This window comes from Aeromonas sp. JL9, from assembly GCF_024436075.1.
In the GTDB taxonomy this organism is placed as follows: Bacteria; Pseudomonadota; Gammaproteobacteria; order Enterobacterales; family Aeromonadaceae; genus Aeromonas; species Aeromonas veronii.
In genome coordinates this window covers 1-57,346 of record NZ_JANFNV010000023.1, presented here as the reverse complement: position 1 = coordinate 57,346, position 57,346 = coordinate 1, and the positions used below count along the sequence as shown (strand labels likewise).

51 protein-coding genes and 1 pseudogene are annotated in these 57,346 nt (G+C 58.1%); 20 read left to right on the top strand and 32 right to left on the bottom strand.

Going from position 1 to position 57,346, the window contains the following annotated elements:
• Positions 1-685 precede the first annotated feature (685 nt).
• From NOM06_RS15570 to NOM06_RS15560, 3 genes are all read right to left on the bottom strand, one after another.
• Positions 686-1,024 (bottom strand): hypothetical protein, encoded by a 339-nt coding sequence (locus NOM06_RS15570; protein WP_100645864.1) that lies wholly within the window; start codon positions 1,022-1,024, stop codon positions 686-688.
• Positions 1,025-1,412: 388 nt separating this feature from the next.
• Entirely contained in the window at positions 1,413-2,690 is a 1,278-nt protein-coding gene (locus NOM06_RS15565; protein ID WP_255912251.1) for a tyrosine-type recombinase/integrase, read from the bottom strand.
• A gap of 380 nt (positions 2,691-3,070) precedes the next feature.
• Positions 3,071-3,373, bottom strand: coding sequence for a YebG family protein (locus NOM06_RS15560; protein WP_005333111.1), 303 nt, complete (start codon positions 3,371-3,373; stop codon positions 3,071-3,073).
• 170 nt (positions 3,374-3,543) lie between these two features.
• Between NOM06_RS15560 and NOM06_RS15555 the strand changes: the two genes are divergently transcribed.
• Positions 3,544-4,419, top strand: coding sequence for a triacylglycerol lipase (locus tag NOM06_RS15555; RefSeq protein WP_255912245.1), 876 nt, complete (start codon positions 3,544-3,546; stop codon positions 4,417-4,419).
• Between the two features lie 90 nt (positions 4,420-4,509).
• On the opposite strand, the gene NOM06_RS15550 is transcribed toward NOM06_RS15555, so the two are convergent.
• Positions 4,510-6,483, bottom strand: coding sequence for an SDR family oxidoreductase (locus tag NOM06_RS15550; RefSeq protein ID WP_255912243.1), 1,974 nt, complete (start codon positions 6,481-6,483; stop codon positions 4,510-4,512).
• A 248-nt stretch (positions 6,484-6,731) separates the two neighbouring features.
• Here NOM06_RS15550 and NOM06_RS15545 point away from each other — a divergent pair, with 248 nt between their 5' ends.
• From NOM06_RS15545 to NOM06_RS15530, 4 genes are all read left to right on the top strand, one after another.
• The gene (locus tag NOM06_RS15545) at positions 6,732-7,304 is read left to right on the top strand and encodes a phasin family protein (protein WP_005333118.1); all 573 of its coding nucleotides are present in this window, start codon (positions 6,732-6,734) and stop codon (positions 7,302-7,304) included.
• A gap of 94 nt (positions 7,305-7,398) precedes the next feature.
• Positions 7,399-8,586: a patatin-like phospholipase family protein gene (locus NOM06_RS15540; RefSeq protein WP_255912241.1), complete on the top strand. Its 1,188-nt coding sequence runs from the start codon at positions 7,399-7,401 to the stop codon at positions 8,584-8,586.
• 1 nt (position 8,587) lies between these two features.
• Positions 8,588-9,229 carry a TetR/AcrR family transcriptional regulator gene (locus tag NOM06_RS15535; RefSeq protein ID WP_255912240.1) on the top strand — a complete coding sequence of 214 codons (642 nt, stop codon included), beginning with the start codon at positions 8,588-8,590 and terminating at the stop codon, positions 9,227-9,229.
• A 25-nt stretch (positions 9,230-9,254) separates the two neighbouring features.
• Positions 9,255-10,043, top strand: a complete 789-nt coding sequence (locus NOM06_RS15530; RefSeq protein ID WP_204383176.1) for a hypothetical protein — start codon at positions 9,255-9,257, stop codon at positions 10,041-10,043.
• Positions 10,044-10,158: 115 nt separating this feature from the next.
• On the opposite strand, the gene NOM06_RS15525 is transcribed toward NOM06_RS15530, so the two are convergent.
• Complete coding sequence (locus NOM06_RS15525; protein ID WP_255912239.1) at positions 10,159-11,589, bottom strand: wax ester/triacylglycerol synthase family O-acyltransferase; 1,431 nt, start codon at positions 11,587-11,589, stop codon at positions 10,159-10,161.
• A gap of 261 nt (positions 11,590-11,850) precedes the next feature.
• Positions 11,851-12,186 (bottom strand): polyhydroxyalkanoic acid system family protein, encoded by a 336-nt coding sequence (locus tag NOM06_RS15520; RefSeq protein WP_042030967.1) that lies wholly within the window; start codon positions 12,184-12,186, stop codon positions 11,851-11,853.
• A gap of 258 nt (positions 12,187-12,444) precedes the next feature.
• Here NOM06_RS15520 and NOM06_RS15515 point away from each other — a divergent pair, with 258 nt between their 5' ends.
• The gene (locus NOM06_RS15515) at positions 12,445-13,173 is read left to right on the top strand and encodes a hypothetical protein (RefSeq protein WP_255912238.1); all 729 of its coding nucleotides are present in this window, start codon (positions 12,445-12,447) and stop codon (positions 13,171-13,173) included.
• An 86-nt stretch (positions 13,174-13,259) separates the two neighbouring features.
• Here NOM06_RS15515 and NOM06_RS15510 read toward each other — a convergent pair whose 3' ends face one another.
• From NOM06_RS15510 to prpB, 3 genes are read right to left on the bottom strand one after another with little or no spacing between them, the layout of a single operon-like run.
• Entirely contained in the window at positions 13,260-14,705 is a 1,446-nt protein-coding gene (locus NOM06_RS15510; protein ID WP_255912237.1) for a bifunctional 2-methylcitrate dehydratase/aconitate hydratase, read from the bottom strand.
• 10 nt (positions 14,706-14,715) lie between these two features.
• Positions 14,716-15,843, bottom strand: coding sequence for a 2-methylcitrate synthase (prpC, locus tag NOM06_RS15505; RefSeq protein ID WP_255912236.1), 1,128 nt, complete (start codon positions 15,841-15,843; stop codon positions 14,716-14,718).
• Positions 15,844-15,853: 10 nt separating this feature from the next.
• Positions 15,854-16,741 carry a methylisocitrate lyase gene (prpB, locus tag NOM06_RS15500; RefSeq protein ID WP_255912250.1) on the bottom strand — a complete coding sequence of 296 codons (888 nt, stop codon included), beginning with the start codon at positions 16,739-16,741 and terminating at the stop codon, positions 15,854-15,856.
• Positions 16,742-16,888: 147 nt separating this feature from the next.
• Between prpB and NOM06_RS15495 the strand changes: the two genes are divergently transcribed.
• The 4 genes from NOM06_RS15495 (at position 16,889) to rsmF (ending at position 22,284) form a co-directional block, all read left to right on the top strand.
• Complete coding sequence (locus tag NOM06_RS15495; RefSeq protein ID WP_255912235.1) at positions 16,889-17,515, top strand: paraquat-inducible protein A; 627 nt, start codon at positions 16,889-16,891, stop codon at positions 17,513-17,515.
• Positions 17,499-18,101, top strand: coding sequence for a paraquat-inducible protein A (locus NOM06_RS15490; RefSeq protein ID WP_255912234.1), 603 nt, complete (start codon positions 17,499-17,501; stop codon positions 18,099-18,101). The genes NOM06_RS15495 and NOM06_RS15490 overlap by 17 nt, the downstream gene beginning before the upstream one ends.
• 55 nt (positions 18,102-18,156) lie before the next feature.
• Positions 18,157-20,709 (top strand): MlaD family protein, encoded by a 2,553-nt coding sequence (locus NOM06_RS15485; RefSeq protein ID WP_255912233.1) that lies wholly within the window; start codon positions 18,157-18,159, stop codon positions 20,707-20,709.
• A gap of 144 nt (positions 20,710-20,853) precedes the next feature.
• Positions 20,854-22,284, top strand: a complete 1,431-nt coding sequence (gene rsmF / locus NOM06_RS15480) for a 16S rRNA (cytosine(1407)-C(5))-methyltransferase RsmF (RefSeq protein WP_255912231.1) — start codon at positions 20,854-20,856, stop codon at positions 22,282-22,284.
• A 226-nt stretch (positions 22,285-22,510) separates the two neighbouring features.
• Here rsmF and NOM06_RS15475 read toward each other — a convergent pair whose 3' ends face one another.
• The 15 genes from NOM06_RS15475 to yceD form a co-directional block, all read right to left on the bottom strand.
• Positions 22,511-22,783 carry a RepB family protein gene (locus NOM06_RS15475; protein ID WP_255912229.1) on the bottom strand — a complete coding sequence of 91 codons (273 nt, stop codon included), beginning with the start codon at positions 22,781-22,783 and terminating at the stop codon, positions 22,511-22,513.
• Positions 22,784-22,956: 173 nt separating this feature from the next.
• Positions 22,957-23,985 carry a site-specific integrase gene (locus tag NOM06_RS15470; protein ID WP_255912227.1) on the bottom strand — a complete coding sequence of 343 codons (1,029 nt, stop codon included), beginning with the start codon at positions 23,983-23,985 and terminating at the stop codon, positions 22,957-22,959.
• 286 nt (positions 23,986-24,271) lie between these two features.
• Positions 24,272-25,051, bottom strand: coding sequence for a TatD family hydrolase (locus NOM06_RS15465; protein ID WP_255912225.1), 780 nt, complete (start codon positions 25,049-25,051; stop codon positions 24,272-24,274).
• 25 nt (positions 25,052-25,076) lie between these two features.
• The gene (holB, locus tag NOM06_RS15460; protein ID WP_255912224.1) at positions 25,077-26,024 is read right to left on the bottom strand and encodes a DNA polymerase III subunit delta'; all 948 of its coding nucleotides are present in this window, start codon (positions 26,022-26,024) and stop codon (positions 25,077-25,079) included.
• A complete protein-coding gene (tmk, locus tag NOM06_RS15455; RefSeq protein ID WP_255912223.1) occupies positions 26,009-26,650 on the bottom strand; it encodes a dTMP kinase in 642 nt (213 codons plus the stop codon). Before tmk ends, holB begins: the two co-directional genes overlap by 16 nt.
• On the bottom strand, positions 26,650-27,651 hold the full coding sequence (gene mltG / locus NOM06_RS15450; protein ID WP_005333156.1) for an endolytic transglycosylase MltG: 1,002 nt from the start codon (positions 27,649-27,651) through the stop codon (positions 26,650-26,652). Before mltG ends, tmk begins: the two co-directional genes overlap by 1 nt.
• Complete coding sequence (pabC, locus tag NOM06_RS15445; protein ID WP_255912222.1) at positions 27,641-28,447, bottom strand: aminodeoxychorismate lyase; 807 nt, start codon at positions 28,445-28,447, stop codon at positions 27,641-27,643. The genes mltG and pabC overlap by 11 nt, the downstream gene beginning before the upstream one ends.
• Before the next feature lie 68 nt (positions 28,448-28,515).
• Positions 28,516-29,757, bottom strand: a complete 1,242-nt coding sequence (fabF, locus tag NOM06_RS15440) for a beta-ketoacyl-ACP synthase II (protein ID WP_005360452.1) — start codon at positions 29,755-29,757, stop codon at positions 28,516-28,518.
• A gap of 82 nt (positions 29,758-29,839) precedes the next feature.
• Positions 29,840-30,076 carry an acyl carrier protein gene (gene acpP, locus NOM06_RS15435; RefSeq protein ID WP_005300909.1) on the bottom strand — a complete coding sequence of 79 codons (237 nt, stop codon included), beginning with the start codon at positions 30,074-30,076 and terminating at the stop codon, positions 29,840-29,842.
• 158 nt (positions 30,077-30,234) lie between these two features.
• The gene (fabG, locus tag NOM06_RS15430; protein WP_255912221.1) at positions 30,235-30,969 is read right to left on the bottom strand and encodes a 3-oxoacyl-ACP reductase FabG; all 735 of its coding nucleotides are present in this window, start codon (positions 30,967-30,969) and stop codon (positions 30,235-30,237) included.
• A gap of 13 nt (positions 30,970-30,982) precedes the next feature.
• Positions 30,983-31,918: an ACP S-malonyltransferase gene (gene fabD, locus NOM06_RS15425; RefSeq protein WP_255912249.1), complete on the bottom strand. Its 936-nt coding sequence runs from the start codon at positions 31,916-31,918 to the stop codon at positions 30,983-30,985.
• A gap of 70 nt (positions 31,919-31,988) precedes the next feature.
• Positions 31,989-32,948, bottom strand: coding sequence for a beta-ketoacyl-ACP synthase III (locus tag NOM06_RS15420; protein ID WP_040065495.1), 960 nt, complete (start codon positions 32,946-32,948; stop codon positions 31,989-31,991).
• 7 nt (positions 32,949-32,955) lie between these two features.
• Entirely contained in the window at positions 32,956-33,975 is a 1,020-nt protein-coding gene (gene plsX / locus NOM06_RS15415) for a phosphate acyltransferase PlsX (RefSeq protein ID WP_005351844.1), read from the bottom strand.
• A 9-nt stretch (positions 33,976-33,984) separates the two neighbouring features.
• Positions 33,985-34,152 (bottom strand): 50S ribosomal protein L32, encoded by a 168-nt coding sequence (rpmF, locus tag NOM06_RS15410; RefSeq protein ID WP_005300935.1) that lies wholly within the window; start codon positions 34,150-34,152, stop codon positions 33,985-33,987.
• A gap of 19 nt (positions 34,153-34,171) precedes the next feature.
• On the bottom strand, positions 34,172-34,693 hold the full coding sequence (gene yceD / locus NOM06_RS15405; protein ID WP_255912220.1) for a 23S rRNA accumulation protein YceD: 522 nt from the start codon (positions 34,691-34,693) through the stop codon (positions 34,172-34,174).
• 119 nt (positions 34,694-34,812) lie between these two features.
• On the opposite strand from yceD, the gene NOM06_RS15400 reads away from it, so the two are divergent.
• Complete coding sequence (locus tag NOM06_RS15400; RefSeq protein ID WP_255912219.1) at positions 34,813-35,394, top strand: nucleoside triphosphate pyrophosphatase; 582 nt, start codon at positions 34,813-34,815, stop codon at positions 35,392-35,394.
• 100 nt (positions 35,395-35,494) lie between these two features.
• On the opposite strand, the gene NOM06_RS15395 is transcribed toward NOM06_RS15400, so the two are convergent.
• Positions 35,495-36,157 carry an HAD-IA family hydrolase gene (locus NOM06_RS15395; protein ID WP_255912218.1) on the bottom strand — a complete coding sequence of 221 codons (663 nt, stop codon included), beginning with the start codon at positions 36,155-36,157 and terminating at the stop codon, positions 35,495-35,497.
• Positions 36,157-37,101: a 23S rRNA pseudouridine(955/2504/2580) synthase RluC gene (gene rluC / locus NOM06_RS15390; RefSeq protein ID WP_255912217.1), complete on the bottom strand. Its 945-nt coding sequence runs from the start codon at positions 37,099-37,101 to the stop codon at positions 36,157-36,159. The genes NOM06_RS15395 and rluC overlap by 1 nt, the downstream gene beginning before the upstream one ends.
• A gap of 413 nt (positions 37,102-37,514) precedes the next feature.
• Between rluC and rne the strand changes: the two genes are divergently transcribed.
• The gene (gene rne / locus NOM06_RS15385; RefSeq protein ID WP_255912216.1) at positions 37,515-40,598 is read left to right on the top strand and encodes a ribonuclease E; all 3,084 of its coding nucleotides are present in this window, start codon (positions 37,515-37,517) and stop codon (positions 40,596-40,598) included.
• 116 nt (positions 40,599-40,714) lie between these two features.
• Positions 40,715-41,649, top strand: a pseudogene (locus NOM06_RS15380) (DDE-type integrase/transposase/recombinase); the annotation flags it as partial.
• A gap of 183 nt (positions 41,650-41,832) precedes the next feature.
• On the opposite strand, the gene NOM06_RS15375 reads toward NOM06_RS15380, so the two are convergent.
• The 4 genes from NOM06_RS15375 to apbC form a co-directional block, all read right to left on the bottom strand.
• The gene (locus tag NOM06_RS15375; RefSeq protein ID WP_255912214.1) at positions 41,833-43,305 is read right to left on the bottom strand and encodes an inorganic phosphate transporter; all 1,473 of its coding nucleotides are present in this window, start codon (positions 43,303-43,305) and stop codon (positions 41,833-41,835) included.
• A 377-nt stretch (positions 43,306-43,682) separates the two neighbouring features.
• A complete protein-coding gene (dcd, locus tag NOM06_RS15370; protein ID WP_005336719.1) occupies positions 43,683-44,264 on the bottom strand; it encodes a dCTP deaminase in 582 nt (193 codons plus the stop codon).
• A 63-nt stretch (positions 44,265-44,327) separates the two neighbouring features.
• Positions 44,328-44,972, bottom strand: coding sequence for a uridine kinase (gene udk / locus NOM06_RS15365; RefSeq protein ID WP_005352133.1), 645 nt, complete (start codon positions 44,970-44,972; stop codon positions 44,328-44,330).
• A 110-nt stretch (positions 44,973-45,082) separates the two neighbouring features.
• Entirely contained in the window at positions 45,083-46,165 is a 1,083-nt protein-coding gene (apbC, locus tag NOM06_RS15360; protein ID WP_255912212.1) for an iron-sulfur cluster carrier protein ApbC, read from the bottom strand.
• Positions 46,166-46,351: 186 nt separating this feature from the next.
• On the opposite strand from apbC, the gene metG reads away from it, so the two are divergent.
• Entirely contained in the window at positions 46,352-48,385 is a 2,034-nt protein-coding gene (gene metG / locus NOM06_RS15355; protein WP_026034905.1) for a methionine--tRNA ligase, read from the top strand.
• Between the two features lie 137 nt (positions 48,386-48,522).
• Here the strand turns inward: metG and NOM06_RS15350 are convergent, their stop codons facing one another.
• Positions 48,523-49,389, bottom strand: coding sequence for a CHAD domain-containing protein (locus tag NOM06_RS15350; protein ID WP_255912210.1), 867 nt, complete (start codon positions 49,387-49,389; stop codon positions 48,523-48,525).
• A gap of 15 nt (positions 49,390-49,404) precedes the next feature.
• Positions 49,405-49,677 (bottom strand): acylphosphatase, encoded by a 273-nt coding sequence (locus NOM06_RS15345; RefSeq protein ID WP_005345583.1) that lies wholly within the window; start codon positions 49,675-49,677, stop codon positions 49,405-49,407.
• 82 nt (positions 49,678-49,759) lie between these two features.
• Between NOM06_RS15345 and NOM06_RS15340 the strand changes: the two genes are divergently transcribed.
• The 6 genes from NOM06_RS15340 to NOM06_RS15315 all read left to right on the top strand — a co-directional run bounded on the left by NOM06_RS15340 (position 49,760) and on the right by NOM06_RS15315 (position 57,256).
• Complete coding sequence (locus NOM06_RS15340; RefSeq protein WP_255912208.1) at positions 49,760-51,190, top strand: methyl-accepting chemotaxis protein; 1,431 nt, start codon at positions 49,760-49,762, stop codon at positions 51,188-51,190.
• 113 nt (positions 51,191-51,303) lie between these two features.
• Positions 51,304-52,497, top strand: a complete 1,194-nt coding sequence (locus NOM06_RS15335; RefSeq protein WP_005336736.1) for a class I SAM-dependent methyltransferase — start codon at positions 51,304-51,306, stop codon at positions 52,495-52,497.
• 349 nt (positions 52,498-52,846) lie between these two features.
• Entirely contained in the window at positions 52,847-54,031 is a 1,185-nt protein-coding gene (locus tag NOM06_RS15330) for an acyltransferase (RefSeq protein ID WP_255912207.1), read from the top strand.
• A gap of 408 nt (positions 54,032-54,439) precedes the next feature.
• Positions 54,440-55,477, top strand: a complete 1,038-nt coding sequence (selD, locus tag NOM06_RS15325) for a selenide, water dikinase SelD (RefSeq protein ID WP_150997707.1) — start codon at positions 54,440-54,442, stop codon at positions 55,475-55,477.
• The gene (mnmH, locus tag NOM06_RS15320; protein WP_255912206.1) at positions 55,474-56,589 is read left to right on the top strand and encodes a tRNA 2-selenouridine(34) synthase MnmH; all 1,116 of its coding nucleotides are present in this window, start codon (positions 55,474-55,476) and stop codon (positions 56,587-56,589) included. The genes selD and mnmH overlap by 4 nt, the downstream gene beginning before the upstream one ends.
• Positions 56,590-56,611: 22 nt before the next feature.
• Positions 56,612-57,256 carry an MBL fold metallo-hydrolase gene (locus tag NOM06_RS15315; protein WP_255912205.1) on the top strand — a complete coding sequence of 215 codons (645 nt, stop codon included), beginning with the start codon at positions 56,612-56,614 and terminating at the stop codon, positions 57,254-57,256.
• Positions 57,257-57,346 lie beyond the last annotated feature (90 nt).

Genomic DNA, 57,346 nt, shown 5'->3' with positions numbered 1-57,346 from the left:
AGGCCTAATTTTGCTAGCTCAATGGTCCCTAGCTGCCTTCCTCGCTTATAACTCGTCTAGTTGGGATGCAAATCCGGTAATCGCCAAGATCAGTATCCTGTCGACAATGGTGCTACTTACCGTCCAAAGGATAAACGTGATGTATCGGAAACTTAATGCCGATAAATAGGGTTATCGGCATTGTTGTGAGAGATAACAAGGCTTATTAAAAGAAGTAGCCCGCAGCTTTTCCTTAGCTTAAAGGTTCGGAAATCGATCAGGATCGAGGCTACACACAGACCTCCAGCAATCTGACTGCCCAAAGCAGAAGGACAATATCTGGTTGATTCCCCCTGCAGATGCTCTTGCAGCGACAACAGAATAACACAGTCAACCGCCCTGCCCCACATCACCGAAATGTCCCATTTTGAGACAAGAGTCCACTATTAAATCAGTACGCCGCGCTGGATTCCCCCTCACCAATGGAACGTTAAGCTTGATTTACACCGTTATAACCAACGTCATTACCGTGAATTTTCTTAGAAATATCTGTCCCCTACTTGAGAGGTCTCTCTCTGGAAATATTGATACTCCCTCTTGTAATACAAGCTATTAAAATGCCGACTATCGCGATAGATTCCCCTCCCCTTAATCCTCACGGCTTATTGTTGTGGCTGGCATGATTGCGACTTTTTTGGAAGTCGGGTCAATTGATATTCAAGGCACGTTTGGCGATGGCCAATGTGGGTGGCTGGCAGGTCAAGTAGAGGTTGCTGTTAAACTGCTGCAATATACGTTTGAGCTCGTTCATATCATCGGGATGGAGGGTTAAGGACCAGAGTGCTCGGGGCTGGCCGTGATGGAGGCCATTGGTATAGATAATGGTGCAATCTTCGATACGCAACTCTTTGCAGTGGGCCTCCATCTGCAGGCCCACATCCGGAAACCAGATATGCAGCGTGCCTGAAGAGATAAAGGTGAACTGGGCTATGAGCGACCCTTTGCCAACGATTCTGAAGGTCTTTTCCACCACTGCCACTTGCATACCCGCTCCTTGGTATCTCGTTAATATCGATATCAATATCAATATCAATATCACCAATGATGACTGGATATGCAAGTGTGATAACAAGGCGCTGTTCAACCGAATATGATTGCTTCCGGCATGTTTTACTTAGCTTTCGGCATCGGGTGTTCTCGGTGTTTCAGCAAGCAATATCGTTTTTTGCTTCTCTACTACGGGATGAATATGTATGCCGCAGATGGCAAGGTACCTGTTCTGAATCATCCTTGTGAGCCAAAAATATTTCCTGAACCGATTGCCATCCAGAGAAGTACAACATTGCCGCGCCAACTTCTATGACACCCCAAACAAGCCATTCTGTGTTCTAAGAGCAGTCAATACAAATCAGGGTCAGATGTCACATTGTTCGTTAGCTTTTGTGAACGTTATCTCTCATTTGTTGGTTCAGTCGGTCCAGCGGCTTTTGCTGGGCGCTCTCATGTCGTTCACTGTTGCTGGTGTGCAGGTATTTCGAAGTGGTGTCGATGCTGTCATGTCCGGCATCGGCTTGTACGTGGGAGAGCGGTCGACCATGCAGGTTGATGTCATGGGTGATCCCGGTATGGCGGATCGCATGGGGAGAGAGTTGCCGCATCTCGGCCGCATCCTGGGCAAAGCCATCCTGCTCTGCCAATTCTGCCCCCTTGCTGATGATCACCATGATCAAATCCCGTAGCTGGCGAATTCCAAGGTTGGCGTTGAGTTCCCCTTGCTCGCGGCCGTGGGCTGCCGCTTTATGGCGAACGAACAGTGGCGTCTGTTCATCCGGTGTCGGCAAGGGAGAGAGACCGAGGAAACGGCGGTAGCGTTCGAGTGCCGCCAACAGCGCTTGGGATACCGCCACGGTACGCCGTTTGCCCCCTTTGCTTTGCGGAATAAAGTAGCCCCAGACGCCGGTTTTGCGATCCCGCCTGAACTGCCCCATCACAGGGGTAAAGCCCGGCCGGGCTGCAACCTCAGAGATCCGCAGATAGCAGGCGTACATCAGAATGGTGAGAAAACGGCTGCGCTCGTGCTGCTCCGGATGGTCGTTGGCAAGGGTATCTGCGGCCTGCATCACGTATGACCACTGCAACTCGCTGAAGGCCTGTACCTGATCATCGGCCTCCTGCTGTTGCGGCCGTTTGACCCGCTGCAGCAGCAGAGCGGGATTCCTGTCCATGTACTCCTCCTGTATCAGGAACTGGAAGAAGGCCGACAAGATGGCGAGTTTGGTCTTCATCGCCTGCTCGCTCAGGCGATAGGGCAAGGTGCGGCCCAGCTCCCGCTTGCCGAGAAACGGTCGCCATTGCGGATTGGGCAACCGCTCTCCCCACTCCTTGTCGAGGACAAATTGCGCTACGTTGCGGTAGGCGATCAACTCGCCAGGGGGGGACTGACAGTAGTCGAGATAGCGGATCATGATGCGGCGAGTGAGATCTTTCGGGCTGATGGCCGCCTCGCGAAAGCACCAGTGCAAAAAAGTGGTCAGTTCGCTGCGATAGGTTTTGTAGTTGTTTTCGCTGTTGCGCTGCTCCAGCAGCCAATCGACCGCCAGTTCGTAAACCAGACCGGCATCGGGTACATCGTTGAGGCTGAGGTTGGCAAGGTACTGATTGACCTGTGGGTTACCGGCCTCCAGATAGATAAGGCTGTCAAACAGCGGCATGGCTGGCGGCAAGGATAATGGTTGTTGAGTCATGGTGTTGCTTGTTGATGCTGAGATGAGTCGATATGAGCCTGTGAGCCGAGTCGCTAGAAAAGGGCTCGTGATAGATGAATGCGGCTTCTATTGGGATTGGTACTACCTCTTGTTGTTGCTGATTGAGGTCACCGGGAGCGATCTGGATAACGTTCTCTCCACTGTTTGCTCATTATTTCCTCATAGATCTTGCTGATGTCGCTCAGTGGTGCACGCTATTCAGTTATGCATGGGATATGCAGCATGGTTAAAAAATTCTCGGGGTAAATAGCCGTAAAAGTGGTTTTAAATGCAAATAAAGTGAATGAGGTGAGGTGTTTATCCCGAGAAATAGCAGGTCTGTGCAATCAGGCCACCTGCTTTAGTGGCTTCTCCTTGCGCTTGGCTGCTGGGGCCTCTTCCTCTTTCGTGCCAGCCTGAACCTTGCCGCCGCGCAGCAGGGTTTGCAGCACATCGCGCTGTTCTGCCAGGTAGAATGCCAGACTCTCTTGCTGCTCTGGTGCCAGCTCGATCGGGGCGCCAGCCAACAGGGTCATCAACTCATCGGCCGTATCCAGCAGCTTGTCATAGGCATCGGCCTCTTTTTTGCTGGCAAAGGTCATTTTTTCCACTCCCCCACGAACAACCACATATTTGATCTCGACAGCCATGATGGCCTCCTCTTGGTGATGATGGATAGAGTATATGTATGTATATACAGCATTGCAAATAACCTCACCGGAAAAGAGTTCGCCGGGGTTTAGCGACAAAAGCCGCGTTGGATCAAGTTGTCTCAAAGTGCCGTTTGACTTCCACGCCAGGCTGGTCGGATCATGGCCTTATGACGATCGTACGACACCTGTTTATCCTGCTGATGGTAGAGGTGCTGCTCCTCGGGAGTATCGCCCACCTGGTCGTGGGACTCCCCTGGTTGCTAACCCTGCTGTTTGTCGTGTTTGCCCTGCTTGGATTGCGTTGTCTGGTGGTGCTCGGCAGCTGGCTCTTTACCCGTTTCTACCCCTCTCCGGCTATCGGCCCCTGGCGCAGGGTGAAGATGATGGCGCAGGAGATGTTGGCCTACCTCTACACCTTCACCTTGTTGCTACCGTTCGAGCCTTTGCTGATGGCACCCGATCGGCTGCGTCCATGCCAGCGCCCCGTATTGCTGGTGCATGGTTACGGTTGCAGTCGCGGGATCTGGCGCACCCAGCGCGCCCGACTGGATGCTGCAGGCCATGTGGTCGCCACCATTACCCTGATGCCTCCATTTGGTCATATCGATGAGATGGTGCCGCTGCTGGCCACCCGGATTGACGACGTGCTGGCGCAAACCGGGGCTGACAAGCTGGTGCTGGTAGGTCACAGCATGGGTGGACTGGTCTGCCGCGACTATCTGGCTATCCATGGTGGTGACAAGGTAGAGCGCCTGATCACGCTGGCAACGCCCCATCAGGGCAGTCAGCTGGCCGCCCTTGGGCTTGGGGCCAATGCCCGCGAGATGGAGCCAGGCTCCGGCTGGTTGCAGCGTTTCGCTTCGGTGCCGCTTTGCGTACCCGGCATCTCGGTGCGTACCAGTCACGACAACGTGGTGATGCCGCAGGAACGGCAACGATTGGCGGGAATGGAAGATATCGAGTTGCCCGCCATTGGCCATCTCTCTCTGCTCTACTCCCGTCGCACGACTGATCTGCTGCTTGATCTGCTGTCCCGAGTCTGACCCTCCTTATTCGTCCTTCAACTGTTATTCCAAATAAAACAGGGGCCTGATTGCTCAGGCCCCTGTTGATCTCTTTATCCCATCATCCGGTTAGAAGTGTATCCCCTTGATCAGGGTCGAGACGGCAACCTGATCGGCGGTGGCTTTGGATTTGTCGCCATCCTTGGGATCGGCAAAGGTGCGGAAGCTGGTGTTCATGATCACCTGGGCGACGCGTGGTGCCAGGGCATGCACCACCTGACCGAACACCCCGAGGCGAGTCGCCAGTCGCACATGCTTGTTGATGATGGTATCGCACACCAGATCGGCCGCCTCTTCCGGCGTCATCATAGGTACCTGCTCATAGACCTTGGTCGGTGCGACCATCGGCGTTTTCACCAGCGGCATATTGATGATGGAGAAGCTCACCCCTTTATCGGCAAACTCGGAGGCGGCGGTACGCACCCAGGCATCGAGGGCAGATTTGGAGGCAACATAGGCGGAGAAGCGCGGTGCATTGGTCAACACCCCGATGGAGGAGATGTTGATGATGTGCCCTTTTTTCTTCTCGATCATGGTGGGCAGCACCCCCATGATCACCTTTAGCGCACCAAAGTAGTTGAGCTGCATGGTGCGTTCCAGATCGTGGAAGCGATCGAAGGAGTCCTCGATGGAGCGGCGGATGGAGCGGCCGGCATTGTTGACCAGAATATCGACGCCGCCGTGATCGGCCACGATGCGAGCGGTGATCTCCTCGGCTTGCGCCAGATTGGAGAGATCCCCCTGATAGATCTCGATGGTCAGCCCCAGCTCGGCAAACTCCGCTTTAGTCTCGGCAATCTTCTGCTCGTCGCGGGCGATGGTAACGACGTTGGCCCCCGCTCCAGCCAGCTTGCGTGCGGTTGCACGGCCAATGCCTGAGGTGGCCCCGGTCACCAGCACCACCTTGCCCTCTACCCGACCACGCAGAGATCGATCGATGAAGAGCTCCGGGTCGAGGTGACGCTCCCAGTAATCCCACAACCGCCAGGCGTAGCTGTGCAGCGGCGGCACTTCGATGCCGGTCCCTTTCAGTACCCGCTGGGTTTCGCGACTGTCGAAACGGGTGGGGTAACTGATAAGGCGGAACACATCCTTGGGCAGACCCAGATCGGCGATGGCGGCATCGCGGATGCGGCGCACCGGCGCCATGGTCATCAGCATGGCGGTCAGGTGGCGGGGAATGAAATTAAAGAGAGAGGCGTTGATGCGGATCGCAGGCTCCGGCGCATGGGCGGCGCGGGAGAAGGTGCTCAGCATGTCGCCGACCCGCATCGGGTTGGGGTCGGTCAGGTGGAAGGTCTTGTTCTCCTCGCCCTCTTGATGGGCGATATGCACCATGGCATCGACCACGAAGTTGACCGGCACGATATTGATGCGCCCGCCCTCAACACCGATGGCTGGCATCCAGGGCGGCAGCAGACGGCGCAGCTTCTGAATGGTCTTGAAGAAGTAGTAAGGGCCGTCGATCTTGTCCATCTCGCCGGTATTGGAGTCACCGACAACGATCCCCGGTCGATAGACTCGCCACGGAACTGTGCACTCATTGCGCACAATCCCTTCCGCTTCGTGCTTGGTCTGGAAGTAAGGCATGTCGAGGTGCTCGGCTTCATCGAACATGTCCTCGCGAAACAGACCGTCAAACAGGCCCGCTGCAGCGATGGAGCTGCAGTGGTGGAACTGCCCCGCCCCCAGCCGCTCGGCAAGTTGAACAGCCTGACGGGTCCCTTCGGTGTTGACCTGCTGCTGGATCCCGGCCTTGGCGTTCAGATCATAGATGGCCGCCAGATGGAAAAAGTGGTCGATCTTGCCGATCAACTGCTCCTGTATCTCGACCGATACCCCCAGCAGCGGTTGCGTCATGTCACCAAAAACCGGGACTGCACGCGACTCATCCACATTCCAGAATGCAAATAACTCCGGCAATTTATCCTGATGAGAGGCGCGCATCAGAAAATAGACGGTACAGTCGGGATGCTGTTGGAATAACTTTTTGATCAATCGACGCCCTATAAAACCACTACCGCCAGTAATGAAATAGTTCATAAAGAGAATCCTGCTACTGATTAGGGTGTTACTAGGTTGTTAGATATATCACGATTCATATGGGAATCCGCAATTTGATTGTCGGTTCGTGAGCAAACCCTAATTTCGGTGGTGTGCCTGTTCCGTTATTAGGTAGAACCCTCTATTTTTTGTCCCTAGACTGAAGTTGAAAAATCAGTAATGCCACAACCCGATTGCAGTTTCGTTGTCGCCATTACTTTTAACTGTCGTTATTCAAGGAGAAGATCATGGCTAAGAAATTGAAAGCGCTGGCAGGGTCAGTGACCGACAACCAACTCACCTCCACCATCAAGGAGTCCACCCAGCAGATCTGGTTGGCGGGTCTGGGTGCCTATGCCAAGGCGCAGGAAGAGGGTGGCAAGATCTTTGAAGCCCTGGTGCAGGAAGGGGAAGCATTGCAGGCCAAAACCCGTCAGAGCGCAGATGAGAAGATTGCCGCTGTGACCGACAAGACCGCCAATACCTGGGGCCGTCTGGAGCAGGTGTTCGAAGATCGCGTGGCACGCGCTGTGGCCAGCCTCGGCATCCCGACCCGCAAGGATATCGACAAGCTCTCCAAGCGCATGGCCGAGCTGACCGACGTGGTCCAGCAACTGCTGGATGCACAGGAAGAAGAAGCTCCTGCCGCTGAAGCCAAACCGGCTGCCGCCAAAAAGCCCGCAGCCCGCAAGCCTCCAGTAAAAAAGGCTCCGGTAGCCAAGGCTAAAGAGGCCGTGGTTGAGCAGGCCGCCGATCTCCTCTCCGCCGCCGAAGACGCGGTGAAAGAGGTGAAGGCCAAAGCAGAGAGCGTCCTGCCCTGATCCCTCGCGGTGACGGAAGGTGATTGATACCGGCCCATGCCCTGCGCTGGGCCGGTCTTGTCATGGTGAATGTCATGGATAGGGAGGCAACGCTATGAGTACCATCGCAATTGCCCTTGCTGGCGGCGGGCCGCTCGGCGGCATCTACGAGATCGGTGCCTGCGCAGCCCTCTCTGACAGCATCAACGGCCTGCGCCTTGACCATGCTGATATCTATGTTGGCGTCAGCTCGGGGGCCGTGGTGGCCTCGGCGCTGGCCAACGGCATCTCGCCGGCTAAGCTGGTGCGGATCCTGCTCAGCGATGATTCGGGGGAGATGTTTGACCCGGCTACCTTGCTGCGACCCGCCTTTCGTGAATATGCCGACCGCCTGACCTCGATCCCGCCGCTGGCGTGGCAGAGCCTGACCTACTATCTGGCGGCGCCCTGGAAGCGCAGCCTGTTTGAATCGCTGCAGGGGCTCTCCAAGGCCATTCCGACCGGACTGTTCGACAACCGCGGGGTGGATCGCACCCTGACCCAGTTTTTCTCTCGTCCCGGCCGCAGCAACGATTTTCGCCAGCTGCGCAGTCGGTTGTTTGTGGTCGCCACCGAACTCGACACCGGCCATCCGGTCGCCTTCGGCAGCCCGGGGCTCGATGACGTGCCTATCTCGGCGGCGGTACAGGCGTCAGCCGCCCTGCCCGGCCTCTTTCCCCCCTCATTGATCAATGGCCGTTACTATGTGGACGGGGCGCTGATCAAGACTTTGCACGCTTCGATAGCGCTGGAAGAGGGGGCGGATCTGGTGTTCTGCATCAATCCGCTGGTGCCCTATGATGCGGATATGGCCGCCGGTGCGCCGACCAATCTGGTGGACAGCGGTCTGCCGGTGGTGCTGGCCCAGACTTTTCGCGCCATCATCCACTCCCGCATGCATGTGGGGATGGATCGCTACAGACACCAATATCCCGACGCCGATGCCCTGCTGTTTGAGCCCTCTTCTGCCGATGGCGAGATGTTCTTCACCAATGTGTTCAGTTATCGGGATCGTCGTCGCCTCTGCGAGCACGCTTACCAGCATACCCGCCGCGATCTCTGGCAGCGTCGTGACGAGCTGGCGCCGGTGCTGGCCAAGCATGGCCTCGAGCTCAATCTGGCCGCGCTGGCCGATGAAGATCGCACCCTGCTGGCCCCCGGCATTGGCTCGGTCGCCGCCCTCGACAAGTCGCTGGAGCAGTTGCAGCACTGGCTTGCCAAACGCTATCGCCACGGCGTGCGCCGTTCATCACCAAAGGAGTAGCATGGATCGCAAACCCAAACGCCGTACCCGGGAGCGGATCCTGAGCACTGCCCTCGCCTGCTTCAATCGACAAGGGGAACCCAGCGTCACCACCTCGGCCATTGCGGCCGAGATGGAGATCAGCCAGGGCAATCTCTACTACCACTTCCACAACAAGGAGGAGATCGTCAACGCCCTGTTCTGCGAATTTGAACAGCAGATGGATCGCCTGCTGGAGGCGGTCAGCTCCCCGTCCGATGAGCCCGAAGATATCTGGCTCTTTCTCCACCTGATGTTTGAAGCCATCTGGCAGTACCGTTTCCTCTACTACGATATCGCGACCCTGATGAGTGGTTATCATCAGGTGGAACAGCGCTTTTCCGCCCTGCTGCGCCGCCAGGAGCAGACCGCCATCGCCATTTGCAACCATCTGCAAACGGTCGGGCTGATGGAGGGCACGGCGCAACAGATGCGCACGCTGGCAGCCAATGTGGCGCTGGTTGGCACATTCTGGATCTCTTACCAGCGGGCACTGCACCCCAAGGCGGACGCCGATATCGCCCTCGGCGTCTTTCAGGTGATGCAACTGGTCGCGCCCTATTTGCGGGCCGATGCCCGCGCTCATCTGGGCGCCCTCGCCCACCACTACACCGACAAGGTTTGATTCACATGCTACAGGGAGAACAAGCATGACCACTTCACAACTCGAATTTGTCCCCTTCCCCTACGCGGATGCGGCCTATGACTATGCCGGCCAGAAGCTGGCGGACAACTGGGATCGCCTCCATCAGGGGGATGCCGAACCTTGGCCCGAGGATGAACAGGTACAGGATGCCTGGCGGGCCTATCATGCCGGGGATTTTGCCCGGGCCGTCGCCCTTGGCGAAGCGGCCGGTGAGGCGGGCCTCAATGTGGCAAACAAGGCGCTGGTGATCCACGCCAGCTATCTGCTGGAAGACAAGTATGCCAAGCGCGCCGCCTTCGAGCGGGCGGCCAGCCATGCCGAGAAGCTGCAAAAACGCCAGCCCAGGAACGCCAATGCCTGGTATTTCCACGCGCTGGCACTCGGGCGCTACAGCCAGGTCATTTCCATCTCCAAGGCCCTCTCGCAAGGAATTGGCGACAAGATCAAGGCAAGCCTTGAGAAGGCGCTGGAGCTGGCGCCAGATCACGCCGAGGCCCATATTGCCTTTGGCGCCTGGCATGCGGAGATCGTCGACAAGCTGGGGGCCATGATCGGTGGCCTTACCTATGGCGCCAAGAAGGAGGAGTCCGAGCGTCACTTCAAAGAGGCGCTGGCGCTGATCCCCGACTCGGCTATCGCCCGCATGGAGTACGCCAACGCTCAGGTGATGCTGCACGGCAAGAGCCGCCTGAAAGCGGCCGAAGCCCTCTATGCTGAAGCGGCCGAGTGCGAACCGATGGATGCGATGGAACGCCTCGATGTGGAGGCGGCGCGGGAAGAGCTGGAGGATTAACCGCTACTCTTGCCACGGATAGATAACAAAACAAGAGGCCAACCCGCGGGTTGGCCTCTTTTATGATGGGGGCAGACCGGCTGGCTACGCCGCCATCGGTCTTTCAAATGCTCGCTCAACCGAGCAGCGCATCCAGTCCGTTGGGGTCAAACAACAGCTCCGGCTCCATCAGCACCAGCAACAGCAGTTGCTCGAACTCCACTGCAAACCGCTCGACCACCCGATCCGGATCCGGAACCAGCTTCTTGTCGGTGATAAGGCCAAGCTGCACCTTGTGATCGTAAGAGAGGATGGAGACGCCGACGCCGATATCCCCCGATTGCGGCACCCAGAACAGCGGTTGACGCAGTCTTGCACCGGCCAGATAGAGGGTCTGCTGCGGGCCGGGCACGTTAGTTATCACCGCGCTGGCTTTGGCCGTGAGCAGCTCAACGGCCTGCTGTTGCACCGCATTGGGGGCCATGCCAAGGGCATGTAACAGGTTGAGTACCACCACGGGTTGCAGCGAGGTGCGCAGCGCCTGCATCCGGTCACGCACGGTATAGAGCCGCTGCAACGGATGTTCAACATCCAGTGGCAAGTCCAGGGCCACCAGCCCGAAGCGGTTGCCAAGTGCCCCCTCATCGTCCGGCGCACGCATATTGACCGGCACCAGGGCGCGGATCTTGACCTTGTTGGCATCATCCCCCTTCTCCTGCAGGTAGTGGCGAAACGCCCCTGCAGTGGCGGCGATCAGCAGATCGTTGACCGAGCAGCCCAGCACCTTGCCCACGGCCTTGATATCCGGCAGATCAATTTGTTCCGACCAGGCCACCCGCTTGGTGCTGGTGGTCTTGCCCCGCAGGCGGCAAGGGGAGTCATCACCGAGGGTGGCGATATTGCACAGCTCGCTCGCCAGATCGCGCCCGGTCTTGAGGTAATCCACCGCCTTGGTGGGATGGGTGACCACTTCGACATATTTGGACCAGAGGCTACCGGTCAGCTTGAGACCGGCCCGCACCAGACGGCTGCCCTGGTGGCAATCCTCCTCATCCTCGTCATCGCTGTCATCCAGTGGCTCCGGTGACAGTGGTCGCGGCGCCCCTTCCGGGGTGTTATCCATCATGGTCAGCATAGCCCGCACCAGCGAGAAGCCGTCGCCCATGGCGTGGTGAATGCGCACCACCAGCGCTTGCCCACCCAGTGAGGTGTCGGTCAGGTGCATATCCCACAGGGGACGCTGGTGGTTGAGCGGCGTCGAGGCGAGATCGGCCACCAGCTTCTCCAGCTCGATTTTGCCCGCCTTGCCGGGCAGGATCACCCGCTTGAGGTGCTGGTCGAGATCGAAGTCGGGATCATGGCGCCAGCAGTAGGATCCCCCCTCCAGCACTGCCCGCTGGTGGAAGCGGGGCTGTACCGAAATGGTGTGGCGCAACCCGTTGCGCAGACGCTCTTCATCAAGCTGCCCTTCAAACATAAGAACGCCGATGATCTGCATCAGGTTGTTGGGTCTGTCCATGCGTAGCCATGCGGTATCAACGCAAGAGATAAATTCACTCGTTGGCATGCTGTTTCCCTGCAAAATGAAAGAGTCGAGACAGCCAGAAACCTTCTCCCTTCATCTCGCAATGAGCGGAAAACGTAATTAAAGATGAGGTAGTCAGGCCGGCTCGAAATATTAAGTACGAAAAGTGATGGCTATATTAAAAATCCAAAATGCATTGCTAAACATTCACCGAACAATAAGCAGAGAGTCGAGCAGAAATAGCCTGTTCAATAGATGTCTTACTCTCTTCACCGCTATTTAAAATGGCGGGTGAAATTGGTTTCATACCCGTTTCGGGCAGGGTAATCGATTCTCCACATAATCGAGGATCTCCTGCTCCAGCACACTGCGTACTGGGAGCAGCATCAGGCCAAGATGAACATCGAGCTGCAAATTCTCCTCATCGAGAATGAGCGAACCATGAACGCCCGAGCCACGAAACCGCAATTCAGTCTCCTCTTCATCCGCCCATTCACAATCCAGTTGATAGTTTTCGCACATGTCCTGGGCAATGGCTTCTGCGGCCACCCTGGCACCGGCCAGCCCCAGCGGGTGCTGGCGGCTGATCTGGATGGTTGAGAGCCCGCGACTGCCAGCGAGCGAATCGTATAGAAACATGATGAGTACTCAGGGTAATGACATATCTGTTGATATTAAACACATGTTCACAACAAGTGAAAGAGTCATTTACATAAATGGGACTCACTTAACAGTGTCTGCCGTTATGGCAAGGGCTGGCGTGGCGCAGGATTTATTCCCGGTCGCCTTCAGGCTACACTTGGCAGTGAAGAAGGTGTAAAAACTGTATGTTTTTCATTCGGTTGTCTATTTCGAATCTATAACTCCGTCCAGTCCCACACAATCAGAGAGCTGTCGATGACCCATCAATCCCACTCCCCCGATGACGAGAGCACCCTTGGCCAGCTCTATCGCCAGCTCAATCGGGTGGCGGCTTTGCGCGAGCAGATGCGTGCCCACCCGGAAGATCAGCAGGATCGGGATCGGCTACGTCAATGGCAGGCCGACCGGTTAGGGCGTACCCATCGTGATCTGCTGGAGAGTGACCGTTATGGGCCGGCCGCCCGCTTCTTTCTGACCGATCTCTACGGGCCGGGTGACAGCGCTCGCCGCGATGCCGACGTCATGCGGGTGATGCCGACCGCCGAGCGACTGTTGCCGGAGTCCGGCCTCAAGGTGCTGGCCCAAGCGATCGAGCTCGACGCCCTCTCCGAAGAGCTGGACTACCTCATGGTGGTGGCGCTGCGGCGCATTGATGGCATAGCTCCCATCACACCGGACCACTACACCATCGCCTATCGTGCCGTGGGTGAACAGGCGCGCCGGGAACATCAGATTGCGTTGGTGAGCCAGCTTGGCATGACGCTGGACAGATTGGCGAGAAAGCCGCTGCTGGGGGCAACCCTCAAACTGGTGTCAGGGCCCGCCCATCTGGCGGGACTTGGCGAGCTCTTCTCCTTTGTCGAGCGCGGCTATCAGGTGTGTCATCAGATGGGGCGTGCCAACGAGTTTCTCGAGACCATCGCCAGTCGCGAGACGGCCATCATGACGGCGCTCTTTAACGGCGACAGCAGTGCGCTGGGGTAAGGCTTATCGAGGGATCAGCCGCCGGAATAACAAAGCGGGCCGATGGGCCCGCTTTTCGTTTATCGCTGTTTGCCTGTAGATATCGGTCAGATCACCAGCAGATCCATAAAGGCGTGCACCGGGGTGGCGGCAAGGCGCGGCCCATCCTGACAGAGGGCCAGAATGTCGTTGACCCGTTTGGCCGGGAGGCGGGTGGCCAGATTGTGCTGGAATTTCTCCACCAGCAGCGGGATCCCCTCCTCCCGACGGCGACGATGGCCGACCGGGTACTCCACCTCCACCTTGGCGGTGTGAGTGCCGTCCTTGAAGAAGATCTGGATGGCGTTGGCAATGGATCGCTTGTCTGCCTCCAGATATTCGCGGCTGTAGCGCTTGTCCTCCTGCACTACCATCTTGCCGCGTAGCGCGTCGATGCGGGGATCGGCGGCAACATCGTCCTCGTAATCCTCGGCGATCAGGCGACCGAAGATGAGCGGCACCGCCACCATGTACTGCAGGCAGTGATCCCGATCGGCCGGGTTATTGAGGGCGCCGACCTTGCTGATGATGCGAATGGCCGACTCATGGGTGGTGAGTTCGATACGGTCGATCTCGTCGAGCCGCCCCTTCACCTGCCCATGCAGCTTCATGGCGCACTCTACCGCAGTCTGGGCATGGAACTCGGCGGGATAGGAGATCTTGAACAGCACGTTCTCCATCACATAGCTGCCGTACCCCTGATGCAGGGCGAACTGATTTCCCTTGAACAGCACGTCGTAGAAACCCCACTTGGGCGCGCTCAGTACGCCGGGATAGCCCATCTCGCCGCTCATGGTGATAAGGGCGAGGCGCACCGCGCGAGAGGTGGCATCCCCCGCCGCCCAGCTCTTGCGGGAACCCGCATTGGGGGCATGGCGGTAGGTACGCAGGCTCTGACCATCGACCCAGGCCTGGGAGACCGCATCAATCACCTGATCGCGGGTGCCACCCAGCATATGAGTCACCACGGCGGTGCTGGCAACCTTGACCAGCACTACGTGATCGAGACCGACCCGGTTGAAGGAGTTCTCCAGCGCCAGCACACCCTGAATTTCGTGGGCTTTGACCATGGCCACCAGCACATCGGCCATGGTGAGCGGCGCCTTGCCCTCGGCCACGCGAGTACGGGAGAGCCAGTCGGCGGTGGCCAGAATGCCCCCCAGATTGTCGGATGGGTGACCCCACTCGGCGGCCAGCCAGGTATCGTTGTAATCAAGCCAGCGGATGATGGCGCCGATATCCCAGGCCGCCTTGACTGGATCGAGGCAGAGCTGGGTACCGGGCACCCGGGCGCCGTGGGGTACCAGTGTACCGGGGACGATGGGGCCAAGGTGTTTGGTACATTCGGGGAAGCGCAGGGCCAGCAAGCCACAGCCAAGGGTGTCCATCAGGCAGTAGCGGGCGGTGTCGAGCGCCGACTCGCTGGTAATGGGGTGGTTGCAGACATAATCGGCAATATCGACCAGCACCTGATCGGGCTCTGGTCTGTGGTTGACGTCGACGTTGGCGGACATCGTGACTTCCTTATCGTTGTTGTAGAGAGACAAAGTGACGGGGGGCCGGGCCGACATAATCGGCACTCGGGCGGATGATCCGGTTGTGCTCGCGCTGCTCCATCACGTGGGCGCACCAGCCGGTGACCCGCGAGCAGACGAAGATGGGGGTGAACAGCTTGGTCGGGATCCCCATGTAGTGATAGGCGCTGGCGTGGAAGAAGTCTGCGTTGGGAAAGAGCTCTTTCTCCTCCCACATTACCTTCTCCGCCTCGCAGGAGACGCGATAGAGACGATCATCCCCTACCGCCTCGGCGAGCTTGGCCGACCACTCCTTGATGATGACGTTGCGCGGATCCGAGGTGCGGTAGATGGCGTGGCCAAAGCCCATGATCTTCTCCTTGGCCGCCAGCTTGGCCAGCAGTTCGCGCCTTGCCTGCGCTTCATCCTGCCAATGTTCGATCATCGCCATGGCCGCCTCGTTGGCGCCGCCGTGGAGCGGGCCGCGCAGGGTGCCGATGGCCGCTGTGATACAGGAGAACATATCAGAGAGCGTCGAGGCGCAGACCCGCGCCGCAAAGGTGGAGGCGTTGAACTCATGCTCGGCGTAGAGGATGAGGGAGACATGCATCACCCGGCGCTCCAGCTCGCTCGGTGCCTTCTGGTGCAGCAGCGCCAGAAAGTGGCCACCGATACACTCCTCGTCGCTGTCGAGGGCGATACGAATACCTTCATGGCTGAACTTGTACCAGTAGATCAGAATGCCCGGAAAGGCGGCCAGCAGCCGATCCGCCACTTCATGTTCATGCTCGAAACCATCTTCCGGCTCCAGATCGCCAAGCATGGAGCAGCCGGTGCGCAGCACATCCATGGGATGGGCATCGGCGGGAATCCGCTCCAGCACTTCCAGCAGCGGCAGCGGCAAGGTGCGCAGGCGACGCAGTTCGCGCTTGTAGGCGTCAAGCTGCTGCTCACCGGGCAATTCCCCCTTGAGCAGAAGATAGGCGACCTCCTCGAACTGGGCGCTGTCGGCCAGCTCCTTGATGTCGTAACCGCGATAGGTAAGACCGGTGCCACTCTTGCCCACGGTGCAGATGCTGGTCTCCCCTGCGCTTTGGCCGCGCAGACCGGCCCCGCCCAACGGTTTTTGCTGTCCCATAAGCTGCCTCCTATTCCTTGGCTGTAAACAGACGATCCAGGGTCTGCTCGTAGTGGTGATATCCGAGGAAGTCGTAGAGTGACTCCCGGGTCTGCATGGTCTCCACGACAGCCCGTTGATGGCCATCCTGGCGAATATGGTGATAGACGTTGAGGGCGGCCTGATTGGCGGCCCGGTTGGCACTCAAGGGGTAGAGCACCATGTCGACCCCGTGGGCGGCCAGTTGCTCTTTGTCAAACAGTTCGGTTTTGCCGAACTCGGTCATGTTGGCGAGGATCGGCACTTTGGCCGCCTGCTTGAACTGGTCGTACTGAGCAAGCTCGGTCACCGCCTCGGCGAAGATCATGTCGGCCCCGGCGGCCACATAGGCGGCGGTGCGCTCAAGAGCCGACTCCATCCCCTCCACCGCCAGCGCATCGGTGCGAGCCATGATGACGAACTCGCCATTCTCGCGAGCATCTACTGCCGCCTTGATCCGATCACACATCTCCTCAAGCGTGACCACCGCCTTGTTGGGGCGATGACCGCAGCGCTTCTGGGCGACCTGATCTTCCATATGGACGGCGGCGACACCGGCCCGCTCGAACGCGCGAATGGTGCGGGCGATGTTGAACGTCCCGCCCCAGCCGGTATCGATATCGACCAGCAGCGGCACACGGGTTGCTGCGGTGATCCGTTCGGCATCAATCAGCACGTCGTTGAGGGAGGTCATACCGAGATCCGGCAATCCGTAGGAGGCGTTGGCGACACCGGCACCCGAGAGGTAGATCGCCTGAAAGCCGCTGCGCTCGGCCATCAGCGCCATATAGGCATTGATGGTGCCGACGATCTGTAGTGGCTTTTCGTTGGCAAGGGCGGTACGAAAACGCAGCCCTGCCGAGGGGGGCAAACTGGACATCATGACTCCTTTCATCTGTCTGGTTTGACCATCTAATATCACGTTTACGTTAACGTCAATTATACTTTCGTAACATTAAGGAGGCAGGCAAGACAGGGAACCGGTTTTAGGGTAAATTTCACCAATTGCTTCAACAGGTTGAATTGTATGATGGAGCCCGGTTCCGTGATCGTCTGTCCGGCGTGCGACTTGCTTATCCAGCGCAAGGTGATGCCGCTGCGTCGTCATGCCCACTGCCCTCGCTGTCACCAGCATCTCTATGGCCGTTATGCTTTTCGTCCCTCACAATTGATGGCGCTGACCATCACCGGATTTCTGCTGCTCCCCTCCGCCTTTTTCGAACCCCTCATCTATCTGCGGCTGGCGGGGGGCAACTCTGATGCCAACTTGTTGCACGGGATTTTCGTGCTGTTTGGCGAGGGGGAGTTCTGGGTTGCCTCTCTGGTGCTCTGGTGCGCTGTGCTGGCCCCCATCGGTCTGTTGACCGGGATCTTTGCGCTGGCATCGGGCCTTGCCAAACGCTGGCATCTCCTTGCGCCAACCTTGAAGGCCGTCGAAGTGTTTCGTCACTGGGCCATGCTGGAGGTCTATATCGTCAGCCTGCTGGTTGCCCTGTTCAAACTGATCGATATCGCCGATGTCAGGCTGGGTGGCGGGCTGCTCAGCCTCGGCATTCTGATGCTGCTTAACATGAGTTTGCTGATCCTCTTTGATCCATCTCCCTATTGGGATCGGATCCCGCTCAAGGAGAAAGGCGATGACCAGCGCCCGTGAGATGGGGCTTTGCCGCTGCCATACCTGCGGCCTGCTGGTGCGTTATCAGGCGGGATGCGTCTGTCCACGTTGCGATAGCAAGCTGCAGGTGCGGATCCCTCATTCGCTAGCCTGGTCGTGGGGCTTGCTGGCGCTGGCCACCTTTATGCTGCTTCCCGCCAACCTGCTGCCCATCACCCATTTCTACAACAAGGGGCTATTGCAGTCGGATACCATCTTCAGCGGGATCCTGATGCTCTATCGCAGCAAGATGAGCGGGATTGCCACCATAGTGCTCACCGCCAGCATACTGGTACCGGTGGGCAAGATAATCGGGTTGGCGTGGATCTGCTGGCAGCTGCAACGGGCCAAACCGGTGCGGCGCAAGCGCCAGCTCTTGATGTATCGGGTGATCGACTTTATCGGCCGCTGGTCGATGCTGGATCTGTTTGTCATTTCGCTGATGGTGGCGCTGGTCGATCGGGGTGTGCTGCTGAGTGTCCGCGCAGGCCCCGGTGCCACCGCCTTTGCCGGTGTGGTAGTGCTGACCATGATGTCGGCCCGCATGCTTGATACCCGTTTACTGTGGGACAAGGCGGCCCGTTGATGATTTCTCTGTTTTTGTCTGATGTGCTGTTTAATCCAGCCAATAAGGAGTCACTATGATCGGGGCTGAACCCGTCATCGAAAAGCGCCGCTGGCTATCGCCGGTCTGGCTGTTACCCCTGATAGCCCTGCTGCTGGCGGGTGGCTTTCTCTATCAGCAGGTATTGAGCCGTGGCCAGCTTATCCAGATCAACTTCGCCCAGGGCAACGGCATCTTGCCGGGTAAAACCCAGGTTCGTTATCAGGGGGTGGCCATCGGCGTGGTGCAAGAGCTGGAGCTGGCTGAAGATGGCCGCAAGATTGCGGTGATGGCCAAGATTGACAGCCGTGCCAGACCGCTGATCCGCAAGGGATCCGACTTCTGGCTGGTGAGCCCCAAGGCGTCGCTCACCGAGATCTCCGGCCTCGATACCTTGGTCTCCGGCAACTACATCAACCTGCAACCAGGGCGTGAAAGCAATCCGCTGGAGGAGACCTTCGATGCCCTGGAAGGCCCTCCCCCCGGTTATCAGGCACAGGGGCGGATGCTGCATCTGACCGCTGATTCGCTGGGCTCGGTGGGGATTGGCGCCAAGCTCTATTTCCGCGGTATCGAGGTGGGCAGCGTCATCAATACCCGCCTGGGTCAGGACAATCAGAATGTCATTCTGGATCTGGTGATCGAGCCTCGTTTTGAACATCTGGTCAAAGCCGATACCCGCTTCTGGAATATCAGCGGTATCAAGGGCTCTTTCAGTCTGGCGGGCGTCAGCGTTGAGGCTGGCAGCCTCACTTCCATTCTGAGCGGCGGCATTGCCTTTGACTCACCCAAAGATTCACCAGAGCCTGAGAAGGGACAGACCTTCGTCCTCTATAAAGGGTTGGCGGAAGCGGCGCGTGGCGAGCGTATCGACATTGCGGCTGGCGATCTTCCGGTCAAGGAGGGGATGCCCATCCTCTATGAGGGGATCGAGATTGGTCGTATCGACCCCATTCGTCTCACAGACAAAGGCCGCGTAGTCACGGCATTGATCAATCCTGAGCAGGCCTATCGCATTACCGACAAGAGCCAACTGGTGTGGGAGAGTGTCTCCCTCTCCGCAACCGGTGTGCAGCATGCAGATCGCCTGCTCTCTGGCCCGGCCATTCGCCTCGACTATGTGGCGGGTAAACCGGTACAGAAGATGACACTGACCGATCGCGCCCCCCAGAGCGGCACCAAGGTGACGCTGCAGGCTGACGATTTGGCGGGGCTCAATCAGGATGCGCCGGTCTGGTACAAGGGATTGCAGGTGGGTCGTATCAGCCAGCTCACTCTGGATGCGCGCGGCAATGCCAGCGTCGAGCTGGTGATGGCGCCGAACTATGGTCATCTGCTCAACCGTGCCCGTTTCTATCGCGCGGCGCCGCTGCAAATAGATGCCGATCTGAGCGGCATCAAAGTAGAAACCAGTCCTGCCAGTGCCTGGTTGGGAGGCGGGATCAAGCTGGTACAAGCCAGCAGTGGCGAGCGGATTAACCGTCTCTACCCGAGTCAGGAGTTGGCACTGCTCGGTACCCGCGATGCCAAGCCCCAGCGCTGGTTGCTCAAGGCAGATCAGGCCGATGGCATTGGCATTGGCTCGCCTGTGCTCTATCTGGGGCTGGAAGCGGGCAAGGTCAAACAGCTGCGCGCCGCCAAAGAGGGGGTCGAGATCGAACTCGAGATTGATGGAGTCTATGCTCCCCTCCTCGCCCAGCAACCCCAATTCTGGAAAAAACCGGCCATCGACACCAAGGTGCGGGTCGACGGGGTGCAGGTCAAGGTGGGCAACCTCGGTACCCTGCTGCGCGGTGCCATTGAGTTTGATCGGTTGGCCAATGGCCGCAGCAGCCATCAACTGTTCGATTCCAGGGAGCAAGCCAAGGCCAAGGTACGCCAGCTGTCACTGGTGGCAGAGAGTAATCCGGGGCTCGGGATTGGCAGCCCGATCCGCTATCTTGGGGTCGATATCGGTAAAATTGAAGAGATCGAGCTGGAGCCGTCTCTGGGTCAGGTGATCTTCAAGGCGGAACTCGATGGCCACTATGCCGAGCGTTTCCTGCAATCCGGCGCCCGCTTTACTGTGGTACAGGCCAAGCTGGGGCTGGGCGGTGTTGCACACCTCGATACCCTGATCAAGGGGGCATTTGTAGAAGCGCAACCGGGTAAAGGCGCTGGCAAAGATCGCTTCCCCTTGAGTCAGGTCGGCCCTGTGGGTCTGGCCCTGACCCTCAAGAGCCCCTCCGTCAATGGCCTGAGCGTCGGCAGTCCGCTACTGTTTCGCAAGATGATGGTGGGCAGTGTCACCAAGGTGGTGCTGGCTCGGGATGGCAGCGAGGTGGTGATCGATGTCAACGTGGATCAGGAATATGCCCATCTGGTGCGCGCCAACTCGCGTTTCTGGAATGTCTCCGGGGTCAAGGCGGACATTGGCCTGACTGGTGGCACTATCGAAGTGGAGACGGTGCAGAGCCTGCTGGCCGGCGGCATTGCTTTCAATACGCCGGAGAGAGAGATGGGGCCAACCGTCAAGGCGGGCCATAGCTATCCGCTCTATGGCAAGGCCGAGAAAGAGTGGCTGGAGTGGAGCCCGCGCATCCAGCCCTGATCCCTTCCCTTTGTATCTCATCCAAGCCCGGCACCCTGCCGGGCTTTTTTATATTCCGGTGCTTGTTGATAGGGTTCAGATTCAGAATATTCTTAGCCTTGTGGTAGGATATCGCCCCTCTTTTTCGGTCAACGAGACGGCACAGTGCACGACAACACCTTCCTTCCCGATTACTTTTTACGCCACATTGCGGCCATCATGCCGGCCCATCTCTCGATGGACGACTTTGTGGCCAGTTGTCGACGTCCGCTGCGCCGCAGCATTCGGGTCAACACCTTGAAGATCGCCGTCTCGGATTTCGTCGCCCTGATGGAGCCACTGGGTTGGCAGCTTGACCCTGTCCCCTGGTGTGATACCGGCTTCTGGCTGACCCGCAGCGATGAAACTGTCCCCCTTGGCAACACCGCCGAGCATTTGAGCGGGCTCTTCTACATTCAGGAAGCGAGCTCCATGCTGCCGGTGACGGCACTCTTTGCCAGCAACAAGATCAAAGCGGATGGCATGTTGCTGGATGCGGCGGCGGCCCCCGGCTCCAAGACCACCCAGATAGCCGCCCTGATGAACAATCAGGGGATGCTGGTTGCCAACGAGTTTTCCAGCAGCCGGTTGAAAGTGCTCAGCGCCAATATCCAGCGCTGCGGCGTGACCAATGTGGGCATGACCCATTTTGATGCCAAGGTATTTGGCCAGTGGTTGCCGGAGACATTCGATGCCATCCTGCTCGATGCCCCCTGCTCCGGTGAAGGCACGGTGCGTAAGGATGAAGATGCATTGCGCAACTGGAGCATCGAGAGCATCGACGAGATTGCGACGGTGCAACAAGGGTTGCTTGAGAGCGCCTTCCATGCCTTGAAACCGGGTGGCGTACTGGTCTACTCCACCTGCACCTTGAGTGAGCAGGAGAATCAGGCGGTTTGCCAATCCTTGTTGGACAAGTTTGGCGATGCCTTGAGTTTTGACTCGTTGGCAGACCTGTTCCCCCATGCAGAGCAGGCCTGCACACCCGAAGGATACCTGCACGTTTGGCCCCAGATCTTCGACAGTGAAGGCTTTTTCGTCGCCAGATTGCGCAAGCATCACTCGGTGCCCAACACCATGTTCAAGCCGGGCAAGCTGGGTAAATTCCCTTTTGCGCCGCTTCCTGCCAAAGAGGCGGAACCCATGTTGCGCGAGATCGAAGCCAACTTTGGGGTGGCACCGCAGGGTCAGCTGTTTGGCCGCAATGACGAGGTCTGGCTCTTCCCCCAGATGTTTGATCAGGTGCAGGGCAAGTTGCGTTTCGATCGCATCGGCATCAAGTTGGCCGAAACCTTCAAGAAAGGTTATCGCCTCACTCATGAGTGGGCACTGGCCTATGGCGATAAAGCGAGCAAGGGCGTGGTCGAGCTGGATAGCGCCAATGCGCGGGAATTCATGATGGGGCGGGATGTTTGGCCAGAACAGGATGCGGGCACTGGCGAGGTAATCGTCCGCTATCAGGGGCATACCCTGGGCATGGGGAAATGGGTGGGGAGTCGGGTCAAGAATGCCCTCCCCCGCGAGCTGGTGCGTGACAACAATCTGTTCAATGCGTAGTGGGCCGTTCGGTGCATAAGCACTTGAACGAGTCTGAAATACCCACACTCTGGTTGAACTTTTCTTCGGATCTTGAAAAGCCTTGAGCCTTGTCTAAGCTTAAGGCAATCCGAACACCAGTTAGCGCACGGCTCTGCAAGGAGCCAATTCCCCTATGCCAGGTACAAGGAATTCGTACCTGGCTTTTTTTATCTCTTCACGTATCGCTGTTACTTCACTCTTGGCTCTATTCAACGGTCTCTTCGACCTGTGTGGCGACTCTGTTTTCAAACGGAGGTTCTCTACCCAGCTCATGTTGGTAGAGCAGATCGATCGCCTGCTCGATGAGTGATGCCTGACTGTCTTCGAGATGGATACCCAGTGTGGCCAATCGTTCGGCGTGGCGATTGCTGATCCAGCATTGCAATCGGGTATGGGTCTCCTGCTTGCGTTTTACATGTTGGCGCTGCCGCTCGGCATTGTTTTGCGGGCTCGCCTCTTGCTCTTCACGCACTCTCATTTCTTGGCTCATATGTCCTTGCGATGTTTCATTTCCGGATTTGTTATCTCTCATCACATGCCATTATCCATAGGAAGATGGCCCTTCCACCTTGGGTTGCTGGCTGCACGGCAAATATATCATCAGATCAACAAGATATCATTTAACATAAAAAACTAAGTGACGCAGTTGTGTCAAAGCAAACCATCTAGGGCATGATCGGAGAATTTGTGGGCGTCATCGAAGTACTCCTGCAGGGTTCGCATATCCTTGTGGCGCGTCACCTCGATGATCTTGTTCATCGGCTTGCCGGCAGTCACCGCCGAGGTGATAAATCCGCGCCGCAGGCTATGGCCACTGACGTAAAGATCGTCAATGGTTTGGCCGGTTCGGCGCTTGATCATCAGATTGATGCCCTGGGGGCCGAGTGGTTCGGCCATCAGTTGGCCCCAGCGGTTCATGCGCCGAAATAGCGGCCCCTCGCTGATCCGGCTTTTGTGTAGCCACTTTTGCAGTGCCGACACGGGGCAATAGTGTTTGCCCGGAATCAAGGCTATCTCGGTTTCGTGCAGCTGATGCTTGCTCGGTTTGAGGCGAAGGCGGATCCCCTGCCCCACAAAATCGAGATCGCTCACCTCAATCCGGGCTGCTTCCGAGCGGCGCAAGGCGCCACTGAACATCAAGAGCAGCAGGGTGTGATCACGCAAACCCGCGAGGTCCCTAGTGTCTATGCCATCCAGCACCTGGGTCAAAGGCTGCAGCGTCAGGGCACCGGTTTTGCGCTTGCGGTTATCCCCCAACCTGACAATACCACGCATCATCTCCTTGATTTCGGGGTGTTCGGTGGGCATGGGATGAATGCCTTTCTGCTTGAAGGCATAACGGATCCCGGCAAGCCGTCTTACCAGGGTTGCCGGTTTACGAGGTTCACCGTTGCGCAGGTCCCCTTTTCCCTCCTCTTTATCCAACCATACCCAGTCTGCCAATACGCCGTCAGCCTGATCAGCGAGAAAGTTCATGATGTCGTGATGGGTCGTTTGCAGCGGATCAAGCCCGTGTAATTGGCACCAGAAGACAAAAATACGGGTATCAGCCTGATAGGCATTGAGGGTGGAATCTGCTTTTGCACTGCGTAAAAAGCGGCGTGCCCGACTATTAAGCAGTGCATCGAAAACAGTCTGCAGTGACTGATGAGCTGGATTGGACAAGGATGGATATGCCACAGAACTCTATGATTCATATGAAGTTTGAGAGGATCTTACAGGATCCTTCCCATACATCAAGTATCGATAATGAATATTATCGATACTTAGAGCATTCTATTTTAATACCCATTGACCACGCTGAATAAAGGAAACATAGGAATATCATTCGACCAGGTTTAGCAAAAACGAAAAAGTAAAATTGGCAGGAATAAGTGAGAGATAACGTAGCTCGGTGTTGATAATCAGGTGAGTAATCAGCTTGGTATTTGAAAATTAAAAAGCCCCGAATAACGGGGCTTGGGGATTATTTTTTCGCCAGCTTGAACAGTTCAAAGAAATTCCGGCTGGTGGCTTCTGCCAATTCATTGAGCGGAATATGACGCAGGTCGGCAATAAACTGCGCAACGTCTCGCACAAAGGCGGGTTCGTTCTCCCTCCCCCGATGCGGTACGGGGGCAAGATAGGGCGAGTCGGTCTCGACCAGCAATCTGTCGAGGGGCAGAGCCTTGACCACCTCTTGCAGGGCAGACGCATTTTTGAAGGTGGCGATCCCGGAGATTGAGATATAGAACCCCATCGCCATCGCGGCTTGCGCCATTTCGAGGGATTCGGTGAAGCAGTGCAGCACACCGCCAACCTGATCAGCTCCCTCTTCACGCATGATCTGCAAGGTATCTTGCTGGGCATCGCGGGTATGGATGATCAGCGGCTTGTTCAACGCGCGGGCAACCCGGATATGTTCGCGTAAAGAGGCTTGCTGAACTTCCTTGTTCTCGGGCGAGTAAAAGTAGTCGAGTCCGGTTTCGCCGATGGCGATCACTCTTTCGTCAGCAGCCTGTGTCAGCAACAAGGCTACATCCACACCGGGTTCCTGATTGAGCGGGTGTACCCCGCAAGAGGCAAATACCTGGGGATAGGGGGCGATCGCCTCGAGCATGGTCGGGAACTGTGCCTGAGTCACACTGACACAGAGAAAATATCCCACGTCCAGTTTCGCGGCCTTTGCCAGTACATCAGCCAAGCTGGTCTGCTTGCTGCCATAGCTGAGGCGATCGAGATGACAGTGGGAATCAACGAGTAACATATAAAACCTTTCTGCTTGTCGGTACTTATAACCAGCGACTGAGCCAGTTCATCAGATGGATGGTGGGATTGGAGAGCTGACCCGGCTGACATGCCGCTTTCAGGGCAACCAGACCTTGTTCTGCCTCCAGCAGTTTTTCGCTGGAGTGCTGCTCCGCCAACCGTTGACTCAAGATGGCCAGATCAGGCATTGCCAGCTGATGGTGACCACATCCGGCCTGGGTTTTCAGGGCATCGCACAAGAAGAGCTGCAACCAGTGCAACCTGACCTGCGTCTCCTGACCAAGCTGGCTGCACAAAGCCGTCGCCTTGGCCGGACTTTGACTCAGAGCGACAAACTGTTCCAGCAGTTCACGGCGAGTACTGTCCTGTTGCTGCTCGATATAGTCGAGTACCCGCAGCGGTGCCCCCTGACAGATCCGCACCTGAGCCAGAGTGGCCTGATGACCCTGCTCGGCCAACCAGCGTACAGTTTCCCCTTCCGCAGGCAACTGACAGACATGTTTGTGACAGCGACTGAGAATGGTAGGGAGCAGCAGGGAAACCTGGGAGGCAATAAGCAACAGCAAGCTGTCGCCGACCGGCTCTTCCAGGGTTTTCAGCAGGGCGTTGGCCGCCGATTCGGTCATCCGCTCCGCATCTGGAATGATTACCACCTTGCCACGGCCGAGCTGGGCAGAGCCCTGCAGCCGGGTGCAGATCTCGCGAATAGCCTCGACCCCGATTGTCTTGCTGTCGCGGGTGATGGTGCCAAGATCCGGGTGGTTGCCCTTGTCAAATAACTGGCAGGAGTGGCAGTGGCCGCACGGCTCTCCGCGATCCGGTTGCTGACAAAGATGCAGACGCGCCAACCGCTCGGCCAGCTGTTCTTTGCCAAGACCGGGATCGCCGAGCAACAACCAGGCGTGGCCGAGACGACCGGACTGGGCAGTCTGGCTCAGGACATGCCAGTCGGGGATCAGCCAGGGATACATAGGCGCCCGTTTGACAGATAGTGATCCAATGCAAGCTCGATGGCAGCTTTGACCTGTTCCGGCGTTTGCGCCGCATCGATCACCACAATGGAATCATCCTTGGCGGCCAGTTCGAGATAACGAGTTCGGGTACGCTCGAAGAAGCTCAGTTGCTCCAGTTCGATGCGATCCAGCTCGCCACGATGGCGCGCGCGCTGCAAGCCAAGGGCGGGATCGATATCGAGATAGAGGGTGAGATCCGGCTTGAAGTTGCCGAGCACCGCCAGCTTGATGGCTCCGATAAGCTGGGCATCGATACCACGGCCGCCACCCTGATAGGCCTGGGAGGAGAGATCGTGGCGATCCCCCACCACCCAGACACCGTCGGCCAGCGCGGGTTTGATGCGGGTCTCCACCAGTTGTACCCGGGAGGCATACATCAGCAGCAATTCCGCCTCGATGGTGAGGCGCTCGTCGTGCACCTCTTTGACGATAGCCCGCATCCGCTCGGCCAGTGGCGTACCACCCGGCTCGCGGGTGCACTCGATCCGGTTGATGCCGTGGCGCTGCAGATAGTCGGTCACATAACGCACGGCCGAGCTCTTCCCTGCCCCTTCCAATCCTTCGATCACAATAAATTTAGACATTAGGGTTTCTTCAATATGTATTCGCGAACCGCCCGATTGTGTTCATCGAGGGTCTTGGAGAAATAGTGGGCACCGCCCCCCTTGGCTACAAAGTAGAGATAGTCGGTCGACTTGGGGTTAAGCGCAGCTTCGATGGAGGCCTTGCCCGGCATGGCAATAGGCGTGGGCGGCAGACCATCGATCACATAGGTGTTGTAGGGATTCTTGTCGGTCAGATCGCTGCGGCGAATATTGCCATCGTAGCGATCCTTCACCCCGTAAATGACGGTGGGATCGGTTTGCAACTTCATGCCCAGACGCAGTCGATTGACAAACACCGAGGCGATCTGCGCCCGCTCGTCCGGCTGGCCAGTCTCTTTCTCGATGATGGAAGCCATGATCAACGCCTCATAGGGCGTTTTGTAAGGCAGGTTGGCCTGACGTTTCTCCCAGCTCTGCTGCAGGAAAGTCTCCATATCCTGATGGGCGCGACGCAGGATCGAGAGATCGCTGGCATGGGTGGTATAGGCGTAGGTTTCCGGCAGGAACCAACCCTCCAGCTTGCCATTCTCGATGCCGAGCTCCTGCGCCAAGTCGGCTTCGGATTGCTCGACGGTCAATCGCTCAAGGTATGGGGCGCTGGAGAGCTGCTTCTGCCAATCCTCGAAACGGGAACCTTCGACGAAGGTGAGGCTGAAGTGAAACTCCTTGCCCGATGCGAACAGAGAGAGGGTCTCCTTGAGAGGGGCCCCTTCCTTGATTTCATAGGTGCCCGATTTGATGGCCACCAGTTCGGGATGGCTGCGCAGCCAGAGCCGCACCGCCCAGGGGCTGGTTTCCCCCTCACCCAGTTCGGCGATGAGGCGCGCCGCATGGGCGCCCTTCTCCACCGTAAAGAGCCGGGTCGGCCCCTTGTTGGTGAGCGTCTCTACCTGTTGCCATTTGTAATGTACATAGCCCCCGGCAGCGGCTACCGTCAGTGCCGCCCCCGCGAGCAGGGTGTAAAGCCGATTAAACTTCAATGACCAAACGCTCCTGTAAACGGCGACTCAATACCGCTGGGGGATAGTGAATATCCTCGATGCCATTGACCGGCACGACCCCCATCAGGGTATTGGTGAGCCACACCTCTTCAGCCTGCCATAGTGACTCCAGCGGAGCCTCTACCACACGCAACTCAATACTCATCTGTTTCAACATCGCCATCACCTGGCGGCGCATGATGCCATCGACACCACCGCGGGCGAGATCGGGCGTAAACACCGTCTTGCCCCGACGCCAAAACAGATTGGCACTGACCCCTTCAATGAGAAAACCACGACTGTTAAGCACTATCCCTTCGACTGCATTTCGGCTGACAAGTTCGCTTTTCAGCAATACCTGCTCCAGACGATTCAAGGTTTTAAGCCCGGCCAGCATGGGGGCATCACCGATCCGCTGGCGGCACACCACCATCTCGATCCCCTCCTGTTGCCACTGGCCATAGTGAGTGGGAAATGGCGCCAGAGTGACAATCCGGGTTGTGTGCTGACATCCGCTGCCATCATAGCCCCGCCCCCCTTCGCCGCGGGTCAGGATCACCTTGGCCACGCATTGTGGCTGCTCGGCCACCATCTCTTCAACCTCCTGGGTCAAGAGATCCCAGTCCGGTTCAACCAATCCCAGCCGGTTGTTGGCCAGCTGCAACCGTGCCAGATGGGCAGGCCACTGCAACACGCGACCATCCCTGACCGCCATGGTGGTGAAATGACCGTCACCATAGGCCAGCCCCCGATCATGGGCCGAGATGGTATCAAGCTTCATGCCATTGATAAGCAAAGGGATCCCTCCGATAAAAAAGGCCCGATACCGGCAGTATCGGGCCTGTGTCTTTGCCCTGCGGCAAATTATACGCGTTTGAAGATCAGTGAGCCATTGGTGCCGCCAAAACCAAACGAATTGGAAAGGGCGTACTCAAAGCTGCCTGGCTTGGCCACATGGGGTACCAGATCCAGATCGCACTCATCATCCGGGTTGTCCAGGTTGATGGTGGGCGGAGCCACCTGATCACGCAGGGCCAACACAGTGATGATCGCCTCGATGGCACCGGCGGCACCCAGCAGGTGACCGGTCATGGACTTGGTGGAGCTCACCATCAGGGATTTGGCGTGCTCACCAAACACCGACTTCATGCCACGCAGCTCGGCCACATCACCCAGCGGGGTGGAGGTACCGTGCGCGTTGATGTAACCAATCTGCTCGGGGGCAATGCCGGCATCCTTGATGGCATTTTTCATGGCGCGAGCACCACCGTTGCCATCTGCAGGAGGCGCAGTCATGTGGTACGCGTCACCGCTCATGCCAAAACCGACCAGCTCGGCGTAGATCTTGGCGCCACGGGCCTTGGCGTGTTCGTACTCTTCCAGCACCAGTACACCGGCACCGTCACCCAGCACGAAACCGTCGCGATCCTTATCCCACGGACGGCTCGCTTTTTGCGGCTCGTCGTTGCGGTTGGAGAGTGCCTTGGCGGCAGCAAAACCACCCATCCCCATCGCGGTGGAGGCTTTCTCGGCACCGCCGGCGACCATCACGTCGGCATCACCGTAAGCGATCATCCGGCCAGCCATGCCGATGGCATGGGTACCAGTGGTACAGGCGGTCGTCACGGCGATGTTCGGCCCTTGCAGACCTTTCATGATGGAGAGATGACCGGACACCATATTGATGATGGTGGACGGAACGAAGAAGGGACTGATCTTGCGCGGGCCGCCGTTGACCAAACTTTCGTGGTTCTGTTCAATCAGACCCAGACCGCCGATACCGGAGCCAATCGCCACGCCGACACGCTCGGCATTCTCTTCATTGATGGTCAGGCCGGAATCATCCAGCGCCTGCATACCGGCCGCGATGCCGTATTGAATGAAGAGATCCATTTTGCGAGCGTCTTTACGGTTGATACCGTACTGCTCGGGATCGAAATCCTTGACCAGACCTGCGAAGCGGGTTGCAAACTCGCTGGCATCAAAGTGTTCGATAAGGGAAATGCCGCTCTGCCCGTTGAGCAGTGCTTGCCAGCTGGATTCGGCAGTGTTGCCCACCGGGGAAAGCATCCCCAAGCCGGTCACCACGACTCTGCGTTTTGACACTGAGGTAGTCTCCGAGAGGTGTTTTGAAAAGGAACAAATACAAAAGAAGCGGCCCAAGGGCCGCTTCTTTCAGAACAGGAACTTATTCCTGATTAGCGGTGATGTAGTCGATAGCCGCTTGAACAGTGGTGATCTTCTCGGCTTCTTCATCAGGAATTTCGGTATCGAATTCTTCTTCCAGCGCCATTACCAGTTCAACGGTATCCAAAGAGTCAGCGCCCAGGTCGTCGACGAAGGAGGCAGCGTTCTTAACGTCTTCCTCTTTAACACCCAGTTGTTCGATGATGATTTTCTTTACGCGTTCTTCGATGTTGCTCATGACCTGAATTTTCCTTTAAAAATACGCTATTTGCGTCTGGTTGGGGTAGTTTATTCAATTGACGTGAGTTTGCAAGTAGCTTGCCGCTGGTCAAACCACGAAATGTGCCAAACTTCGGCGTACTATCGCAAATTTGAACAGATCTTACGACAAATTGATTACACCATGTACATCCCGCCATTAACATGCAGGGTTTCGCCGGTGATATAGGCAGCTTCATCAGAAGCCAAGAATACCACAGCTGCGGCAATTTCTTTTGGATCACCCAAACGGGCGGCGGGCACCTGACTCATGATGCCGGCACGTTGATCGTCATTTAGGGCACGGGTCATGTCGGTTTCGATGAAACCGGGGGCAACCGCGTTCACTGTGATACCACGGGATGCCACTTCCCGCGCCAACGATTTGGTAAAACCAACCAGACCGGCCTTGGCGGCAGCATAGTTGACCTGACCGGCATTGCCCATGGTTCCCACCACGGAGCCAATGCTGATGATGCGACCGTGACGTTTCTTCATCATGGCACGCAGCACAGGTTTGCTCAGACGGTAAAGCGAGGTCAGATTGGTATCGATGATCTCGTTCCACTCGTCATCTTTCATCCGCATCAACAGGTTGTCACGGGTGATCCCCGCGTTGTTAATCAGGATGTCGATGTCGCCAAAGCGCGCCTTGATGGCGGCGAAGACGGCTTCGATGGATTCCTGGCTGGTCACGTTCAGTGCCATGCCGCAACCATTCTCGCCCAGATAGGTGCTGATCGCCTCGGCACCGCTCTCGCTGGTCGCCGTACCGACCACTTTCGCGCCACGGGCCACGAATGTTTCGGCAATCGCACGGCCGATGCCACGACTGGCACCGGTCACCAACACAACCTTATCGGTAAAGCTCATCACTTGCTCCTGTTTACTTGATCTGGGCCAACGCCTGTTCGAAAGAGGCGGCATCGTTGGCGTGAATACCTTCCACCCGCTTGTCGATGCGCTTGGCGAGCCCGGTCAACACTTTGCCCGGTCCCATCTCGATCTCGAGGGTAACCCCCTCATTGGCCATCCGCTCAACAGTCTCGGTCCAACGAACCGGGCTGAACAGCTGACGTACCAGCGCTTGCTTGATGGCGGCCGGATCCTGTTCACAGGATACGTCGACATTATTGATGACAGCGATGGTTGGAACCTTGATCTCGATCCCGTCCAGCGCAGCTGCCAGTTTTTCTGCGGCAGGTTTCATCAGCGCGCAGTGAGACGGCACGGAGACCGGCAGCGGCAGTGCGCGCTTGGCGCCCGACTCTTTCATCAGCACGTTGGCTCGCTCAACGGCCTCTTTGTGACCGGCGATAACCACCTGGCCCGGGGAGTTGAAGTTAACCGGAGAGACCACCTGTCCTTCTGCCGCTTTTTCGCAATTGGCGGCGATGGATTCGTTATCCAGACCGATGATAGCCGCCATGGCGCCGGTGCCTTCTGGTACCGCTTCCTGCATGGCCAGACCACGCAGCTCGACCAGTTTGACCGCATCGGCAAAATCGAGTGCGCCGCTGCAAACCAGCGCCGAGTACTCACCCAGGCTGTGACCCGCCATCATGGCAGGCGTTGCCCCACCCAGCTGTTGCCACAGGCGCCACAGGGCGACAGAGGCAGTCAGCAGTGCAGGCTGGGTGCGCCAGGTTTTGTTCAGATCTTCAACCGGACCATCCATCACCAGGGCAAACAGGTCATAACCCAGCACCTGACTCGCCTCGGCGAAGGTCTCCTTGATCACGGCATGTTGTTCGGCCAGCTCGGCCAGCATGCCAACGGACTGGGAACCTTGTCCCGGGAAGGCAATGGCAAATTGGGTCATCATTGATTCCTTTTAGATAAGACAAAATGAAATCGGTGACGGGATGATAGGTGCACCATCCCGCCGAAGATCAGAGGCGAACCAGCGCCGAGCCCCAGGCAAAACCGCCGCCGAAGGCCTCCAGCAGTACCAGCTGACCCGGTTTGATCCGGCCATCTCGTACCCCTTCGTCGAAGGCAACCGGAACGGAAGCGGCAGAGGTATTGCCGTGCTTGTCGAGGGTCAGTACCACTTTATCGAGGCTCATACCGAGCTTCTTGGCAGTGGCGCTGATGATGCGGAAGTTGGCCTGATGTGGCACCAGCCAATCCAGCTCGCTCGGCTCGATGCCAGCAGCGGCCAACGTTTCGGTGACGATCTCGCTCAGACGGGTGACCGCGACCTTGAAGACATCGTTGCCCTTCATGTACATGTAGGCTTCGAGCTCGGCACCCGGCATGCCGCGACGAGGGTGCGGCAGCTTGAGCAGCTCGCCATAACGGCCATCGGCATGGAGATGGGTAGAGAGGATGCCCGGCGTCTCGCTGGCACCGACAATCACAGCCCCTGCCCCATCACCAAACAGGATGATGGTGCCGCGATCTTGCGGATCGCACATGCGGGAGAGCACATCGGCCCCGACGACCAGCACATGGCGGGCTGCGCCGGATTTGACGAACTGATCGGCAATGGAGAGTGCGTAGGTGAAGCCTGCGCAAGCAGCAGCCACGTCAAAGGCAGGAATGCCCGGTACGCCGAGCAGCCCCTGCAGCTCGCAGGCGGCAGCCGGGAAGGCATTTTCAGCACTGGTGGTGGCCAGCACTATCATATCGAGATCGGCAGCGGTCAAACCGGCTGCATCCAGGGCGCGCAGGGCGGCCTGGTAAGAGAGGGTGGCAACGGTTTCGTCAGCCCCGGCAATACGGCGCTCACGGATACCGGTGCGTTCCACGATCCACTCATCACTGGTCTCAACCATCTGCTCGAGATCGGCGTTGGTACGCACTGAACTCGGCAGGTAGCTGCCAGTACCCAGAATTTTGCTATGCATAGAGTTCTTATAGATCCCTGTCGGAGAAGACAGCTTCAAGGCGATCTGCTATTTGCAGTGGAAGTTGATGTTTGGCCTCTTGTGCGGCCAGCAGGATCGCATTACACAGAGCGCGCCGTTCGGCCCGCCCATGACTTTTTACCACAATGCCGCGCAATCCTAACAGACTTGCCCCGTTATACTGGTCGGGGTTCAGGTAAGAAAAACGCCGTTTGAACATAAATCCGGCGATCCGGCCAAGAAAAGTGCGTTTCTTGCGGGGATATCCGGCCAGCTGGGCCATCATCCGCACCACCCCTTCTGCCGTCTTGAGGGCGACATTGCCGACAAAACCGTCGCAGACGATCACGTCGCTGTCGCCGCTGAAGATGCGATCCCCTTCGACGAACCCGACATAATTGAGCGCGTGGCACTGACGCAACAATTCGGCGCTGTGGCGCACCAGATCGTTGCCCTTGATCTCCTCCTCGCCGATGTTGAGCAAAGCAACACGGGGTGACGCAATGCCTTCTACCTTTTCGGCCACGACGGAGCCCATCACCGCAAACTGCAGCAAGGTATCGGCATCGCAACTGACATTGGCGCCGAGATCCAGCATCACGGTACGTTTGCCACTCAATGTTGGCAGCGCCTTGATAAGTGCCGGCCGATCGACCCCGGGCAGGGATTTGAGCACGCACTTGGCCATCGCCATCAGCGCGCCGGTATTGCCGGCACTGACGCAAGCATCGGCCTCACCGGCTTTCACCAGATTGAGTACCACCCGCATGGAGGAGTCTTTCAGAGTACGCAACGCCACGATCGGTTTATCGCCCATGCCAACCACCTGGGATGCATGCACGAAACGAACGCGGGGATGATTCAGCAAGCCATGTTGCTGCAGCAAAGAAGAGGTCTGGTGCTGGTCGCCGACCAGGATCAGTTTTAGCTGGGGTAAAAGAGACAGTGCCTGCACGGCGGCAGGCACTGTTTCCGAGGGGCCAATATCTCCCCCCATGATGTCTAGCGCGACAGTTTGCGTAGACAAAGGCAATCCTTAAGCGATTACCTTTTTACCGCGGTAGAAACCATCGGCAGTCACGTGGTGACGACGATGAATTTCGCCACTGGTCTGATCAACAGTCAGGGCAGCGGTGGTCAGCGCATCGTGGGAACGACGCATGCCACGCTTGGCACGGGTTTTACGGTTCTGTTGTACGGCCATTGTAGGCTAACTCCTAAATTCACTTACGTTTAAGCTCTTCAAGAACTGCAAAGGGATTCGGCCGCTCATCAGCAGGTTCGATTTCACCCCAGGTCATCTCCATGTTTCCTCTCGGGCATGCATCCAGAGAATGCATTGCGACTTGAGGCAACGAGAGGATGAGTTCATCCTCCAGGATTTGATGAAGATCTATCTCGCCGTTTTCGTCCAACTCAATGGGCTCATAAGCTTCCGGCAGTTCTTCCTCGTTTGTTCTTTCGAACAGCGGAGTGTAGATAAATTCAGCTTCACAGAGGTGTTCGAATGTCTCTCCGCAACGTTGGCAAACCAGGTCAACCTTGGCATGGGCAGTGCCTTTCATAACGGTCAACTTCTGGACATCTTTGCCAAAGTACAGTGATACCTCGATATCACTCTGCAAGCCAGCGGTTGATTCCTCCAGCCTGGGCATCTGCGACTTTTCCACTATCCCGATGTAATCGAGCAGCTTCAAGGCACTACGGACTGGATCAACCTTAACGGGCAACTTCACCTTTTGCATAGGGCGCGAATAATATAGGTCCAACAACTGATAGTCAAAGGAAAAAGTCCTTACCGCCGATGATTTTAACGTCACAAGTCCCTAGAATGCCGGTACTTGCTTTCATCGGTAACTCGATTATGCCACAGAATCTGATCCTCGCCTCAACTTCTCGCTATCGCAAAGCCCTGCTGGAGAAGCTCGGACTCCCCTTTGAATGTGCCGCCCCCGATGTGGATGAGCAACCACTGGCTGGTGAATCCGCCGACGCGCTGGTGGCCAGACTGGCCCGTGCCAAGGCTGATGCCATCGCCGGGCAACGTGATCACGGCTTGATCATCGGTTCTGATCAGGTGTGTGTCTGTGATGGGCACATCCTCGGCAAACCTGGCTCCATCGACAATGCCATCGCCCAGCTAATGGCGGCCCAGGGGCGCAGCGTCACCTTCTACACCGGCCTGTGCGTGGTGAATGCCGCAACTGGGGAGGCTCATCAACTGGTGGAGCCTTTCACCGTCCATTTTCGCAACCTCGATGAAGCCGCCATTCGCCGCTATGTAGAGGCTGAATTGCCCCTCGATTGTGCGGGCAGTTTCAAATGCGAAGGGATGGGGATCGTGCTGTTCAAGGGGCTGGAAGGGCGCGATCCTAACGCCTTGATCGGTCTACCGCTGATCGGCCTGATCGAGCTGCTGGAGCGCCACGGTATTGCCCTGCCCTGATCGCGGACGAATAGATAAGCTAGATCGAGCATATAAAAAGCCCGGTCAATAGACCGGGCTTCTGTTATCAATCAGATCGACGTCTCTTAAAGAGAGGCGCCTATAACAGCCCGCGAAGAGCCGCCATAGAATCCACCACCGCCACTGGCCCGTGACGACTGAGGGCATCGCGGCTATCCACCCCCCAGGTGACACCAATACGCAGCATGGCGATCGCCTCGGCCATCGCCATATCGTGAACAGAGTCGCCGATCATTACCGCCTGCCGGGGTGACTGCCCCAGCTCGTCCAGGATCTGCTCAAGCATCAGCGGATCAGGCTTGGAGCGGGCCTCATCGGCCCCTCGGCTAGCCACAAACAACGGGCGTAGCCCGGTTTCATCCAATACCCGATCCAGCCCGCGGCGTGATTTCCCGGTCGCGACGGCCAGTTGCAGCCCTCGTGACTGCCAGTCATGCAGCAACTCCCCTGCCCCAGCAAACAACGGGCTGGGGGTGGCATCGTGCAGATAGTGATGACGATAGCGATCGATGAGTGCGGCAATCTGGCGCTCACCGCTGGTGGCGCCACTGCCACTGCATAAGGGGAACAGACGGGACATGGCGACATCGAGGCTCAACCCGATAATCTGCCGGATCTGGGACGGTGCAGGTACCGCCAGCTCACAATCTCTGGCGGCCCCTTGCACACAGGCAACAATCCGGCCTACCGAATCCATCAGGGTGCCGTCCCAATCGAAAATGGCGAGCCGGATATCCTGCATCAGCGTGGCAAGCCGTTGAGGAAGTTGTCGAGCTCAGGTGCCAGCGGCGCTTCTACCTGCATCTCGCGACCATCGGCCGGATGGGTGAAGCTGAGCTTCCAGGCATGCAAAAAGAGCCGTTTTAGCCCTTGGCTGCGCATTTTCTCGTCAAACGCCGCTTCACCGTACTTATCGTCACAGGCGATCGGGTGACCGGCATGCAGGGTGTGCACGCGGATCTGGTGAGTTCGGCCTGTGATGGGGCTGCACTCGACCAGAGTCGCTTCGGCAAATTGACGCACGATGCGGAACCGGGTTTCGGAGGGCTTGCCATCGGCGCTGACCCGTACTACCCGTTCACCTGACTGCAGATCGTTTTTGCGCAGCGGGGCATTGACCACCTTGACGTGAGCCTGCCATTTGCCGCGCACCAGCGCCAGATACTGCTTGCGCATGGTCTTGAGCCGCAACTGCTCATGCAGGCTGCGCAGGGCGCTGCGTTTCTTGGCAACCAGCAATACACCAGAGGTGTCGCGATCCAGTCGATGAACCAGTTCGAGGAAGCGGGCTTCCGGCCGCAGGGCGCGCAGCCCTTCAATCACGCCAAAGCTCAGCCCGCTGCCACCGTGTACTGCCATGCCGGAGGGCTTGTTCAGCACGATCATGGCATCGTCTTCGAACAGGATCTGGCTCTCCAGACGCTGGATAACTCCGAGGTTGGCTGAAGGCAGCTCATTTTTCTCGGCAACGCGCACGGGGGGCACCCGCACCTCGTCACCTGCGCAGAGTTTGTACTCCGGTTTGATGCGCTTTTTGTTTACTCGCACTTCGCCTTTGCGAAGGATGCGATAGATCAGGCTCTTGGGGACGCCCTTTAGCTGAGTCTTGAGAAAATTGTCGATGCGCTGCCCGTCATGCTCAGCTTCGATGGTGAGCAGCTGCACTTGTTGATGTATCTGTGTCATGGCGCGGATTTTAACACTGCCAGCGCCCCTTGGCTGCATGGTTTGTTGAAAAATGGCGCCTTGCTATAAAAGAGGTTTAAATGGGATAATAAACAAGGTTTTGTCATTGTGTTCAAGCCTTGTACTAAGTGGCCAAAAAGTATGCCACCCAATCCCGAAACACCGTGTATACAAGAACATGACGGTTCCCGGGTGCGAGGTACAACGCATGGAGAACACAAACATCACCGTTTATTTGTCTCCATTTCGGCATCCTTATTCATTCCTTCTCGAGAAGTGATGACCAGAACGCCCTTAGTTTGCGCCTCATGCATACCCCAACCGGGAGGTTGCCCCAGTATGCTGAAGACCCGAGGCCGGCGCTGGCAGGACCCAGATGGAGGAAATCAAAATGACACAATAATGAGAACTCAATGAAAAGAATGCTTATCAACGCAACTCAAGAAGAGGAGTTGCGCGTAGCGCTGGTTGACGGACAACAGCTCTACGATTTGGATATTGAAAGTCCGGGACACGAGCAGAAGAAAGCGAACATTTACAAGGGTAAGATCACCCGCGTAGAACCCAGCCTTGAAGCTGCTTTTGTTGATTACGGCGCCGAGCGCCACGGTTTCCTGCCGTTGAAGGAGATCGCCCGCAATTACTTCCCCTCCGGTTACTCCTATCAGGGTCGTCCCAACATCAAAGAAGTGGTCCGCGAAGGTCAGGAAGTTATCGTCCAGATCGACAAGGAAGAGCGTGGCACCAAGGGTGCAGCCCTCACCACCTTTATCAGCCTGGCAGGTAGCTACCTGGTACTGATGCCCAACAACCCCCGTGCCGGTGGTATCTCCCGCCGCATCGAGGGTGATGAGCGGACTGAACTGAAAGAAGCTCTGAGCGGATTGACCGTGCCGGAAGGCATGGGCCTGATCGTGCGCACCGCCGGTGTAGGCAAGTCTCCGGAAGAACTGGAGTGGGATCTGAACGTTCTGCTCAACCACTGGGACTCCATCCACAAGGCCTCTCAGGAGCGCGCCGCGCCGGTCCTGATCCACCAGGAAAGCAACGTCATCGTGCGTGCCATCCGTGACTATCTGCGTCGCGATGTGGGCGAGATCCTGATCGACAATCCGGTGATTTTCGAACGAGCCAAGGCCCATATCGAGCTGGTACGTCCCGATTTCCTCAACCGTGTGAAGCTGTACAAGGGTGAAGTTGCCCTGTTCAACCACTTCCAGATTGAGAGCCAGATTGAATCAGCCTTCCAGCGTGAAGTGCGCCTCCCCTCCGGCGGCAGCATCGTTATCGATCCGACCGAAGCACTGACCTCCATCGATATCAACTCCTCCCGCGCCACCAAGGGCGGCGATATCGAAGAGACTGCGCTGCAAACCAACCTGGAAGCGGCCGATGAAATTGCCCGTCAATTGCGTCTGCGCGATCTGGGTGGACTGATCGTTATCGACTTCATCGACATGACCCCGGTTCGCCATCAGCGCGAAGTGGAAAACCGTCTGCGTGAAGCAGTTCATCAGGATCGTGCCCGCATCCAGCTTGGCCGGATCTCCCGTTTCGGTCTGCTGGAGATGTCTCGCCAGCGTCTGCGCCCCTCCCTCAACGAGTCCAGCAGCCATATCTGCCCCCGTTGCCAGGGTCAAGGCGTGATCCGTGACAACGAATCTCTCGCCCTGTCCATCCTGCGTCTCATCGAAGAAGAGGCCATGAAGGACAACACCGAGCAGGTTCACGGCCAGGTACCGGTGGATGTTGCAGCCTATCTGCTTAACGAGAAGCGTGCCGCCATCGCCAGTCTGGAACAGCGCAATGATGTGCGTGTTTACATCATTCCGAACCAGCATCTGGAAACCCCGCACTACGAAGTGACTCGTATTCGTCAGAACGAGATCCCGGAAGCGGCCAGCTACGAGCTGAAAACCGAGATTGCCAAGCCGGTCTACCAACCGAAGCAAGCTCAGGTGATCGAGCGTGAGCAACCGCTGCTGCAAGGCTTTGCCCAACCGGCACAACCTGCCCCTGTTGCGCCGCAACAGCCGGCGGCTCCCGTTGCTGCGGCCCCTGCCGAAGCCGGCTTCTTCAGCAAGCTGATCAAAGGCATTACCGGCCTGTTCAGCAGCGATGCTGCCCCTGCCGACGTGAAAGCGCCCGCCGAGAAACCTGCTGCTCGTGAAGCACGCAAGGAAGAGGGTCAACGTCACCAGCGCGAAGAAGGTCGTGGCCGTGGTCAGCGTCCTCGTCGTGACGACAATCGTGGTAACCGCAATAATGCGGAAGCTGGCGAGAAGCGTGAAGGTGGCAACCGCGAAGCTGGTGAAAACCGCAATCGCCGTCCCCGCAAAGAGCGCGAGCCTCGTCAGGAGCGTGAAGCTCGTGGCGAAGTGCGCAGCGAACAGCGCATGGAACGTGAACCCCGTCAGGAGCGCGAACCGCGCCAGGAACGTGCGCCACGTCCGGCCCGTGAACCTCGTGCTCCCCGTGAGCCGCGCGCCGAAGTCGTTGTTGATGCAGTAGATACCGTCGATGCAGCTGCTGCCCAGCCACGTCAGGAGAAAGAGCAGAAAGTGGCCGAGCGCCGCGAACGTCGTCAACTGCGCAAGCAGATCCGCGTCGATGTCGCCGCTGCTGACACCCCTGCCCTGCCGGTTGACGAAGTACCAGCGCAAGCTGAAGTGATCGATACCACCGTGGGTAACGAGCAGGAAGAGCAGAGTGAAGGCCAGCGCCGTTCACGCCGCACTCCTCGCAGCCAGCGTATCGAAGGTCAGCGCCGCAAGCGCATCAACGAAGATGCCCGCAGCCAACGTGACGAAGAACAGCAAGATACCACCACTCTGACCACCGCAGCCCAGGCAGATATTGCCAAAGCGCAGGTTGAAGAGCCGGTAGTGCCTGTTGTTACCATCCCGAGCGCTGAAGCCGTCGCTGCTGCTCTGCAAGCCTCTGCGGCACTGACCGAGCATGTGGTTGTCGAAGCCGTTGCTGAAGAAGCTGCCGAGCAGGCTGCTGCCCAGGTCGAAGCAACTCAAGCCGATGTGATCGCTAGCCCGGTTGTTGCAGCTGTTGCAGAAGTCGTGGTTGCAGCAGAGCCGGAAGTTGCCGTTGTCACCGCTCAGGCTATCGACGTGGCGGCTGCTGAAGTCGTTGAAACTGCTCCGGTGGTTGAAGAGGCCCCTGCTGTCAGCACTCCTGCTGTGGAAGCTGTAGCGGTTGCCGTCGAGATGCCAACTGCGGTTGTCGAAGCCCCGGCACCTGTCGCTACCGTTGCAGTGGAAGAGACTCCGGTCGTGACCAAACAGGTAGCTCAAGGTGCTGGCCTGCTGGCTCGTGCCCGCAAAGCATCCGCCCCGATGGCAACTCCTGCCGAAGCCCCTGCCCTGCCTGCTCGTGAGCCGGTTAACTACCCGCCGCTGGTACGCAACGAAGTGAGCACATCAGGTCGTCATGGTGGCAGCACAGCCGCCGTCAACGTGGCCACCTGCCCGGCCGGTCGCCCCTAAGCAACCCGGGTTGATCCCCTAAACAAAAGCCACACCAACCGGTGTGGCTTTTTTATTTCTCTTTGTCCCGTCCTGAATATGGTTTACACCTTTCCCCCCAATAAATGGAGAACCCGATGGGACAAGGTGTGAAACGGACACTGCGCGATTACTCGCTGACTTTTAAACTAGCACTGGTCGAGCAGATTGAAAAAGGCGAGCTCACCTACAAACAGGCTCATGCGCGTTATGGCATTTAGGGCCGCTCCACCGTTCTGGTATGGTTGCGTAAACATGGTCGGCAAGATTGGAGCCAGGGGGCTTCTGTACGCGCCGGCAGGAGCATCACCATGCCTGACCCCGACAACCAGACGCCCGAACAGCGCATCAATGAACTCGAGAAGCAACTGGCGCTGATGAGTCAGAAGGCCCAGTTCTTTGAGGCCGTCGTCGATGTACTCAGGAATGACTACGGCGTCTCCATCGTAAAAAAGCGACCGAGCAAGTCGAGAAGCTGACCGTTGTCAGGGCTTGCCTGTTACTGGGGATAAGCCGGCAGGCTTACTACAAGCGCAATCGGGTCGCCGACGAGCGCCATGCACAAGGGCTGCAGGTGGTGCGCTTTGTGCGTCAGGTTCGGCTGCGACAACCTCGGGTCGGCACTCGCAAGCTGCATTATCTGCTGCAGGGTCAGGATGATGGCGGGCTCAAGGTAGGGCGTGACAGGCTGTTTCGGATATTGGCCGAGCACCGCCTGCTGGTGCCAGCCAGGAGCGGGCCGCTGTACCTGAGCCTGGTGACGGATACCTACTCACGCAAGATAGTGGGCCATCACGTACACGAAGGAATGCATGCCGAATCAGTGGCGATGGCGTTCAAGAAAGCGCTGAAGCAACGGCGTGGCGACGGTGAACTCATCCATCACTCGGACCGCGGCGTGCAGTATTGCTCGGGACTGTATCAGTCATTACATGAACGGTACGGGGTGAAATGCTCGATGACGGATGGGTATGACTGTTACCAGAATGCGTTGGCGGAGCGGGTGAACGGGATTTTGAAAGGAGTGTTGCTATAGGAAAATGCCGTACTCAACTCTGTGTTTGCGCTTTGGGTATCCCTGAGAAAGTTCATTCCAAGCGTTAATGTTCAGCATCACGACTGTTGATAACTTTAATATATAAGCTTGCTTGTTGGCATATTAAGGCAGATCGCAGATATGAAAAAGGGCCCGCAGGCCCTTAGAAAAATAACGATGTTATCCACCAAACAGATGGTGGCTGACGATGAACAGGCCGCCGGAGAGCAACATGGTCAGCGGCAGGGTCAGCACCCAGGCCATGAGGATGGTCTTGATAGTCTGGCTCTGCAGGCCGGATTTGTTGGCTACCATGGTACCCGCCACCGCAGAAGAGAGGATGTGGGTGGTGGACACCGGCATACCGGTCAGACTGGCAACCCCGATGGAAGTTGCTGCCGTGATCTGGGCCGCGATGCCCTGGCTATAGGTCATACCGGTGGAACCGATTTTTTCGCCCACGGTATGAACGATACGACGCCAGCCCACCATGGTGCCGCAACCGAGCGCCAGCGCGATGGAGACGATCACCCAAGTCGGTGCGTATTCAGCAGTCGCGGTCAGATCCTTGCGCCATTTGGCCAGATCAGTCAGCTCCTTGGCTGGCAGCGGCAGCTTGGCAGCCTTGCGGGCGGTGTCATCGATACAGAGCAGTAGACGACGCACTTCGCGGCGGTCGGTCAAGCTCATCTGATCATAAGTACGCACGGCACCCAGACGGGCATCCAGAGTCGCCATCGCCTGCAGCACGCCATCGGCGGAGCAGTGGGTCATCAGCTCTTCCTGAGCCGTTGCCGGTGCAGAGAAGTTGATAACGCCAGAGAGGGCGGACTGGTTGCGCTGGTAGATCTCCATGATGCGCTGGTTGGCATCCTGGGTCCGGTCCAGATCATAGGCGCGGCTGTTCATGTCCAGTGCGAAATAGGCGGGCGCCATGCAGATCAGCACCAGCATCACCAGACCGATGCCCTTCTGGCCATCGTTGGAGCCGTGCACGAAGCTGACGCCCATGGCAGAGGCCACCAGGGTCAGACGCGCCCAGAACGGCGGGTGTTTCTTGCCATCCACCAGCTGACGCTCTTCCGGTGTTTTGTGGATCTTGTTGCTGGTCCAGATGCGCTTCATCGCCAGCAGCAGCAGTGCCGCGATGATGAAGCCGATGGTGGGAGAAATGATGAGGGAAAGCATGATGTCGATCGCTTTGCCCACGTTAATCCCTTCTGTCACCGGTTTATGGGTGATCCAGGCATAGGCGCCGCCTACCCCCAGAATGGAACCGATCAAGGTATGTGAACTGGAGGCCGGGATCCCGAAAAACCAGGTGCCCAGGTTCCACACGATGGCAGAAAACAGCAAGGAGAAGACCATGATCAACCCTTGGGTGGAGTCCATCCCAAGCAGCAGGTCGATGGGCAGCAGATGGACAATGGCATAGGCCACACCCAGTCCACCAAACATGACGCCGAAAAAGTTGAAGATCCCCGATGCAACGACCGCCAGGTGAGCTGGCATCGCCTTGGTATAGATAACCGTTGCTACCGCGTTGGCGGTATCGTGAAAGCCGTTGATAAATTCATAGGCAAGCACAAAAAAAACGGCCAATACCAAACCGATTGACCACCACAAACCCAAACCACTAAACATTTCAAACATAAAAAAAAGCCTGTTTATGAGTTGCGGCGGATTATGCCAGATGGCGGCCAACACCATAGCCACCATTGAAATATTTCAGCCATAAAAAAAAAGAGCTTTTTGGAAAAAAATATCCTAGAGCCAGTCTTCATGCGGCTTGCCACCGATTAATTAAAGCCATCAATGATTGCGGGAAAGGGCAAAAATAGCTGACAATTAAGCCAATAATTTCATTTTTATGACGTTTTTATGACAGAAAAACGGGCGAAAGTGGTGATAAAACGTCCCTGCCCCGCCAATCTCATCCGACCAGCACCATCAGCCCCATATCCGTTTGATTCCAGATGCAAAAAGGGAGCACCTTGTGCTCCCTTGCATCGTTGCCGTATTGCCAGTTATCAGTCCTGATTGATACGACTGGCAACGGCGCCCTGTTGGCTCTTGTACTTGGCATTTTCCCGCTTGTTGTAGGGACGGGCCGCGACGCCGGAGAGCATCTCGAAGTTCAAGGCGCCAATTTTCATCTTCGGGCGCAGTGCCAGCGGCAGTTTGCCGCCGTTGTAGAACTCCAGCACGATGCGACCGGACCAACCCGGATCGATGCGGTGCGCGGTCACGTGCACCATCAAACCCAGGCGCGCCAGTGAAGAGCGGCCATCCAGCCAGCCGACGATATCGGCAGGCAGGGTGACGGATTCGTAGGTCACCGCCAGCGCCAGCTGACCCGGGTGCAGGTAGAAGGCTTCGCCATCGGGGATGTGGATCTCGTCACTCATCACCCGATCGATGGCATCGGCCATCTCGCTGCTCGGGCCGCTCAGGTCGATATAGGGCGCGGTATGATCGCGAAACACCCGAAACTCGTTACCCAGCAGCACATCGACACTGACACCACTGATCCGCTCTACCCCGGGCCGTGGCTCAATGACGATCTTGCCTTCATCCAGATGGCGTTCAATATCGGTATCACACAGACGCATTGGGCGACTCTCCTGACAAATTGTGCTTTTAAAAAAGCCGGGCATCACCCGGCTTGTTTCATCTTAACCGATCAACATGTGGCGGATACGCGCCTTGAGCATGTCGATGGCGATGCGGTTCTTGCCACCACGGGGCACGATCACATCGGCATACTGTTTGGACGGCTCGATAAACTGCAGGAACATTGGACGCACCGTCTTCTGATACTGCTTGAGCACGGAGTCCATGGTACGGCCACGCTCTTGCACATCACGCACCAGACGGCGCAGCAGGCAGATGTCGAGCGGGGTATCCATAAAGATGGAGGCATCCATCAGATCCCGCAGACGGCTGTCAGTCAGCAGCAGGATCCCTTCCAGAATGATCACCCGGCGCGGCGCAAACGGGGTCACTTCGTTCATCCGAGTGTGTTCGGTGTAGGAGTACTGGGGAATGGCAACCGCGTCACCTTTGACCAGCTGGCTCAGGTGCTGTACCAGCAAGTCGTGATCCAGCGCGTTGGGGTGGTCATAGTTAGTCTTGACCCGCTCTTCCATGGTCAGGTGGGTCTGATCACGGTAGTAGCAATCTTCGGTGATCACACCAATCTGACCTGCGCCCAGTTCGGCCACCAGCTCTTCATAAATGGTCTGGGCTATAAGACTTTTGCCAGACGCAGATGCGCCCGCAATACCGATGATCACACACGAATGTTGAGTATCAGACATGACAAATACCTAAAAGAGAAGAGCAGTGGGGATGGTTTAAACCGATCCATTATATAAAAAAGGGTGGGTCATGCCCACCCTCAATTCCCTTTCAAGTGACCGACCGCCGATTATTCATCCAGCGCCATGGCATAGAGGGGGGTCGCAATCGGTTTTGCGCTGAAAAAGAGTTCAGCCCCTACCCTACGCGCCAGCTTCAAATAGGCCTGAGCCAGGCTCCCTTCCGGTGCGCCGAACACCGTCGGGCAGCCATCATCCATGTGTTGGCGGATGTCGATGTGCAGCGGCAACTGGCCAAGCAGCGCCACTTGATACTGCTCTGCCATCTTCTCACCGCCACCGGTACCGAACAGCGGCTCATGATGACCGCAGGCGCTGCAGACGTGATAACTCATGTTCTCGATGATGCCGAGCACCGGCACATTGACCTTGTTGAACATGGCGATCCCCTTGCGGGCATCGGCCAGCGCCACATCCTGCGGGGTGGTGACGATCACTGCCGCCGAGGTGGGCACCTGCTGAGCCATAGTGAGCTGGATATCGCCAGTGCCCGGCGGCATGTCTACCACCAGATAATCCACCTCGCCCCAGCGGGTCTCATGAAGGATCTGCGCCAGCGCCTTGCTCGCCATCGGGCCACGCCAGATGGTGGCATCCTGCTCGGAGACCAGATAGCCGATGCTGTTGCTCTTGAGGCCACAGGCCATCACCGGCTCCATCAGCTTGCCGTCATGGCTGACCGGGCGCTCCTTGAGGGTGCCCATCATGGTGGGAATGGAAGGGCCATAGATATCGGCATCGAGAATGGCGACCCGCGCCCCCTCTTTTTGCAGGGCCAGCGCCAGATTGACCGCGGTGGTGGACTTGCCTACCCCGCCCTTGCCGGAAGCAACCACGATAATGTTGCGAATGCCCTGCACGGCATTGAGGCCCTGCGCCCGCGGCATGCTGGCGACATCAATCTCCAGTGCCCAGTCGATACGGGCTGCGCCGGTGGCGCTGCGCAGTCTGGCATCGTAGTTCTCTTTGAGCTGATCGAGCAGCGAGAGACCGGCAAACGGCAATACCAGCCGGATAGTAAGCCCCTGACCCTGATTGATGATCTCGCGAACGAATCCGGCATCCACCAGATCCTTGTGCCAGCCTGCTGGCTTAAATTCGGCGAGGATCTGTTTTACTGAATCAATCACCATTAACTCCTCATTATCTTGTCATTATCTTGAGGTGAACGGTTACCGCACACAAATCAGTGGCTTGCCTGCAATCGTAACAGCAGGTGCTGCCAAGGTTGGCATAGCCACAACCCTAGGCAGGCTACCCCCAATTCGGGTAACATGCACGGCACTCTATCATCCCAACAAGCACATCAAGAACGTAATATGGCAACTGATCCTCGTAAAATGCTGGTAACCTGCGCCCTCCCCTATGCCAATGGCTCCATCCATCTTGGCCACATGCTGGAACATATCCAGGCCGATATCTGGGTTCGTTATCAGCGAATGCGCGGCCATCAGGTGCACTTCATCTGTGCCGATGATGCCCACGGCACCCCGATCATGCTCAAGGCACAGCAGATGGGGATCACCCCGGAAGAGATGATTGCCGCTGTCTCCAAGGAGCACCAGGCCGACTTCGCCGGGTTCAACATCAGCTTTGACAACTATCACTCCACCCACAGCGACGAGAACCGCGAGCTGGCGGAGTTGATCTACGGCCGCCTGAAAAATGGTGGCTTTATCAAGAGCCGCACCATCTCCCAGCTGTTCGATCCGGAAAAATCCATGTTCCTGCCGGACCGTTTCGTCAAGGGTACCTGCCCCAAGTGCAAGTCTCCGGAGCAGTATGGCGACAACTGCGACAGCTGCGGCGCCACCTACAGCCCGACTGAGCTTATCGATCCGAAATCTGCCGTCTCCGGCGCGACTCCGGTAATGAAGGACTCCGAGCACTTCTTCTTCGACCTGCCGCAGTTTGAAAAATGGCTCTCTGAGTGGGTACGTGGCTCCGGCGCCATTCAGGAAGAGATGGCCAACAAGATGCAGGAGTGGTTCGAAAGCGGCCTGCAGCAGTGGGACATCACCCGTGACGCCCCCTACTTCGGTTTCGAAATTCCCGGCGCCCCGGGCAAGTACTTCTACGTCTGGCTGGATGCCCCCATCGGTTACATGGCCTCTTTCAAGAACCTGTGCAACAAGCGTGGCGACATCGACTTTGACAGCTACTGGAAAGCGGACTCCGACGCCGAGCTCTACCACTTCATCGGCAAGGATATCGCCTACTTCCACTGCCTGTTCTGGCCGTCCATGCTGGAAGGTGCCAACTTCCGCAAGCCGACCAAGGTTAACGTACACGGCTATGTGACCGTCAACGGCGCCAAGATGTCCAAATCCAAGGGCACCTTTATCAAGGCATCTACCTACCTGAACCACCTGGATCCCGAGTGCCTGCGTTACTACTACGCCGCCAAGCTCAACAGCCGCATCGATGATCTGGACCTGAACCTCGAAGATTTCGTGCAGCGCGTCAACGCCGACGTGGTCAACAAGCTGGTCAACCTCGCCTCCCGCAACGCCGGTTTTATCGCCAAGCGTTTTGGCGGCAAGCTGGCTGCCACCTGCGCCGAACCCGAACTCTACGCCGAATTCGCCAACGCCCGTACCGCTATTGCGGAAGCATATGAAAGCCGCGAGTTCAGCCGCGCCATCCGCGAAATCATGGCGCTGGCCGACAAGGCCAACCGCTACGTGGACGACAAGGCGCCCTGGGTTATCGCCAAGCAGGAAGGGGCTGACGCCGAGCTGCAGGCGGTCTGCTCTGTTGGCATCAACCTGTTCCGCGTGCTGATGGCCTACCTCAAGCCCGTCATGCCGCTGCTGGCCGAGCGTGCCGAAGCCTTCCTGGCCGAGACCCTCAGCTGGGATGGCATCGAGATGCCGCTGGTTGATCACACCGTTGCACCGTTCAAAGCCCTCTTCTCCCGCATCGAGCCGGCGAAGATTGAAGCCATGATCGAGGCCTCCAAGGAAGACCTGGCCAAAGAGCAGGCACCGAAAGTGACCGGCCCGCTGGCTGATGACCCAATCAGCGAAACCATCACCTATGACGATTTTGCCAAGATTGACCTGCGCGTCGCGCTGATCAAGAAAGCCGAAGCGGTACCGGAAGCCGAGAAGCTGCTCAAGCTGCAACTGGATATCGGCGGCGAAACCCGTCAGGTGTTTGCCGGTATCAAGTCCGCTTACAACCCGGAAGATCTGGAAGGCAAGCTGACAGTGATGGTGGCCAACCTGGCGCCGCGCAAGATGCGTTTCGGCATGTCCGAAGGCATGGTGCTGGCCGCAGGCCCGGGCGGCAAGGATCTCTGGATCCTGGAGCCGCAGGAAGGCGCCCAGCCAGGGATGCGCGTCAAGTAAGCGTATCGCTGACTGCGACCACAGCCAGATAGAGAAGAGAGGCCAAACGGCCTCTCTTTTTTTGTCTCACCTGTTTGGCCTGGATAGTTTTTGTAGATGCTGGTCGCGGATAACGTCCGCAGATTGCGGTCTCGGGGCTATCCACCACCGGGATTCGCGGGCGATAAATTTTGTTCTGAATACCTGACCACCCGACTTGCCATGTCATCCATGTTGTGGCCTCCCTGCATCGCCAGTTTGAGCGCCACCAGCTCCGCCTGCTGGCAGTCCAGTTGACGCAAACGGGTGGTGATCTTCCCCTTCAACTGCTGCCGCAGTTTCGCCTGCTTGCGGGTGTGCCCCTGCACTGCTCGCAACCTCCGCCGCCATTGACGCCAATCCTGCAACTGGCCGAGTCGCTCCTGCCAGTGAGTCAGGGTGCTCAACCAGCCGGGATCCCCACTCCCCAGATCCAGCAACAGTTCCACGCCATAACGGGCCTGCTTGATCTCGAGGCGCAGCCGATGCCAGCGGCGCAACTGTTGCTGACGGGAGCTGGCAGATTTCCCAACGCAGGGAATAGGTTCATCGAGAGCGCTCTGCGCCTCATCAAGGCGCAGGGCCAGATGCTGCTGATAGAGGAACGCCAATGCCCGCGCATCCGGCACCTGCGCCACCACCGCGAGCCAGCGGGCCAGTTGCCGTGACAACAGGGGCACGCGACAGGCCGATTTGTGAGTATTGCCAGTGCTGGCAGGCGGCTTGCCAAAACGCTCGGCGTAGACCTGATCATCCCGCAGCGCCGAGAGCCGCCCGACCGAGCGCAGCAGACGCCGCTCCAGCTCGGGATGATAGGTGAGTGGCCGCCACAGGGCGAGCAGCGCCAGCAAGCGGCGCGCCGCGATACGGTAGCCATGCACGGCCGGTTCGCTGGCCTCTTCGCGCACCGCTCGCGCCGCCTCCTGATAACGGGCGACCCAGCTTGTTGCCTGAGTCAGCAACAGACCTTGTTTGTCAGCGTCCATCTCGTCTCCGCCCCTTCAGTTGGTGTGAAAGCCCTGACCGGTGGGCGGCAGCGCCTCTTCATACTCCATCCGGGTCACCCGAGCGGTGCGCGGGCCATGTTCCAGCCAACCCAGCATCATCTGCACCCCCTGCGCGGGGCCGCTGATGAGGATCTCCACCGAGCCATCCTCCAGGTTGTAGGCATGGCCCCGCAAACCCAGTTGCAGCGCCCGCTCACGGGTGAAATAGCGAAATCCCACCCCCTGCACCTGCCCCCACACCCGAATGACAAACGATTGCTCTCCCATTTCTCACACCTTCCGCTTAAGAAAAAAATTCCCGAGACGATAATGTGCCCGACACTCTATCTCTGCAGGATGCAGCTCCATTATGAAAGAAGTTAAATTCCGGTGGGTTGACCGCTATCTCATTCACCTCACCATCAGTGAAAAATTCCATATCGCGTTCTGGTTACCTCTCTTCATCATCGCCTTTCTCAGCTGGTATATGCTGGCGGCCAGCCATCAGCAGGAGATCTCCCTGCGGGTAGCGCAGTTGCAGCAACGGGTCGAGACCACAGCGCAACTGGTCAGCCAGCAGCCCACTCTGGTGTTGCCTGCTGATCTGCGTCTGACCCGGCAAGGCAGCAGCGGGTTGCAACAGCAAGGGGAGCACTACCTCTTTACCGCGCCAGCGGGTCAGGCGGGCTACGTCACCGGCGATCTCGATACCGGCAACCTCTCCATGTGGGAGGGTCAGGGCTCGACCCTGCTCCTGATCGGCGCGCTGGCCGCCCTGATGGCGCTGGTGATCCACTACATGATGACCTTTGTCTCCGGTGCGCTCTACTCCACTAACAAGGCGCTGCAAACCGTGGCGAACGGGGATCTCACCTTCCGTCTCAACTTCTTCCCGGTGCGCGACGAGTTCTCCACCCTGGCGGGCAGCATCGACCGCTTTACCGACCGCCAGCACCAGATCGTCAAACTGGTGGAGGAGTCTGCCGAAGCGCTGACCATGGCCGCCGACGAGTTTCGTGACCATGCTCGCGAAGGCGAGACCATGGCGCGTTCCCAGCGCCAGCACATGGATTCACTGGCCACCGCCATGGAGCAGATGTCAGCCGCCATTCGCGAAGTGGCGCGCAATGCCAACGACACCCTGCAACAAACCCGCCAATCGAGCGAAGAGGCAGCCAATGGCGCCAACCGGGTAGCTCGCACCATAGAGGCGATCCGCACCCTGGCCGACGAGATTGGCAACGCCTCCGGCGCGGTCGAGCGGCTCACCCACAACGCCAACCGGATCAACGAGGTGGTCAACGTCATCAACGCCATCTCCCAGCAGACCAACTTGCTGGCCCTCAACGCCGCTATCGAAGCAGCACGGGCCGGTGAGCAGGGGCGCGGCTTTGCGGTGGTGGCAGATGAAGTGCGTACCCTCGCCAGCCGCACCCAGCAGGCGACGGTGGAGATCCAGCAGATGATCGAAGAGCTGCAGACCGGTACTGGCGCGCTGAACGAGATCATGGAGAAAACCGTGGGGCGCGCCGCCAGCAGCCAGCAGCTCATCAGCGAGGTGGGGCTCGATATCGAAAAACTGAGCAACCACAGCGATGCGGTACTGGAGATGAGCACCCAGATCGCCACTTCCAGCGAAGAGCAGAGCTCGGTCGCCGCCGAGATCACCCACAATCTGGATCAGGTGCGCCATGAAGCGGCTCAGGTGGAAGAGTCCGCCAGCGCCTCGGTAGCCGGTACGCAGGGGCTTAAAGCCACCGCCAGCGAACTGACCCAGGCACTCAAGGGGATTAAGCTCTGACCATATGAGGTGTCAGATCAGGGCAACCCCATCCATTACACAGGGTTGTTTGAGTTTTACCTGCGGGCCACATAGAATGTGGCCCCTTTTCTTTCTACCATCGGCAAACATCCATGAGCGCTTCCATCTATCTCGTCAAAGGCCGCGAAAAATCCCTGCTGCGTCGCCACCCCTGGATCTTCTCCAAGGGGATTGAGCGGGTTCAGGGCAACCCCATTGACGGCGATACCGTCGAGATCTATGCCAACGATGGCAAGTGGCTCGCCCGTGGCGCCTGGTCAGGCAGCTCCCAGATCCGTGCCCGGGTCTGGACCTTCGACAAGGATGAGACCGTCGATCTCGACTTCTTTATCCGTCGCCTCAAATATGCGCAGGAGTCTCGCGATCCACTGATCAAGCGTCAGGGCCTCACCGGCTATCGCCTCTGCGCCGCCGAATCCGACGGCCTGCCGGGTCTGACCATCGACCGTTATGCCGATTTTCTGGTGTGCCAGATCCTCTCCGCCGGCGCCGAGTTCCAGCGTGAGCTGATAACGCAAGCACTGCGTACCCTCTACCCAGAGTGCAGCATCTATGAGCGCTCCGATGTGGCAGTGCGCAAGAAGGAAGGGCTGAAAGAGCGTACCGGCGTTATCTATGGCGAGACCCCGAACGAGCCGGTGGTCATCGAAGAGAACGGTGGCGTCAAGATCCTGGTAGACATTCGCAACGGCCACAAAACCGGTTTCTATCTGGATCAGCGGGATAACCGTCAGGCTGCTGCCAAGTACACCGAAGGCAAGCGGGTGCTCAACTGCTTCTGCTACACCGGCGGTTTTGGTGTTTATGCCCTCAAGGGCGGCGCCAAAGAGGTGGTCAACGTCGATCTCTCCCAGAATGCGCTGGATATCGCCCGTCAGAATGCCGAGCTGAACGGGCTGGATACCAGCAACACCCAGTTCGTCCGTCACGACGTGTTCAAGCTGCTGCGTGAATATCGCGAGAAGGGCGAGAAGTTCGACGTCATCGTGCTGGATCCGCCCAAGTTCGCCGAGAGCAAGGCCCAGCTGCTGGGCGCCTGCCGTGGCTACAAGGACATCAACATGCTGGCGTTCCAGCTGCTGGCGCCGGGTGGCGTGCTCTTGACCTACTCCTGCTCCGGCCTGATGGAGCAGAGCCTGTTCCAGAAGATCGTCGCCGATGCGGCGCTCGATGCCGGTCGCGATGCCCAGATCCTGGAGCTGCTCTCCCAGGCCTCCGATCACCCCATCGGTACCGCCTATCCGGAAGGCTTCTACCTCAAGGGACTGGTGGTACGCGCCCGCTGATCGGTCGTCATATTCCCTTGTGATCAATCAGGCCCCTTGCGGGCCTGATTGTTTTGCATCGCGCCGTATAAACCTGAGCCTGACGCTCGCCCCGATGACCACCCTCTCTGCTTTATTCGCGTTCCTTCTCCTCCTCTTTTGCTGCCAGCGCCCCACTTCTTCTCTGTTTAAATTACTTTGCACAATAACTGCACATTTATGATTTAAATCACATCCGTATGACTCTCTTTTCCGTAGTGTGATCCCGCCTGCGGCAGCCGAGCCGGGGCAACCGTCCCGTCAGGATTGATGGGCGGCACAACAACAAAATAGATGTCAGGCCAAGCTGAACATCACAAGGGATCCCGATATGAATCAATCATTGCCGCTGTTAACGCCGCTGCGGGGCATCGCTGCCCTGATGGTGGTGCTGTTCCATGCCCGATTATTGCTCTTTCCCCAGTGGATGGAGCCGATCGCAGGCCACACCCAACTCATCGAGAACGGCTATCTCTGGGTCGATCTGTTCTTTATTTTGAGCGGTGTGGTGTTGGCCCATGTCTATGGGGAGGCCTTCACCCGCACGCCCCGCACCGTGGGCTATGGCCGCTTTCTCTGGCTGCGGCTGACCCGCGTCTACCCCCTCTATCTGGTGACCCTGCTATTGCTGGTTGGCTGGGAGCTTTACAAGGCACAGCACGGGGTGGGCTTCTATGCTGGCCCCCTGTTCAAGATGTGGGAGTGGGAAGGGATGCCGCCCTTCGGTTCACCCTTCACCCCGGCCGAGGCGCTGCCAAGCGCCTTCCTGCTGCTGCAGGTGGTGACCGATCACGGGCTGACCTGGAACTTCGCCGCCTGGTCCCTCAGCGTAGAGTGGATCAGCTACCTATTGTTCCCGCTGCTTATCCCGCTCGCGGTCACCCGCAGTCGCTGGAGCCATCTCGCCCCCCTGCTGGCGCTGACGGTGCTGGCCTTTATCGTGCACAGTCGCGGCACCCTGGATGTCACCAGCGGGGCGCTGGCGGTGGGACGCGGGGTGAGTGAATTTGTGCTCGGCCTCTGGCTGCTGCCGAGGGTCAAGGCCGCGCAAGGCTTGCCCATGATGAAGCATGATCTGCCGCTGCTGGTCGCCTTTGTGCTGCCCTTCGCGCTGATGCAGTTCACCATGACGCCGCAGCTGACACTGCTGCTGATCAGCTCCTACGTGCTGTTGATCTGGATTGCCGCCGCCCAGGGGGAGCGCCGGAGTCCGCTGCTGCGCCTTTTGGATAACCGCTTCACCAACTGGCTGGGAGATCTCTCCTACTCCATCTACCTGCTCCATGCGCTGGTGCTGCTCACTGGCTGCGAGCTCATCCACTATCTGGCGCCGGGGATCACCGCATGGTGGTATGGCCAGACCAACCCGCTGCTGGGGGTAGTGGCCACCTTGCTGATGCTGGCGGTGCTGATCGGACTCTCGGCGTTGAGCTACAACCTGCTGGAGCGGCCACTGCAACGGCGCCTGCGCCGGCTCGGCAAGGCTCGCCAGCCGGTGCTGGAGCAAGCCGGCTAATCTGCTTTCGCCCGCTGATTGCCCCGCAGAGGTTAAGCCAACCTCTGCGGGGCAAATCCACGAGAGCTCACCCCCTGCCGATAACTGAGCGGCTCATGCCAGCGCCCTCCTCCCTAACCCTCCACCCGCCAATCCCCTTCGCTTTGTGTGAATTCCTGTTCGAACCAGAGGGGGCATTTGTGGCATAATGCCCTGTCCTGTGGCCCTTGGCGGGGCTGTGTTGGCGCATCTGTCGCCTCTTCTTCCCCGTCCTACCCGGCAGCCCTGCGTGACTGCCTGACATCACTGCTTCCAGAAGCAGCCAAGGCCACCTATTTTTGCGGCTCTTTACATGACGGTAGATGGCCGCCCATTGACCAAGACGGCTCCACAGAGCCTCTGCTCTGTTTGCAAATAAAAGGGGTAAGTATGTCTTCCATTCGTCTGACCCAATACAGCCACGGCGCTGGCTGTGGCTGCAAAATCTCTCCCAAGGTGCTCGACACCATTCTCAAGAGCCAGATCCCGGGCTTCAACGACCCGACCCTGATCGTTGGCAACAGCAGCAAGGATGACGCGGCAGTGGTCGATATCGGCAACGGTCAGGGCATTGTCTCCACCACCGACTTCTTCATGCCCATCGTCGATGACCCCTTCACCTTTGGCCGCATTGCCGCCACCAATGCCATCAGCGATATCTACGCCATGGGTGGCAAGCCCATCGTTGCCATCGCCATCCTCGGCTGGCCCATCAATACCCTGGCGCCGGAAGTGGCCCAGCAGGTGATCGACGGCGGCCGTCAGGTGTGCCACGAAGCGGGGATTTCGCTGGCCGGTGGTCACAGTATCGATGCCCCCGAGCCCATCTTCGGCCTTGCGGTCACCGGTATCGTGCCTCTCAACGCCATCAAGCAGAACGATACCGCCAAGGTGGGTGACACCCTCTATCTGACCAAGCCCCTCGGTATCGGTATCCTCACCACCGCCCAGAAGAAGGGCAAGCTCAAGCCGGAACACGAGCAACTGGCCCCCAACGCCATGTGCACCCTCAACAAGATCGGTCAACGCTTTGCCGAGCTACCGGGTGTCCACGCCATGACCGACGTCACCGGTTTTGGTCTGGCTGGCCATCTGCTGGAGATGTGCGAAGGATCCAATGTCAGCGCCCGCCTCGACTTCAAGGCACTGCCGCTGCTGGACGAAGTGGATTACTACCTCGCCGAGGGCTGCGTCCCGGGCGGTACCCTGCGCAATCACGACTCCTACGGCCACAAGCTCGATGCCATGGACGATCGCACCCGCAACATCATGTGCGACCCGCAAACCAGTGGCGGCCTGCTGGTCGCCGTGGGGAAAGAGAGCGAAGCCGAGCTGCTCGCCATCGCGCGCGAAGCTGGCCTTGCACTCTCACCCATCGGCCAGATCAAGCCCCTTGAGGGCTCCCGCTTTATCGAGATTGTCCAATGAGTGAATTGCCACTGGCCACGGACTACGCCCAACTCTTTTTGGACGATGTGCCGTTGATTGATGTGCGCGCCCCCATCGAGTTCAAGGAGGGGGCCTTCCCCTGCTCGACCAATCTGCCCTTGATGACAGACGATGAGCGCGCCCAGGTGGGGACCTGCTTCAAGAAGCAGGGTCAGGCCGCCGCCATTGAGCTTGGACACAAGCTGGTGGGGGGAGCAGTACGTGCCGAACGACTCGAAGGCTGGCTGGCGCAATTGCGCCAGCAGCCCGATGCCGTGCTCTACTGCTTTCGCGGCGGCCTGCGCTCGCAAACAGTACAACAGTGGCTGGCTGAAGCGGGGGTGACTCGCCCCCGCGTCGCCGGTGGCTACAAGGAGCTGCGCCGCTTCCTGATCGACACCCAGGACAAGGCCTCTGCCGAGTGTCACTGGAGCGTGCTGACCGGCATGACCGGCTCCGGCAAGACCCATATGCTCGATCAGGTGACCCAGGCGGTGGATCTGGAGGGGCATGCCCATCACAGGGGCTCCTCCTTCGGTCAGCTGCCCGGCGGCCAACCCAGCAATATCAACTTTGAAAACAACCTCGCCATCGAGCTGCTCAAACGCCGCCATCGCGGCGAACACGCCTTCGTGGTCGAGGATGAGAGCCGGCTGATTGGCCGCTGCTGCCTGCCCCTCTCCCTCCATGAGGCCATGAGTCAGGCACCGCTGGTAGTGGTGGATGTTCCGCAAATCGATCGGGCCGAGCAGATCCGCGAAGATTACGTGCACGATCTCTGGCTGCGCTATCAAGCCATGTATGGCCAGGAAGCCGGTTGGCCGCTGTTTGCCGCCTACCTCACCGATGCGCTGGCCCGCCTCAAGCGCCGTCTTGGCGATCAGGCCCACCGCGAGCTGGATGCCCTGATGCAGACCGCTCTCACCGAGCAGGAAAAGAGCGGTGATACCGCGCTGCATCTGGCCTGGATCACCTTGCTGCTGACCCGCTACTACGACCCCATGTATCTCTACCAGCTTGGCAACAAGCAGGAGCGCATCGTGTTTCGCGGTGACAAGCAGGCCTGCCTCGACTATTTCGCCGAGCAGCATGCCAACGCGCTGCGCTGCTGACCCATCCCAAGAGAGGAACTCTATGTTGAAATTCGAGGTGATCCCGGTCACCCAGTTCGCCCAGAACTGCTCCCTCATCTGGTGTGACGAGACCCATCAGGCGGCCCTGATCGATCCGGGCGGCGAAGCGGACAAACTGCTGGCTGCCATCGCCAAGCGCGGCCTGACCCTGACTCATATCCTGCTGACCCACGGTCATCTGGATCATGTGGGTGCCGCCGCCGAGCTGCGGGAAACGACCGGCGTCGCCATCACCGGCCCCCACAAGGAGGACGCCTTCTGGCTCGACATGCTGCCCCAGCAGAGCCAGATGTTCGGCTTCGCCCATACCCCCGCCTTCACGCCGGATCGCTGGCTTGAGCAGGGTGACAAGGTGCAGCTTGGCCAGTGCGAGCTGGATGTCTACTTCTGCCCCGGCCACACCCCGGGCCATATCGTGCTGCTCTCCCAAGCCGAGCAGCTCGCCTGGGTTGGCGACGTGCTCTTTGCCGGCAGCATCGGCCGCACCGACTTTCCCCGTGGCGATCACGGGACGCTGATAAAGTCGATCACCGAGACCCTGCTGCCGCTGGGTGACGAGATCGTCTTTATCCCGGGCCATGGCCCCAGCTCCACCTTCGGCCGCGAGAAGGTGAGCAACCCCTATCTGACCCAGCCTATCTGGTGATCAAAAAAGGCAGCGGTATTAGAGCCGCTAACAAAACCTCTCAGCGAAGCGCGAGCAGATCACGGCGCAAGCCAGCGTCAGTAACGCAAG

What these genes read in the sequence shown, in the direction of transcription:
- NOM06_RS15570 (WP_100645864.1), bottom strand. Translation starts at nt 1,024, where the DNA reads ATGCAAGTGGCAGTGGTGGAAAAGACCTTCAGAATCGTTGGCAAAGGG.
- NOM06_RS15565 (WP_255912251.1), bottom strand. Translation starts at nt 2,690, where the DNA reads ATGCCGCTGTTTGACAGCCTTATCTATCTGGAGGCCGGTAACCCACAG.
- NOM06_RS15560 (WP_005333111.1), bottom strand. Translation starts at nt 3,373, where the DNA reads ATGGCTGTCGAGATCAAATATGTGGTTGTTCGTGGGGGAGTGGAAAAA.
- NOM06_RS15555 (WP_255912245.1), top strand. Translation starts at nt 3,544, where the DNA reads ATGACGATCGTACGACACCTGTTTATCCTGCTGATGGTAGAGGTGCTG.
- NOM06_RS15550 (WP_255912243.1), bottom strand. Translation starts at nt 6,483, where the DNA reads ATGAACTATTTCATTACTGGCGGTAGTGGTTTTATAGGGCGTCGATTG.
- NOM06_RS15545 (WP_005333118.1), top strand. Translation starts at nt 6,732, where the DNA reads ATGGCTAAGAAATTGAAAGCGCTGGCAGGGTCAGTGACCGACAACCAA.
- NOM06_RS15540 (WP_255912241.1), top strand. Translation starts at nt 7,399, where the DNA reads ATGAGTACCATCGCAATTGCCCTTGCTGGCGGCGGGCCGCTCGGCGGC.
- NOM06_RS15535 (WP_255912240.1), top strand. Translation starts at nt 8,588, where the DNA reads ATGGATCGCAAACCCAAACGCCGTACCCGGGAGCGGATCCTGAGCACT.
- NOM06_RS15530 (WP_204383176.1), top strand. Translation starts at nt 9,255, where the DNA reads ATGACCACTTCACAACTCGAATTTGTCCCCTTCCCCTACGCGGATGCG.
- NOM06_RS15525 (WP_255912239.1), bottom strand. Translation starts at nt 11,589, where the DNA reads ATGCCAACGAGTGAATTTATCTCTTGCGTTGATACCGCATGGCTACGC.
- NOM06_RS15520 (WP_042030967.1), bottom strand. Translation starts at nt 12,186, where the DNA reads ATGTTTCTATACGATTCGCTCGCTGGCAGTCGCGGGCTCTCAACCATC.
- NOM06_RS15515 (WP_255912238.1), top strand. Translation starts at nt 12,445, where the DNA reads ATGACCCATCAATCCCACTCCCCCGATGACGAGAGCACCCTTGGCCAG.
- NOM06_RS15510 (WP_255912237.1), bottom strand. Translation starts at nt 14,705, where the DNA reads ATGTCCGCCAACGTCGACGTCAACCACAGACCAGAGCCCGATCAGGTG.
- prpC (WP_255912236.1), bottom strand. Translation starts at nt 15,843, where the DNA reads ATGGGACAGCAAAAACCGTTGGGCGGGGCCGGTCTGCGCGGCCAAAGC.
- prpB (WP_255912250.1), bottom strand. Translation starts at nt 16,741, where the DNA reads ATGTCCAGTTTGCCCCCCTCGGCAGGGCTGCGTTTTCGTACCGCCCTT.
- NOM06_RS15495 (WP_255912235.1), top strand. Translation starts at nt 16,889, where the DNA reads ATGATGGAGCCCGGTTCCGTGATCGTCTGTCCGGCGTGCGACTTGCTT.
- NOM06_RS15490 (WP_255912234.1), top strand. Translation starts at nt 17,499, where the DNA reads ATGACCAGCGCCCGTGAGATGGGGCTTTGCCGCTGCCATACCTGCGGC.
- NOM06_RS15485 (WP_255912233.1), top strand. Translation starts at nt 18,157, where the DNA reads ATGATCGGGGCTGAACCCGTCATCGAAAAGCGCCGCTGGCTATCGCCG.
- NOM06_RS15475 (WP_255912229.1), bottom strand. Translation starts at nt 22,783, where the DNA reads ATGAGAGTGCGTGAAGAGCAAGAGGCGAGCCCGCAAAACAATGCCGAG.
- NOM06_RS15465 (WP_255912225.1), bottom strand. Translation starts at nt 25,051, where the DNA reads ATGTTACTCGTTGATTCCCACTGTCATCTCGATCGCCTCAGCTATGGC.
- holB (WP_255912224.1), bottom strand. Translation starts at nt 26,024, where the DNA reads ATGTATCCCTGGCTGATCCCCGACTGGCATGTCCTGAGCCAGACTGCC.
- tmk (WP_255912223.1), bottom strand. Translation starts at nt 26,650, where the DNA reads ATGTCTAAATTTATTGTGATCGAAGGATTGGAAGGGGCAGGGAAGAGC.
- acpP (WP_005300909.1), bottom strand. Translation starts at nt 30,076, where the DNA reads ATGAGCAACATCGAAGAACGCGTAAAGAAAATCATCATCGAACAACTG.
- fabG (WP_255912221.1), bottom strand. Translation starts at nt 30,969, where the DNA reads ATGAGCTTTACCGATAAGGTTGTGTTGGTGACCGGTGCCAGTCGTGGC.
- fabD (WP_255912249.1), bottom strand. Translation starts at nt 31,918, where the DNA reads ATGACCCAATTTGCCATTGCCTTCCCGGGACAAGGTTCCCAGTCCGTT.
- NOM06_RS15420 (WP_040065495.1), bottom strand. Translation starts at nt 32,948, where the DNA reads ATGCATAGCAAAATTCTGGGTACTGGCAGCTACCTGCCGAGTTCAGTG.
- rpmF (WP_005300935.1), bottom strand. Translation starts at nt 34,152, where the DNA reads ATGGCCGTACAACAGAACCGTAAAACCCGTGCCAAGCGTGGCATGCGT.
- yceD (WP_255912220.1), bottom strand. Translation starts at nt 34,693, where the DNA reads ATGCAAAAGGTGAAGTTGCCCGTTAAGGTTGATCCAGTCCGTAGTGCC.
- NOM06_RS15400 (WP_255912219.1), top strand. Translation starts at nt 34,813, where the DNA reads ATGCCACAGAATCTGATCCTCGCCTCAACTTCTCGCTATCGCAAAGCC.
- NOM06_RS15395 (WP_255912218.1), bottom strand. Translation starts at nt 36,157, where the DNA reads ATGCAGGATATCCGGCTCGCCATTTTCGATTGGGACGGCACCCTGATG.
- rluC (WP_255912217.1), bottom strand. Translation starts at nt 37,101, where the DNA reads ATGACACAGATACATCAACAAGTGCAGCTGCTCACCATCGAAGCTGAG.
- rne (WP_255912216.1), top strand. Translation starts at nt 37,515, where the DNA reads ATGAAAAGAATGCTTATCAACGCAACTCAAGAAGAGGAGTTGCGCGTA.
- NOM06_RS15375 (WP_255912214.1), bottom strand. Translation starts at nt 43,305, where the DNA reads ATGTTTGAAATGTTTAGTGGTTTGGGTTTGTGGTGGTCAATCGGTTTG.
- dcd (WP_005336719.1), bottom strand. Translation starts at nt 44,264, where the DNA reads ATGCGTCTGTGTGATACCGATATTGAACGCCATCTGGATGAAGGCAAG.
- udk (WP_005352133.1), bottom strand. Translation starts at nt 44,972, where the DNA reads ATGTCTGATACTCAACATTCGTGTGTGATCATCGGTATTGCGGGCGCA.
- apbC (WP_255912212.1), bottom strand. Translation starts at nt 46,165, where the DNA reads ATGGTGATTGATTCAGTAAAACAGATCCTCGCCGAATTTAAGCCAGCA.
- metG (WP_026034905.1), top strand. Translation starts at nt 46,352, where the DNA reads ATGGCAACTGATCCTCGTAAAATGCTGGTAACCTGCGCCCTCCCCTAT.
- NOM06_RS15350 (WP_255912210.1), bottom strand. Translation starts at nt 49,389, where the DNA reads ATGGACGCTGACAAACAAGGTCTGTTGCTGACTCAGGCAACAAGCTGG.
- NOM06_RS15345 (WP_005345583.1), bottom strand. Translation starts at nt 49,677, where the DNA reads ATGGGAGAGCAATCGTTTGTCATTCGGGTGTGGGGGCAGGTGCAGGGG.
- NOM06_RS15340 (WP_255912208.1), top strand. Translation starts at nt 49,760, where the DNA reads ATGAAAGAAGTTAAATTCCGGTGGGTTGACCGCTATCTCATTCACCTC.
- NOM06_RS15335 (WP_005336736.1), top strand. Translation starts at nt 51,304, where the DNA reads ATGAGCGCTTCCATCTATCTCGTCAAAGGCCGCGAAAAATCCCTGCTG.
- NOM06_RS15330 (WP_255912207.1), top strand. Translation starts at nt 52,847, where the DNA reads ATGAATCAATCATTGCCGCTGTTAACGCCGCTGCGGGGCATCGCTGCC.
- selD (WP_150997707.1), top strand. Translation starts at nt 54,440, where the DNA reads ATGTCTTCCATTCGTCTGACCCAATACAGCCACGGCGCTGGCTGTGGC.
- mnmH (WP_255912206.1), top strand. Translation starts at nt 55,474, where the DNA reads ATGAGTGAATTGCCACTGGCCACGGACTACGCCCAACTCTTTTTGGAC.
- NOM06_RS15315 (WP_255912205.1), top strand. Translation starts at nt 56,612, where the DNA reads ATGTTGAAATTCGAGGTGATCCCGGTCACCCAGTTCGCCCAGAACTGC.